Here is a 57038-nt window from a genome sequence, read left to right as displayed (position 1 = left end):
GGCGGCCCGCACGAGTACGGTCCCGATCCCGGCCAGGCCCCGGCACCAGGAACCGTAGCGGCGGGTCGCCCCCGGCCCGGTGGCCGCCGCGATGACGTCCGGCGTCACGGCGGCCAGACGCGCGGCGGCCTTCTCGGCACGGCTGAGCGCGTCCGGGTCCCCGGTCGCGCCGCCGTACGCGAGCAGGAAGCAGACGACGCCCGCGTCACCGTGCGCGATGCCCTCCCGGAGCGCCGCGTCGCCGGACCTCTCCGTACCGGTCGGGGTCAGCCGGGCGGTGTCCGACGCCAGCAGCCGCTCGCAGTCGGCGGCGACGGCGAGGTGCCGGTCCGCGGCGAGCCGGTGACCGGACCGGAGGGCGTGCCGGGCGAGCAGCAGCCTGCCCAGGCCGATTCCGGCGGCGCCCGCGATCAGGTCGGCCTCCGGAGGCCCGCCGTCCGGGGCGCGGTCCGGCAGCACGGGGTGCCCGGACCGCGCGCCCGCCTCCAGGTCCACGGCCGTCGTCGTGCCCGCGCCCGCCGCCGTACCCGCCTCCGTGAGGAAGAGTTCGACGCCGGTGCGCCCCGTGTAGAAGGCGGGCGGCAGGTTCCTGGACTGCCGCGCCGTCCACCGGGCCAACGAGCTGACGGCCGACCGCACCTGCGGCCGGTGCGCGTGGTGGAGCAGTTCGAGGCCGAGCCCCGAACTGCCCCCGTAGACGTCGATCGAGGTGGGCACGTTCAGCCGCGCGGCCCGTTCCGGGTCCACGATCGCCCGCGCCTCGGCGACGCAGTACGCGGTGGTGTGCTCGATGATCCCGTCCAGCAGGTCGCCGTCGACCCTGGGACGCGCGGGCCGCCGCACCGGTCCTGCCGTGCCGCTGCGGAGCCGGTCGGCGGCGGCGGTCCGTACGGCCGGGTCGAAGCTCAGCAGACCGGTGATCGACGACCGGCTCTCCCGGTGGGCGCGGCCGGGCAGTGCCCACGCCAGACAGGCCAGGGTCCGGTCCCGGTTGACCCGGTGGTCGGTGTCGACGATCACCGGATCCATGCCGGTGGCGGCGAAGAAGAGGGTCGCGCCGAGGGCGTAGTGGTCGTCGGCGGGGGCGGCCGGTCCGGTCGCGGGCAGAACCGGTTCGCCGTATCCGGGGGTCGCCCCTCCCGGCCCCGTGCCGTTCCACTCGCTGATCCCGAAGTCGATCACATGGCAGCGGGCGGGGCCGGAGCCGTCGAGCACGACGTTGTCGGGCTTGAGGTCGCGGACGACCACGTTCCGGCGGTGGACCGCGTCCAGGACGCGCAGGAGCCGGGAGGCGAGGGCGGACAGGGAGCGCGCCGGGGCGCCGGTGTCGTTCCGGTAGGGGCCGTTCCGCAGGACGTCCTTGCGCAGGTCCCGGTCGCCGCAGGCGCTCATCACCAGGTACTCGTCCGACCGGTGGGCGAAGTAGTCCAGCGCGCGGGGCACGCCCGTGACGCCGTCGAGCGCGGTGAGGACCGTGCGCTCGTTGCGCAGCCGGTGGCGGGCGTCCGTACCGGACTCGTCCTCGCCCACGTAGGCCCTCGCCTGTTTGACGACCACCGGCTGCCCGAGCGTGCGGTCCAGCGCGCGGTAGACGTTGCCCCGGGCGGCGCGCGCGATGCCCGCGGTGACCCGGTAGCGTCCGCCGCCGAAGCCCGGCGCCGACGGCTCGTCACCGTGTGCCGAGCCGTCGGCGAAGGGGTCGTCGGCCCAGGGCGGGCAGCGGTAGCGGCCGACGGCCAGACCGTCGAAGACCAGACCGTCCGGCCCGGTCATGACGGATTCGAGCCGACCGCTCCGGCCGGTGCGGTAGTCCCCGGTGAAGGGGCCGTAGCGGTAGTAGACCGGGGCCCCCGGGTCGGCCCGCCGGTCGCTGACGACCTGCGGACCCTCCCGGTCGCGCAGCACGGCGGCGAGTTCCCGGGCGACCGCGACCACGGTCCCGGCCAGGGGATAGACGGTGATGGCCTTGCCGACGGCCCCGGCGCTCACCACCCCGGAGTTGAGGCGGCGCAGGGTCTCAGGGTCACGGGCGAACTTCGCGTGGCAGACGTGCCGGGACAGCACCGGCAGGACGAGCCGGGTCACGGCGTCGAGGTCCCCGGGGCGGGTCGAGACGTGCAGTTTCCAGCCGTGTTCCATCGCCGGCATCCGCGGATCGTTCAGGTACGACCAGGTGTCGTCGGACCAACCGCTGCGACCGGCGATGGAGACGGCCACCGCTACGAGTTCAGGTCACAGGCGAAGCGGGTGGTGGCGGTCACCCAGGGGTCGGCGAGACACGCGGTGTGCTCGCGGTCGGCACGGTCGTCGTCCTCGAACACGATCGCCTCGTCGTCGATCTCCAGCGGACCCGCGTCGCGGAATCCTTCGGCTTCCAGAAGATCCGGCACGGCTACGGGCATGTGACGCCTCCATGGTCGGTCGTGCGCTGAGGAGCAGGAAAAGGGCCGACACGGGCCGGTGGACCCGCTGGGCCGTGACTCGCTGCACCAAGGTAGGGAGGAGCGAACTCGCTGACAAGAGGTCTGATAGCACTGCTCTCGGAGACCTCGCCGGGGGCCGGTCCGTCCCCGCCCGGACGCCGCCCCTCCGGCGGGACGCGCGTCGGCACGGGGCGACGGGTCCGCGGCCGGGTTACGGCCGGGGGTACGACGGTGGGCCCGCCCGCCGGGGCAGGCGTGGCGGGCGGGTCGAGGGAGGGGCCGGTGACGCGTGATGAGCCGTTCCTGAACCGGTGCCCGTCCCGCGTACGACAAGGCGGGCGGGACGTCAGCCCGTCGCCGTGGGCGGATGGGCGGGTGGGTGAGTGGCACGGTCACCGGGGCCGTCGGCGCTTCAGACCGTGCCGGACGCCCGCGGAGGACGACGGCGGCCCGGCCCTCGTACGCTCGCCGTCCCTTGCCGTCCCTTGCCGTCCCTTGCCGTCCCTCGCCGTCGTGCAGATCGTGCGGGTCGCCGGGCCCCGGCGGCGACCGGTCGCCGCCGGAAGCCTCGGTCGGCAGGCTGTCATCGCCCGGGGGAGAGGGCGGCCTCCAGCGCGCGGGGAAGCGGGTAGGTCCGTTCCGGGGGAAGCAGTCGCTGGGCTCTGGCCGCGTGTCCGGTCTGCAGGAGCGACGCGGCCTTGCGGACCTGAGGAGTGAGGTCGGTGAGGCTGACGATCCACTCGTCGGTGAAGGCGCGGATCAGATGGCGGCCGATGCCGACCTGGACGCTGTAGTGGTTCAGCGCCGCCCCGCGCGGCGAGCGCTCGGGGTCCCACTGCACGTGCACGGCCGCCTGGGCCACGGCCGCCGGGTCGGCGGTCGTCAGCACGGCCTGGGACAGGGCCTCCTCCCAGCCCTCCCGGGTGATCCGCACCGCGAGAACGCGTTCCTGGCCGGACTTGCGGCCCCAGTTGCTGCGGTGCATCAGCCAGGCGAACGACGGCTTGATCCATGTCATCCGCTGGAAGGAGAAGGGTGCGACGAAGCGGCCCGCCGACAGTGCCGGATCGGCGATGGCGGGTGCGTACGCCTGATAGACCACGATCGTGCGGGCGTCGTAGTCTGCACGAATCTGATGTTGGGGTGCCATGTGCCGCACCCTGTCATCTGGTTCGCGGACGCGGCGACCCCATTTTCTCCGGGTGCCGGAGGCGGTCGAGCGGGAATCCCCCGTGGCCGGGCGCGAGGAAAGCGGATCCGCACCGGCACGGGAATCGCCGGTGTGCGGCTTCTGGGACCGCGGCTCCTCGCCGGTCGTGCCTCGGACACCGGGCCGCCGCCCTTCGGCCCGGGGAGCGGGCCCCTCTGGTCCGCCAGGCGGCGCCTGACGCGCCGCCGTCTTCGCCTCGGCGGCGTACTCCGTCATGCGTGCCGCAGCCGCGCCCCGGGAGGATGGCGGACCCCGTCTCGTCACGCAGCGTGTCCGTGCCGGTCGCGTACGCGGCGGGCGGCCGGGAGTATGGAACGAGCCACGAGACAGGAGGGCCCCATGCTGCTGCCCGACACGAAGACGGTCGACCGGCTGCTCCGGCACTACCGCGCCCAGGAGCGGACCGTCCTGGCCAGGCCCCTCGACCTGTCGGCCCGCAGCCGCTTCGAGGACACGGCCTACACCCTGTGCGTCCTCATGGGAGAGCGGACCGCCCCCGCGGCCGTCCGCGCCGCCGAACGACACCTGGCCGGAAAACGCCCCACGCCCCGGCAGCCCCTCGAAGGCCTCCCCGGAGCCTGAGCCGACGCCCCGGGCCGTACGGGGAAGGACGCCGGGCCTCACGAGTACCGGCCCTCGGGCGCACGGGACGGACATCCCGGGCCGTACGAGCACGGGCCCCGGCAGTGGCGGAAGGCCAGCCGTACGAGAACGACGCTCCGGGCTTTCCGGCGGCGGGCGTCCGGCTTCGGTCGGCTTCGGTCAGGATTTGAGAAGCGTCACGGTCCGGCCGCGACTAGCGTGGCAGTCATGGACCTCGCGACACGTCCGCCGTCGGACACGGCAGGACGCGCCGGTCCGTGTCCCGGACCCGTGCGACAGCTGGAGAGACGATGAGCAAGGCCCCGAGGGCGGACAAGACGCCGCACCCGGCCGACCGGCACGACCTGATCCGCGTGCACGGAGCACGCGAGAACAACCTCAAGGACGTCAGCATCGAGATCCCGAAGCGCCGGCTCACGGTCTTCACCGGGGTCTCCGGTTCGGGCAAGAGCTCCCTCGTCTTCGACACGATCGCCGCCGAGTCGCAGCGGCTCATCAACGAGACGTACAGCTCCTTCGTCCAGGGATTCATGCCCACCCTGGCCCGCCCCGAGGTGGACGTCCTCGACGGGCTCACCACCGCGATCATCGTCGACCAGCAGCGGATGGGCGCCGACCCGCGCTCCACGGTCGGCACCGCCACCGACGTCAACGCGATGCTCCGCATCCTCTTCAGCCGCCTCGGCGCGCCGCACATCGGCCCGCCCAGCGCGTACGCGTTCAACGTTCCCTCGGTGAAGGCCAGCGGCGCGATCACCGTCGAGCGCGGCGACAAGAAGGCCGTCAGGACCACCTTCCGGCGCACCGGCGGCATGTGTCCCCGCTGCGAGGGCCGCGGCACGGTCTCCGACATCGACCTCACACAGCTCTACGACGACTCCAAGTCGCTCAACGAGGGCGCGCTCACCATCCCCGGCTTCACCCCCGGCGGCTGGAACTACCGCCTCTACGCCGAGTCCGGTCTCGTCGACGCCGACAAGCCGATCCGCCGCTACACCAAGAAGGAACTCCAGGACTTCCTCCACCACGAGCCCGCCCGCATGAAGATCGCGGGCATCAACATGACGTACGAGGGACTCGTCCCCCGCATCCAGAAGTCCTTCCTGGCCAAGGACAAGGAGGGGATGCAGCCGCACATCCGGGCCTTCGTGGAGCGGGCCGTCACCTTCACCACCTGCCCCGAGTGCGACGGCACCCGCCTCTCCGAGGGAGCCAGGTCCTCGAAGATCCGGAAGATCAGCATCGCCGACGCCTGCGCCATGCAGATCAGCGACCTCGCCGCCTGGGTCCGGGGCCTCTCCGAACCGTCCGTCGCGCCCCTGCTCACCGCGCTCCAGCTGACCCTGGACTCCTTCGTCGAGATCGGCCTCGGCTACCTCTCCCTCGACCGGCCCGCGGGCACCCTGTCCGGCGGCGAGGCGCAGCGCGTCAAGATGATCCGGCACCTCGGCTCCTCGCTCACCGACGTCACGTACGTCTTCGACGAGCCCACCGTCGGCCTGCACCCGCACGACATCCAGCGGATGAACGGCCTCCTGCTCCAGTTGCGCGACAAGGGCAACACGGTCCTCGTCGTGGAGCACAAGCCGGAGACCATCGCCATCGCCGACCACGTCGTCGACCTGGGCCCCGGCGCCGGTACGGAGGGCGGCACGGTCTGCTTCGAGGGCACGGTCGACGGGCTGCGCGGCGCGGACACCGTCACCGGGCGGCACCTCGACGACCGGGCGTCCGTCAAGAGCGAGGTCCGGCGGCCGAGCGGGGTCCTGGAGATCCGGGGCGCCCGCTCCCACAACCTGCGGGACGTGGACGTCGACATCCCGCTCGGGGTCCTCGCCGTCGTCACGGGTGTCGCGGGCTCCGGCAAGAGCTCCCTCGTCCACGGCTCGATCCCGGCGGGCGAGGACGTCGTCTCGATCGACCAGAGCCCGATCCGGGGCTCGCGCCGCAGCAACCCGGCGACGTACACGGGTCTCCTCGACCCGATCCGCAAGGCGTTCGCCAAGGCCAACGGCGTGAAGCCCGCGCTGTTCAGCGCCAACTCCGAGGGCGCCTGCCCCACCTGCAACGGCGCGGGCGTCATCTACATGGACCTCGGCATGATGGCCGGGGTCTCCTCCACCTGCGAGGACTGCGAGGGCAAGCGGTTCCAGCCCGCGGTCCTCGAATACCTGCTCGGCGGCCGGGACATCAGCGAGGTCCTCGCGATGTCCGTGACCGACGCCGAGGAGTTCTTCGGCTCCGGCGAGGCGAAGACCCCGGCGGCGCAGCGCGTCCTGGCCCGGCTCGCCGACGTCGGCCTGGGATACGTCAGCCTCGGCCAGCCGCTCACCACGCTCTCCGGGGGCGAGCGCCAGCGCCTGAAGCTGGCCACGCACATGGGCGAGAAGAGCGGCGTCTACGTCCTGGACGAGCCGACCACCGGACTTCACCTCGCGGACGTCGAGCAGCTCCTCGGGCTGCTGGACCGGCTCGTGGACTCCGGGAAGTCGGTCATCGTGGTCGAGCACCACCAGGCGGTCATGGCCCACGCGGACTGGATCGTGGACCTCGGCCCCGGCGCGGGACACGACGGCGGCACGATCGTCTTCGAGGGCACCCCCGCGGAACTGGTGGCGGCCCGCTCGACCCTGACCGGCGAGCACCTGGCGGCCTACGTGGGGGCGTGACGCCCCTGTCGGCTCCCACCTGAGGCATCCGGCGGAGGGGCGGACCGGGGGTTCCCCGCGCGCGGGGAACCCCCGGTCGTACGGACCCGGACCGGCGGGCGGACGATCGCCCGGGAGTCCACGCGCGCGGGGAACCCGAGCCCCGGGCCCCCGCCGATCCGGGTCCCACGCGCGCGTGGGACCCCGGTACCGGCTCCATCGGGGTGCGCGGGCCGTCCCCTGGCTCCCCGGGCGGGCGGGTGGGGAGCCGATCGGGACGCGGTGGTCGCTCTTCCCACGAGGGCTCCCCGCGCGCGGGGGCGCCCCGACCACGTCCACCACGGCGCCCGGCACCCTGCGCCCGAAGGGCCGACGCCCGGTCAGTCCGTGCGGCGCGCGGCCCTCCGGCGGCGGCCCCACAGCGCCAGGGCCGCCGCGCAGGCCGAACCCACGAGGGCCAGCGGCAGACCCGCCGAGAGGCCCGAGGGGGCCGCGCCGTGGCCCGTCTCCCTGCCCGGCACCGCCCCGGCGCGTGCCTCGGCGTCGTCCGTGCCGACCGCGTTGCCGCCGTGGGCCACCGACAGCGCGTGCGTCCCGCCGGTCTCCGGCGCCTTGGTCCTCTCCGGCAGCAGCGATCCCACCGGCAGGACCCGGCCCGCCGCCCTGAAGCCCCAGTCGAGCAGCTCGCGGGCCTCCTCGTACACCGCGAAGCCGCCCCCGGACTGCGGGTTCATCACCGAGACGACCAGGGTCCGGTCGCCCCGCCGGGCGGCGGAGACCAGCGTGTTGCCCGCGCCGCTCGTGTAACCGTTCTTGATCCCGATGAGCCCCGGATAGTGGGCGACTCCGTCCGCGCCGGTCAGCAGCCGGTTGGTGTTCGCGATGCCGAACGACCAGCCGCCCGCAGGGAAGTCCGCGTACCGGGTCGAGCAGTACCGGGTGAACTCCGGGTCCTGCAGTCCTGCCCTGCCGAACAGCGCCAGGTCGTACGCGGACGAGACCTGCCCCGGCGCGTCGTACCCGTCGGGGGACACCACGTGCGTGTCCCGGGCGCCCAGGGACCTGGCCTTCTCCTGCATCTGCCGGGTCATCGAGTCCCAGCCGCCGTTCATCGCGGCCAGCACGTGCACGGCGTCGTTCCCCGAGCTGAGGAAGACACCGTTCCACAGGTCGGAGACCTTGTACGTGTACCCCTCCCTCACCCCGACCAGGCTGCTGCCGTCCCCGATCCCGGTCAGCTCGGAATCGGCCACGGTGTGCTGCTCGGACGGCTCGTGGCGGGGGAGCGCGGTGAGCGCGAACAGCGTCTTCAGGGTGCTGGCGGGCGGAAGCTTCCGGTGCGCGTTCCGGGCGGCGAGCACCTCGCCCGTGGAGGCGTCCGCCACCACCCACGACAGTGCGGAGACCGACGGAGCGGCGGGCACCCCCGGCAGGACCTGCACCTGGGTGCCCGTCCGGTCGAGCAGCGCCGGGTCGACGTACTGTCGCGCGGGCGGCGTCGGTTCCGCGAGGGCGGTGCCCACCCCGAGCGCCGGGGCGGAGGTGACGGAGGAGGCCGAGGCCGCCGGGACGGGCAGCACCAGCAGCAGCGCCGCGGTACCGGCGGCAGCGTGACGGACAGCTGACGTGACGATCATTCAGCCACCCTAGGAACCGGGCGCCGCCCGCGCAGATCGGAGTGCGCCGACCGGCGTAGCGTACGTGCCGTACGGGTGTGGCACACCGCCCGGCCGCCCCGCGACACCGTCCGCCACGGCCTCCGGACCCGCCCCGGACCCGTCCTGAACCCGCGCGGACCTGCCCCGGACCTGCCCCGGACCCGCCCCGCACTCGCCCCGATCTGCCTCCGGAGCCATGACCGGACCCGCCCCCGGCCTCGCCGCCGACCCGTCCGCGCGGGCTCCGTACCCGCCGACTCCGGGCGGGCCTCCGTCCGGCCCGTACGAACATTCCGAGCGAGCCGTCCCGCTGGGAGGACCACTTCGGGGCGGGCTCCGTACGCGCTCCTCCCGAGCCGCCCGTACGAGCCCTCCCCACCCCCTCCTCCCCACCCTGCGGGGACGGCCGCTCCCGCCCCTCCGGACCGCTGTCGGTGCCGCAGGGCATCCTGGTGACGTGCCCTCATACCCGAACCAGAGCAACACCGTTCCGGCCGGGAGCGTCCCGGTGCCGGCCGCCGCCCCGGCCCACCGGACGGTCCCCGGACCCGCCCGGACCCCCGGTCTCCCCGGCGGGCCCTTCGGCGCGCCCGCGCTCCGGCCCGAGCGGCAGCCCCGTACCGACCCCGACGGGCACATGATCGTCTGCGGCGACGACGCCCTCGCCCACCGACTGGCGGGCGAGCTGCACGAGGTGTACGGGGAGCGGGTCACCCTCCTCGTCCCCGCCGGGGCCGACGCGCCCCGCACGCCCACAGCCCGGTCGGGCCGCGCCCTGGCCCTCTTCGGACGGGTCACCGCCGCCGTCACCCGCACCACGGCCCCCGCCACCGTCCCGGACCCCGCCACCGACGACGACGGCGGGACCACCGGCGCCCTACGGATCGTGGCGGCGGCCGAGGCCGACGACCGGGCCCTCACCGAAGCCGGTGTCGAGCGGGCCGCCGCACTCGCCCTCGTCCACGAGGACGACGAGACCAACATCCGGGCCGCGCTCGCCGCCCGCCGCCTCAACCCCCGGCTGCGCCTGGTCATCCGGCTCTACAACCGCAAGCTCGGACAGCACTTCGAGACCCTGCTCGACCAGGCCGCCGCCGTCGCCGAACCGGGCCTCGACCCGGAGAAGCTCGACGCCGCGACCACCGTCCTCTCCGACGCGGACACCGCAGCGCCCGGCCTCGCCGCCGCCGCGGTCGCGGGCACCAGCAAGGTCGTACAGGCGGGCGGACTGCTGCTGCACGCCGTCGAACGGCTGCCCGCCGCCGGACAGGCCCCCGACCCGGGCCGCTGCACCCTCGCGCTGCTCTCCGCGACGGCAGGGGACCCCGCGGGCTGCGAGGGCTCCGAGCGCAGCGGCGAGGACGGCCCGCGCCTGCTCCCCGACGACCGTACGGTCGCCGCCGCCACCGGCCGCGCCGCCGTCACCCTCGAAGCGGTCACCGCGGCGGGTCCCGCCGCGCCCGCCGCCCGGCTCGCCGCGTCCGCGCTGCCCGTCGCCTCCCTCTTCTCCCGCAGACTGCGCTGGTCCCTGGCCGGAGCGGCCGCCGCCGTCCTCGCGCTGGCCCTGGCCTCCACCTTCACCACCGGCGACCACCCGCTGCACGCGGCCTATCTGACGCTCCTCGACATCTTCGCCATCGGCGATCCGGCGGTCGGCGAGGCGACCAGCCGCCAGGTCCTGCAGATCCTCGCCGGGTTCGTCGGGCTGCTCCTGCTGCCGGTGATCGTTGCCGCCCTGCTCGAAGGACTCGGCACCTTCCGCTCCGCCACCACCCTGCGGCGCCCGCCCCGGGGGCTCTCCGGCCACGTCGTCCTCCTCGGCCTGGGCAAGGTCGGCACCCGGGTCCTCGCCCGGCTGCGGGGGCTCGGCATCCCCGTGGTGTGCGTCGAGTCCGACCCCGAGGCCCGGGGCATCGCGGTCGCCCGCAGGCTCCGTGTCCCCACCGTCGTCGGAGACGTCACGGAGGAAGGAGTCCTGGAGGCCGCCCGCATCCACCGGGCGCACGCCCTCCTCGCCCTCACCAGCGTCGACATCACCAATCTTGAGGCGGCGCTCTCCGCCCGCGCCGTCACGCCGGACCTCCGGGTCGTCCTGCGCCTGTTCGACGACGACTTCGCGACCGCCGTCTTCCGCACCCTGCGGACCGCGCACCCCGCCGCCCTGACGCGGAGCCGCAGCGTCTCCCACCTCTCCGCGCCCGCCTTCGCGGCGGCCATGCAGGGACGGGAGGTGCTCGGCGCCGTCCCCGTGGAACGCCGGGTGCTCCTCTTCGCCGCCGTGGACGTCGCGGACCATCCGCTGCTCGACGGCCTGACCGTGGCGGAGGCCTTCCGGCCGGGGGCCTGGCGGGTCCTCGCCCTCGACGGGAGCCGCGTCGGCCCGGCGGACCGGCGCCGGGACGGGAACCGGACGTGGCGCCTGGAACCCGACCGGCTCCTCCGGCCGGGGGACCGGGTCGTGGTCGCGGCCACCCGCCGGGGCCTGGCGGAACTCCTGGGCCGGGGCGGACCCGGCGGGCGTACGGAGGGAAGAGCGACGGGGGACGAACCGGTACGCGCGGAGGGGAGCCGACCGTAGGATCGGACCGCCCGGAACCACCACGCCGTTCCACCGCGCCCGTCCCTCTACGCGTACTCCACCGTCCGCGCTCGACCGCGCCCGCTCCACAGCGCCTGTCTCACCGGGCCCGCTCCACCCGGCCCACCCGCCGACGACCCGCCCCGCGAGGCCCCCGCCCCGCGAGGCTCCGTCCCACAAGGCCCCGCCCCACAGGCCCCCGTGAGGCTGCCGCCCCGCACGACCGTTCCGCCGTACCGGACCGCTCCCCGTAGTCAGGAGTTCTCTCCATGGACACGACACCGCACCGCTCCGCATCCGGCCGTACCCCGCACCGTCTGGACCCGGCGGGCGGCTGTCCGCACGCCGACAACGCCCGGCTGCTCGCCGGAGGGGCCGTCGTCCCGGTCGTCCTGCCCGGCGGGATCGAGGGCATGGCGGTCCTCGGCCACGACGCCCTCCGCGAGTTCCTCGCCCACCCCGACGTCGCCAAGGGCCCGCAGCACTTCGCCGCCCTCGCCGAGGGGCGCGTACCCGAAGGGTGGCCGCTGCGGACCTTCGCGACCGTCCCCGGGATGACGACCGCCGACGGCGCCGACCACCGCCGGTTACGGACCCTGGTCAGCAGCGCCTTCACCGCCCGCCGCATCGAGGAACTGCGCCCCCGTGTCGAGGCGGTCACCGCCGAACTCCTCGACGGACTCGCCGAGGCCGCCCGGACCGGCGGCGGTGTCGCGGACCTGCGCCGGAACTACGCGCTGCCGCTGCCGCTCGGTGTCATCTGCGAACTGTTCGGCGTGGACCCGGCCCATCAGGAGCGGTTGCACGACCTCTCCGATCTGGTCGTCGCCACCGACACCGAGCCCGCGCGGGCCGTCGCCGCGAACCGGGAACTCGCCGGAATCCTCGCCACCGTCGCCGCCGAGAAGACCGCCGCACCCGGCGACGACCTCACCAGTGCCCTGATCGCCGCCCGCGACGAGGGCGGCGACCGCCTCGGGCAGGCCGAACTGATCGGCACCCTGCTGCTGATGATCATCGCGGGACACGAGACGACCCTGAACCTGGTGACCAACGCGGTCCGGGCGCTCTGCGCCCACCGGGACCAGCTGACCCTGGTCCTGGAGGGCCGTGCCACCTGGGCGGACGTGGTGGAGGAGACCCTGCGCTGGGACAGCCCGGTCAGCTACTTCCCGTTCCGCTACCCCGTCCGGGACCTGACGCTCGACGGCACCCCGATCCCCCGGGGCACCCCCGTGCTGGCCGGATACTCGGCGGCAGGCCGGGACCCGAAGACCCACGGCCCGGACGCCGACCGCTTCGACATCACCCGTACGCCGACGGTGAAGCACCTGTCGCTCGGGCACGGCCCCCACTACTGCCTGGGCGCGCCGCTGGCCCGGCTGGAGGCGACCGTGGCCCTGCGGGCGCTCTTCACCCGTTTCCCGGAACTCGACCTCGCCGCCCCCGAGTCCGCGCTGCGCCGCCACGCGGGCTTCGTCGGCAACAGTGTCAGCGAGCTGCCGGTCCGGCCGCTTCCCTGAGGGTCCGTCACCCCTGTGGCGGTGGCGGGTCGTCGTGCTCCCCCGGGGCCGGTGGGAAGCTCCGCAAGGACGACACCAGACGCAGCAGCCGGTCCTCGTTCCCCTCCAGGCCCGCCGCGCGGAGAGCCTCGTCCACCTCGGCCATCGGCCGGGTGAGCATCTCTCCCGCGCGCGGGGCGAGGCGGGGATCGGTCAGCACGGCCCGGGTGGACTGGAGCAGCCGCAGATACGCCTGGGCGGCCGCGCGCTCCGGGGCGGTGATCGTGGTCATGTCGGGCTCCCTCTCGACAGTTCGGCAACCCCAACTCTCGCCCACAGGTCTGACAACGATGTGCCGGGGTGGGCTCCGATCGCTGTGGCCCGTGGCCCGTGGTCGGGAGTCCGTGGTCGGGAGTCCGGGCTCGGGAGTCCGGGCTCGGGAGTCCGGGGCTGGGGTCGGGGGTCGGGCGTCGGGCCTCAGGCCCTCCGTGTCCCGGGGAACGTCTTCCCGGGCCGTCCGGAGACGAGTTCGCCCAGGTGCCGCCGGGGCAACTCGTCGCCGTCCTCCACGGCTCAGGCCGGGCGGACCGCTACCGGAGCCCGCCGGGGCGGGACCCGACCGGTGCCCCGGCCCGGCCCTCCACGGGACCCGGCCCGCTTCCCCTCCCGGCACAGAACACGTCGTCCCCGCCGTGCTCAGGCCCGTCCTTCGAGCCGCGCCGAGAGGCGTTCCAGGAACACCCGCTGGCCCTCGACGAGGAGCGGGACGGCCCTGTCCGGCGGGTACCAGGCCACCCGGTCGATCTCGGGGAACTCCGCGCGGACCCCGGACCGGGGCGGCCACTCCATGGTGAACGTGCCCGGTACGACCGCCGCCGGGTCGAGGGTGCCCTCGACGGCCCAGACCGTGACGACCTTGCCGCCGCGCTGCCGGGACTCGCCCAGATCGAGCCACGGGCCCTCCGGGGCCGGAAGGCCCAGTTCCTCCTGGAACTCGCGGCGAGCCGCCGCCTCCGGCGGTTCGTCCGGCCCGTACTCGCCCTTGGGGATCGACCAGGCCGCCTGTTCCCGGGAGGCCCACAGGGGCCCGCCCATATGGCCGATGAGGACTTCGACGCCCCCGTCCGTCGTACGGCGGAAGACGAGGAGACCCGCGCTGCGTTTGTCCGGCATGTCGCCAGTGTGACCGAAGGCCCCGGCCCTCGCGGCGCCGCCGCCCCGGAGGCTCACTCCTCCGCGCCGAGCACCACCGGGCCGCCCGCCGGGTCCACGCCGTCGGTCCACCGGGGTGCCAGCCGCAGCGGACGCCCGGGGTCGAGCGTCCCCCGCAACCGCTCCCGCCGCAGCGGGGAACCGTCCTGGCTGACGGTCAGGAGCGGCCGTACGAGCCGCCGCTCGGGCCGTACGAGGAGGGTCACCGGTTCCGTACCGAGGAGCCCCGGCGTCACCCGGCGCAGCGGCCCCGCCGTCGTGACCGGCACTCCGCCGCCGGGCCAGGGCCGTCCGGCGAGCCGGTCGAGCACGGCCGCCGCCACCGCCCGGCCCTCGGCGGCGGCCGTCTGCGCCGGTTCCCCGCCGTGCAGCAGGTTCCCGACGGCGAAGACACCCGGCTCGGCGGTGTGGAAGGCGCTGTCCGTCACCGGCCCCCGGATGCCCGGGGCGAGCGGCAGCCCACCGGCGCGGGCCAGTTCGTGGTCGGGGATCCAGTCGCCGGTGAAGACCACCGTGTCGCAGCGCAGGACGTGGGCGCGCCCGTCGCCGCCCCGGACGACGACCCCGGTGAGCCGGCCGCGCCCGCGCAGTTCCGTCACGACCGTGTCGGTGAGCACCGGCACCGGTCCGAAGGCGCGCGGGCGCGCCGGGTGTGCACCGACGACCGCCACGACCTGGACCCCGGCCGCGCGCAGGGTCCGCACCGCACCACGTGCCACGGCTTCGCCGCCGACGACCACGGCCCGGTGGCCGACCGGCTCCTGCCAGGTCCGGCCGGACAGGACCAGTCGCTGGAGCTCTCCGGTGGTGAACACCCCGGCGGGCCGTGAGCCCGGGACGAGCCGTGCGCCGCGGGGCCGTTCGCGGGCGCCGGTGGCGAGGACCACGGCGCGGGCCCGGATCTGTTCGAGGCCGGTGGGGGCGGTGACGTCGAGGGTCAGGGGACCGGCCCAGCCGGTGGCCGACACGCCGGTGCGGACGGTCGCCCCGGCGCGGAGCGCGGCGCGCACTGCGCGCCGCGCGTATCCGGGGCCGTCCAGGGGGCGGCCCCGGGCGTCCGCGCCGAAGCCGGGGCGCGCGCAGTGCCGGGGGACACCGCCCGCGGCCCGTTCCCGTTCCAGGACCTCGACGCGGCCCGCACCGGCCGCCGCGAGCCGGGCGGCGGCGGCGAGCCCGGCGGGGCCCGCGCCCACGACCAGGACGTCGACCGTACGGTTCACCGGGTCCCTCCCCGTACGGCCGTCACGGTCCGCGCGCCGAGGGTCCGGCGTACCGGAGCCGCTCCTCGTACGGGTGCCTGCGCACGCGCGCGTGCGGCGGGAGCGCCGTTCACCGTCGTTCCTCCCCGCCCCGCCGAGGGCGTCCGTGTTCCTCGAAGAGCGCGCGCACCTCCGCGCCGCAGTAGTGGCCCTGGCAGCGGCCGCCCCGCGCGCGGGTCCTGCGGCGCAGACCGTCGAGGCCGCCCGGGGGGATCGTCGAGGTGAGGGCGGCGCGGATCTCGCCCCGGGTGACCCGCTCGCAGTGGCAGACGATCGAGCCGAACTCGGGGTCGCGGGCGATGAGCCGGGCGTCCCGGTAGGGGCGGGGGAAGGCTTCGCCGAGGTTCGGCATCGTGATCGCGGCGAGCGGCCGTTCGGGGCCCGGGTCGAGGCCGCAGTCGGCGAGCAGCCCCCGGACGTGTTCGGCGACGGCCAGGGAGGCGGTGAGGCCGGTGGAGCGGATCCCGCCCACCGTCACGTACCGCAGCTCCGGATGCGCGGCGATCCGGTAGTCCTCCTGGCCGGTGGCGGCGCGCAGTCCGGCGTAGACGGCGGTGACCTCCTCGTCGAGCAGGGCGGGCAGGACGCGGCCGCCCCGCTCGCGGAGTCCGGCGAGCCCGTCCGCCGTGGTGCCGGTGGCGGTCTTGTCGGTCAGGTCCTCGGCGGTGGGGCCGAGCAGGACGTTGCCGTACACCGTGGGGGTGATCAGGACCCCCTTGCCGAGCGGGCCGGGGACGGGCAGCAGGATGTGCCGTACGAGGCCGCGGGCGAACTTGTCGAAGACGAGGAGCTGGCCCCGGCGCGGGGTGACGGTGAAGTCCTCGCGGCCGACCAGCGCGTCGAACGCGTCGGCGTGGAGTCCGCAGGCGTTGACGAGGTAGCGGGCGCGCAGGACACCGCGCCGGGTGCCGAGCCGGTGGTACGGCTCGCCCGGCCGGACCTCCTCCACCCGGCAGCCGAGGTGCAGGTCCACCCCGGAGCGGACGGCCTGGGTGGCGTACGCGAGGGTCGTCGTCCACGGGCAGATCACGGACTCGCCCGGTACGTCGAGCGCCCCCAGGGCGCCGGGTCCCAGGTGCGGTTCACGGGACCGGAGCGCTTCGGCGGAGAGGGGCCGGGTGGTGCGGTGGCCGTTGCGCACGGCCTTCCCTGCGAGGCGGGGGAGGGCGGCGAGCTGCTGCTCGTCCCAGGCCACGAGCAGGGCGCCGAGGGGTTCCACGGGGATGCCGGTCTCCCGGGCGTACGCGGAGAGCAGCCCGTGGCCCTCATGGACGAGGCGGGCCTCCAGGGTCCCGGGGACGGCGTCGAAACCGGTGTGCAGGATGGCCGTGTTGGCCTTCGACGTGCCGTCGCCGACGTCGTCCGAGGCGTCCACGAGCGCGATCCGCAGCGGATGGCGGGCCAGCGCGCGGGCCACGGCGGAACCGACGACACCCGCGCCGACGACCACGACGTCGTACACGTCGTCGCGCCCACCGGGCAGCGCCCCCTTCCGGGTGACGCTCACCGGACCCCACCGGGAACGGCTCCACCGGGTGGGACCCTTCCGGGTACGACCCCTCCGGATACGGCCCCGTCAGGGACGGTCCCGCCGGAGCCCGCCCCGCCGGTACCCGTTCTTTCGGCCAGTGACGTGACCTCGGTGCGGAAGCGGGCCAGACGGGTTTCGGCCTCGTCGCGGGAGATCCGGGGTTCGTACACCGCAGAGGGCCTCCACCGCGGCACGGCCCGGTCGAGGGTGAGGTGCGGGTCGTGGCCGAGGCGGGCCACCGCGCCGACGCCGACGGCCGTCGCGTCGGGGGACGCGGCGACCTCGACGGGCAGTTGGAGCAGATCGGCCTGGGTCTGCATGAGCAGCGCGGACCGGGTCAGCCCGCCGTCGGCGCGCAGCGCGGTCGGCGGCGCGCCCCGCTCCGCGGTGACGGCCGCGGTGAGGTCCACGACCTGTGCGGCGATCCCCTCGCAGAGGGCGCGGACCAGATGGCCCCGGGTGGTGTCCAGGCCGAGGCCGGAGAGGGAGCCGCGCACGTCCCCGCGCCACCAGGGCGCGGCGAGTCCGGCGAGCGCCGGGACGAAGGTGACCCCACCGGTGTCGGCCACGGTGCCGCCGACGGTGTCGATCTCCCCGGCGCCGGTGAGGACTCCGAGGTCGGTGAGCCAGCGGACGGCGGAGGCGACCGTGTAGACCTGTCCGTCCAGGCAGTGGGTGACCCGGCCGCGGAGCCGCCAGGCGACGCAGCCGACGAGGCCCGAGGTGGTGCGGTGGGGCGCGGGCCCGGTCCTGGCGAGGAGGAAGGCGCCGGTGCCGTACGTGCACTTGGCGGCGGCCGCGTCGTCGGCGCTCTGGGCGAGGAGCGCGGCCTGCTGGTCCACCAGGAGGCCGGTGAGGGGGAGCGGCGGGCCGAAGGCGCGGGTGGTGCCCACGGGGGTGTCGCAGTCCACGATCCGGGGGAGGCGTTCGCCGCCGAGGCCGTAGTGGTCGAGGGCGGTCCCGGACCAGGCGAGGGTGTCCAGGTCGAGGAGTCCGGTGCGGCCCGCGGTCGCCGTGTCGGTGACGAAGGCGCCCGTGAGCCGGTGGACCAGCCAGGCGTCGCTGGTGGTGACCACCCCGGCGCCGGTGGCGTGGCGGCGGATCCAGGCCATCTTGGGCGCGGCGAAGTAGGGGTCCACCGGAAGCCCGGTGATGTGTCTCAACTCGACTTCGTGGAGGGCTAGTTCGTCGCAGAGCGCGGCGGCTCTGCGGTCCTGCCAGACGAGTGCGTCGGTGAGGGGTTCGCCCGTCCCGGGGTCCCAGGCGAGGACGGTCTCGCCCTGGTTGGCGAGGCCCACGGCGGCGACCCCGGTGCCCGCCTCGGCGAGTGCCGCGCGTCCGGCGGCGACCACGGAGTCGTACAGCTCACGCGGGTCGGTCTCGACCAGACCGCCGGGCAGGTGGCGGGGCCGCACGGGCGCCGTGCCGCTGCCGATGACTCCGCGCTCGGGGCAGAGGACGAGGGCCTTGGTGCCCGAGGTGCCCTGGTCGACGGCGAGTACGGGGCCGCCCGTCATCGTGCCGCTCCTGTCCTGGTGACCGCACGGTGATCACCCGATCACCGAAAAGGGTCAGAGTGCCGTCCCGGCGGGGCTGCGTCAAGCCCCGGGCCGGGAGCCCGTCACCTCCACCGGGCTACCTGACAGTAAGTCAAATTCAGTCGCTGGCTGAATAGTTACCGTCACGGAAGAAAGTGGACCGGTCACGTCCAGAGACCTCTATAGTGATCGCCGATCAACGGCCGGGACGCCGCCGGGGGACTGACCACCCCCACCAGCCACCGAGGACCCATGTCACCGACACCACCCCCCACCCCCTGATGGCCGCCCAGGGCTTCCGCCCCGTCTACCACCCGGCGGGCCACGACCACGCCCTGCGCCACGCCCTCCAGGACTTACGCACCGGGCGCTGGGTGGCGATGGCCCGGCTCCTCGACGAGACGGCCGACTGGGACGGCTGGACCCGGCGGACCCAGGTCCTCGCCGCCGTCGCCGCGGGCACCGACGTCGTCCACGCCTGGCGCGCCGAACAGCCCGACAGCCTGGCCGCCACCGTCATGCACAGCCGGGTCGCCGTCGAACGGGCCGTACGCGCGCACCGCGGCGCCCATCCCCGCACCAGGGAGCTGTGGCAGGAGGCGTGGACCGCCTGCCGGGACGCCGCCGACCGCGCCCCCGAGGACCCCGTGCCCTGGATCGGGCTGATCGCCCTCGCCGCCCTCGACGGACGCCAGCGGATGGCCGAGCACCGCGCCACCCCGCCCGCCCCCATGCTGCCACCGGGGCCCTGGGGGCTGCTCGCCGAGGCGGAGAAGCGCGACCCGCACAACCGCGAGGCGCACCACCGGATGCTCCAGTTCGTCTACGCCCGGCGCCCCGGACCGCTCTCCGAGGCCGTCAACTACTCGCACTGGGCGGCCTCCTCGGCCCCCGTCGGCTCCGCGCTGCACGCCCTCCCGCTCTATGTGCGCGTCGAGCGCTACCGGCGCGAACGCGGCCACGAACGCGCCCTCGACCTGCACTGGGTCGGCGAGGACGCCGTGCGCGACGCCCAGCGCGCCCTCGACACCTGGTTCTTCTTCTGCGCGACCGACGACGCCTCGCTGCTCGACCTGAACCATCTCGCGCACGCGCTCTACGGCGCCCTGCACTTCGTCGACGCGGCCCGGGTCTTCGAGGCCCTCGGCCCCTTCTACACCACCCTGCCCTGGGCGTACCGGACCCCCCATCCGGACGATCGCGCCCTGGCCGAAGAGGTCTTCCTGCGCGCCCGCGCCCGCTGTCTCAGCGGCTGAGCCCGCCACGGCCGAGAGCCGCGCGCCCGACCCCTTCCGCCCCACCGCTCACCCCCGTCCCCGGAGGAACCGATGCCCCGCACCGCAGCGCCCGACGCGATACGCACACCCCCACCCGTCCATGACGAGGAGGCGCGGCTCAGGGAGCTCGGCTACCAGCCCGTCCTGGCCCGCCGCATGGGTGGTTTCGGCAACTTCGCCATCAGCTTCTCGGTCATCTCCGTCCTCTCCGGCTGCATGACCCTGTACGGCTTCGGCCTGGGCACCGGCGGACCCGCCGTGATGCTCTGGGGCTGGGCGGGCGTCGGTCTCTTCGTCCTGTGCGTCGGCCTCGCCCTCGCCGAGGTCACCAGCGCCTATCCGACCTCGGGCGCGCTCTACTACATGGCCGACCGGCTCGGCGGGCGCCGCTGGGGCTGGTACACGGGCTGGCTGAATCTGCTCGGTCTGCTCGGTGCCATCGCGGGCATCGACTACGGCGCCGCGCTCTTCACGGGAGCGTTCCTCAACCTCCAGTGGGGCTTCGTGCCCACCCCGGAGTCCACCTTCCTCATCTTCCTGGCGATCCTGCTGCTCCACGCCACCCTGAACCTCTTCGGGGTGCGTCTGGTCAGCGTCCTGAACTCGATCAGCGTCTGGTGGCACCTCGCGGGTGTCGCCGTCATCGTCGGCGCCCTCGCGTTCATCCCCGACCACCACCAGTCCGTCGACTTCGTGTTCACCGAGTTCGTCAACGACACCGGCTGGGCGAACCCCTTCTACGTCGCCGCCATCGGCCTGCTGCTCGCCCAGTACACCTTCTCCGGCTACGACGCCTCGGCCCACCTCTCCGAGGAGACCTCCAACGCCTCCGTCACCGCCGCCAAGGGCATCGTGCGGGCCATCTGGGTCTCCTGGATCGCCGGATTCGCCCTGCTCGCCGGGCTGACCTTCGCCATCCAGGACTACACCGCCACGCAGAACAGCGCCACCGGCGTCCCGCCCGCCCAGATCTTCCTGGACGCGCTCGGCACCGGCGGCGCCACCGCGCTGCTCCTCGTGGTCATCGTCGCCCAGCTCTTCTGCGGCAACGCCGAGGTCGCCGCCGCCAGTCGCATGGTCTTCGCCTTCAGCCGCGACAACGCCCTGCCCGGTTCGGCGATCTGGCGGAAGATCAGCAACCGCACCCAGACCCCGGTCCCCGCCGTCTGGCTCTCGGTGGCCGTGGCCGCGCTGCTCGCCGTCCCCTCGCTGTACTCGGCCACCGCCTACGGCGCCGTGACCGCGATCAACGTCATCGGCATCACCCCCGCCTACGCCATCCCGATCTATCTGCGGCTGCGCGCCGGAGACCGGTTCACGCCCGGCCCGTGGAGTCTGGGCCGCTGGAGCAAGCCGATCGGCTGGACCGCCGTGGTCTGGGTGGCGCTGGTGACCGTGCTGTTCTGCCTGCCGCAGAAGTCCCCCGTGACGGTCGACAGCATGAACTACGCCGTGATCGCGCTGGCCGTGGTCCTCGTCCTGGCCAGCGTCTGGTGGTACGTCGCCCGCCGCTCGTACGGCACTCCGACGGCCTACGGCACGGCCCGCGAGGAGGCCGAGATCGCCGAGGGCATCGTCTGACACCGGGCCCATGTCCCGTCCGCGTTCCCCCTGCGGACGGGAGCGGGAACACCGTCAGGCGCTGAACTCGTACGTCCAGGAGGCCGAACGGGACGAGCAGCAGTCGATGTCCGTGATCTCCAGCGCGTGCCCGTGCTGGTCCGACACCACCCGGTGGACGACCAGCCGGGCCGCGCCGCCGGCCGTCGTCGTCATGGGGCCGGGCGGAACGCCGACCGACTCCCGGTGGGTGATCCGCAGCCCCGCCTGGTGCATCCAGTGGTACAGCAGCCGCAGGTCCGGCTGCTGGCGGTAGTCCCGTCCGCGCCGGTAGCGGGACAGCTGCGGGATCTCGGTGAGGGCGGCCCGGGAGAACCAGGACACCGCCCGCTGGAGCGCGTTGCCCTGAGGCCCGAGCACCACGTGCCGGTGCACGAGGGTCGGCTCACCCGGGGTGAGCAGCAGCCTCGGTGCCAGCGGCGCGGGCGGTGTCTCCCAGGTCAGCGAGGCCCGGACCAGGGCCTCCGCCGCGCGGGGGCCGCCCGGGAAGGTCGGCCGACGGGCCGTCAGGGACGGGCCGGTGTCCTGGCTGTCCGTCCCGCCCGCGGCGAACGTACCTCGTCGGTCCGTGACCACCAGCCTTTCCTCCCGCAGGAGTTGCAGCGCGCTGCGTACGGTCTGTCGGTTGACGTGGTACCGCTGGGACAGGCAGCGCTCCGAAGGGAGCCTGCTGCCGGGGGCGATGCGCCGGTCGGCGAGGTCCTCGCGCAGCGAGGCGGCAACCCGGAGGTAGAGCGGCGGGACCGCCGCCTCGAAATCGGGCTCGGCCATGATCAAACCTTTCTTCGCTCTGTGTGACCGCGTGGGTCGATTGTGTGAGCAATTCCTATCATTGGTCTAAACCATTTAGCTAGGCCGGTCCGGCAGAGTGGCCGAAAGGAGCGTCGCACCGTGTAATGAGGTAGCAGGTGGCGGGCCAAGGGACCGCGCCGAGGCGAAGGCGGGTGAGGCCGGATGACGACGCCGTCGGAACGCGCCGCACGGGGCAAGGAAGCCCGTCGACGAGCCCCCCGATCCTCCCACGGCCGTTGGATACCCAGCTCCCAGCGCCCCGACCCCCTCGACGTCCTCGCACGGCAGTGCACCGACCGGCTGCCCGACCTCGTCCCCCTCCGGTACGCCCGGATGGCCGCCTCCCCCTTCGCCTTCCTGCGCGGCGCCGCCGCCGTCATGGCCGCCGACCTCGCCGCGCCCCGCCACACCGGACTCACCGTCCAGCTCTGCGGCGACGCCCACCTCCTCAACTTCGGGGTCTACGCCTCACCCGAACGGCTGCTCCTCTTCGACGTGAACGACTTCGACGAGACGCTCCCCGGACCCTTCGAATGGGACGTGAAACGGCTCGCCGCCAGCGTCGCCGTCGCCGCCCTCCAGAACGGCAGCGCCAAGGCGGGGGCCCACCGTGCCGCCCTCCTCGCCACCGAGTCCTACCGGACCCACATGCGCCGCCTCTCCGGACTCGGCGAACTCGCCGTCTGGTACGAACGGATCGACGCCGACGACCTCGTCCACCTGGTCCGCCGCCAGGAACGCGCCCGTGTCGCCGGCCGTCTCGCCCGTGCCCGGCGCCGCACCAGCCTCCACGCGCTCGCCAAGCTGACCGCCCCCGACGCGGACGGCACCCGCCACTTCGTCGAGGACCCGCCGCTCCTCGAACGCACCACGGACCTCGACCGGGTCACCCTCGGCAAGATCTTCAGCGACTACCGCAGCTCCCTCTCCGAGGAGCGCCGCGTCCTCCTCGACCGCTACCGCTTCCTCGACGCCGCCCGCAAGGTCGTCGGCGTCGGCAGCGTCGGCACCCGCTGCTCCGTCCTCCTCCTCGAAGGACGCGACCCGGGCGACCCGCTCGTCCTCCAGATCAAGGAAGCCGTGCCGTCCGTCCTGGAGCCCTACCTCGTCCCGACCGCCTACCCCCATCAGGGACGGCGGGTCGTCCACGGCCAGCGCCTCACCCAGGCGGCCAGCGACATCTTCCTCGGCTGGATGACCGGGCCCGAACGACGGCACTTCTACTGGCGCCAACTGCGCGACATGAAGGGCTCGGCGGAGGTCGAGACCATGTCGCCCACCATGCTGCGGGACTACGCGCGGCTCTGCGGGCGCGCCCTGGCCCGCGCCCACGCCCGTTCCGGCGACCGCATCGCCGTCGCCGCCTACCTGGGCGGCTCCGACGTCTTCGACCGCGCCGTGGCCGACTTCGCCCTCGCCTACGCGGGCCAGAACGCCGACGACTACGCGGCCCTCGGCGCGGCGATAGCGGCGGGCGTGGTCACGGCCGCACCCGCGGGCTGACGGGCCGGTTCGGGCCAGGCCCCCGGTCGGGATGGCCGGGATGGCGGCGCGCGGGCGCCCGCCCGACCTTGAGGGGCCAGCCGTCGCTCGCCGGTCCCACCGTCCCTCACGGGTGTGCCGCCCCTTACGGGCCCCGTGAACCCTTACGGGTCATGCCGTCCCGTAAGGGTCCGGCGATCCCGTAAGGGTCCGGCGATCCCGTAAGGGTCCGGCGATCCCTTACGGGTCCGGCGATCCCTTACGGGTCCGGCGATCCCTTACGGGTCCGGGTACGGGCCCCGGCCGGGGAGCGCGCCTGCCGCTCGCGGGCACCCCCGCGGGCCCGCTCCCTCAGGTCTCCCGGCGCAGAGGTGGTTCCGTCGGGGTCGGGGACACCGGGCCGAACAGCACCGCGCGGGCCACCGAGGGGGCGAAGAGCCCCGTCAGGGGTCCGGTCAGGGTCAGCGCCTCCCGGAACGGCTTCCCGACCACCGGATCGCCCGCCGCCCGTTCCTGGACCCGGGTCAGATACCAGCCGACGGCCTTGTCGAGCGTCCCCGAACGGGCCGCGTCCCCCGTCGCGCCGGGCATCTTCTTGTCCGCGCCTGCCGAGATGTCCCACGCCTGCCGGGAGGCGGCGAGCAGCGCGCGCTGCACCCGCCGGGTGGTCGGGACGCGCCTCCGGTCCGCGAGCGCCCGGCGCAGCGCGACCGCCGTGATCGCGGCGACGGCCATCCCCTGCCCGTAGACCGGGTTGAAGGCGCAGAGCGCGTCCCCGGTGGCGAGGAACCCGGCCGGGCGCCGCCCCGGACGGTCGTACCGGCGCCGGATGTTGGCGGTCCTGCGGAAGCCGTACACCGGGGACTCCGGTTCGGCCCGAGCCAGCCAGTCGCTGATCAACGGATGGGGGAGCCGCTTCGCGTACTCCTCGAACGCCCCCTCCTCGGTGGGAGGTTCGTCGCCCCGCAGCCCCGAGAGGGTGACGAGGTGCCGTCCGTCGCCGAGCGGCAGCACGACACCGCCGTACACCTGGGAGGGGTTGGGCACGATGTTGTAGCCGACGGTGTCGGTGCCGGGGTCCCCGGCGGGCACGCGGTACACGCGCGTGCCGTACGCGAGGCCGGTGTCGAGGGTTTCCTCGTGCGGCGCCTCGGCGCCGATGCCCGCCAGCCAGTCGGCCGCCCTGGTGGACCGCCCGGACGCGTCCACCACCAGATCTGCGGCGAGCGTACGGGTCTCCTTGTCGCCGCCCGCGCCACGCGTCCGCAGTCGTACGCCCCGGACCCGGGCGGAGTCGCCGACCAGGCCCACGGTCTCGGTGCCGTCGAGCAGTTCGACCCGAGGATCGGCCGAGACCCGCTGCCGCACCAGCCATTCCAGCTGCGGGCGCGGGCCGCTGTAGAAGTACGAGCTCGCGGACGAGCGGCGGAACCACCGGCCGCCCTGCCACTGGATCATGTCCTGCGGGATGCCCACCTCCGGGGCACCGAGTTCGCGCAGTTCGTCGGTGAACCCCGGCAGCAGTTCGTCGAGCGCCCGCTGCCCGCCGTGGATCAGCACATGAAGATGCCGCCCCTGCGGGACCCCGGGCCGTGAATCCGGCCCCTCCGGGAAGCGGTCGCGCTCGACGACGGTCACCTTCTCCGCGTGTTCGGCGAGGACGCGGGCGGCCAGCAGCCCGGCGAGACTTCCCCCGATGACCACCGCGTGGCGTGTCGCGCGATGCCCCAAGTCGTCGGCCATACCCGCCCTTTCGTGTCGTGGACCCCCGGCCGTCCAGTATCACACTGCGGTACGTGCCGCGTCGTGTTCCGTCACCGCTGCGGTGGACACGACCGTACGGTTTCGGCCGCCCCGTCCCGTCCCGCCCCGGCCCCTCCCCGGAGCGGACGCGGGCCCGGGGCCCGTCCCCCGCGGGGGCGGGCCCCGGGGGGACCTCAGGCTCAGACTCCGGCGATCGACCGGATCCAGGAGCGGTAGGCCGTCACGTTGGTGTACGCGGTGGTCGTCTGGCGGTCGCTCGTCGACGCCACCCCGACCTGGATGCCGGAGGCCGTCATCGGACCGCCCGAGTCGCCGCCCGCGGTGATGCCGTCGCCGCGCCGGGCGCAGATCGCCGAACCGCCGTAGGCGTCGGTGCAGCCGCCGGTCACCGTCACGTTGGCGACCTTCAGGTACCGGGACTGGCAGTTGATCTCTGAGCCGCACTGGGACGTGGCGCCCCAGCCGTACACCTGGACGCCCTGCCCGACGCTCACCGAGCCGGGCTGGCCGAGCTGGGAGTAGGTCGTCGACACGGACCGGTCGAGGCGCACGAGCGCCAGGTCCGAGCTGTGCGTGTAGGTCTGGGTGCCGTTGGCGACGGTTCCGCCGCTGAACTGGTCCAGGCTGCCGATGCGGAAGGAGAGCCCGCCGCCGCTGACGCAGTGCTTGGCGGTCAGGATCCAGGTGGGGGCGATGATCGTCGCCGAACAGGTCTCTCTGCCCTGGGAGTACAGACGGGCGGCCCACGGGCCGCTGGAGGCGTAGCCGCCGCCGATGATGGGCCGGACGCTCTGGCCCGTGGCACCGGCCGGTCCGTTGTCGGGCGCGGCGGTCGCGGTGGGGGCCAGCAGGGCGAGCACGGAGAGGGCTCCGGCCGCGGCGGACGCCCAGATGCGGTGAATGCGCAAGGTTCCTCGTCTCCGACGGCGCGCGGGAGCGCCGCCCGTGGGGGTGGGGACAGTGGAACCAGACTCTTCTCGCGGGAGGCCGCCGGGTAATCCCGTCCGGGCATAACACCGTGCTATCGGTCGGCCTCCCCGGGCTCGTTCCGCCCCGGACCACCCCCGGGCGCCCGTCAGCCGCTCCACCCGGAAGCGCCCCGTCCCGATCCCGCCCCGCGGTACGAGGCGGCGCAGCCGGTCGGGTCCGTCCGTCGGCGCTCCGACTGGCCCTGATCCGGCGTGAGACGGCGGGAGGGTCCGGCCCGGAGCCCGGTCGCGCCGACCACGGCCGCCGCCCGCGTCCGCCGCAGCGGGGCGGCCCGCGTCGGCCGGGGCCGGACGGTCCCGGCCGGACCGAGGCGCCCGGCGCGCACGAGCACGGGGCCTCCCGTGCCCCGGAACGGGCGGTCCGTACGGCTCAGAGGGTGGCCGCGAGCCGGGTGCCCTGGTCGATGGCCCGCTTGGCGTCCAGTTCGGCGGCGACGTCCGCGCCGCCGATCAGATGCGCCGTACGGCCCGCCGCCACCAGCTCCTCGTACAGGTCGCGGCGCGGTTCCTGGCCCGCGCAGAGCACCACCGTGTCGACCGGGAGGAGCCGGGCCTCCCCGCCGACGGTGAGGTGCAGCCCCTCGTCGTCGATCCGGTCGTAGGTGACGCCCGCGACCATCGTCACGCCCCGGTGCTTGAGTTCGGTGCGGTGGATCCAGCCGGTGGTCTTGCCGAGACCCGCGCCGACCTTGGACTCCTTGCGCTGGAGGAGGTGCACCTGGCGCGGCGCCGCACCGCGCTCGGGGGTGCGCAGACCGCCCCGGTTCTCGTACGAGGTGTCCACGCCCCACTGCCGGAAGTACGTCTCGGGGTCCTGGCTCGCGCCCTGGCCGTCGTCGGTGAGGAACTCGGCGACGTCGAAGCCGATGCCGCCCGCGCCGATGACCGCGACCCGCTCGCCGACGGGCGCGCCGTCCCTCAGCACGTCCAGGTAGCTGAGCACGCTGGGGTGGTCGACGCCCGGGATGGCGGGGGTGCGGGGCGCGACGCCGGTGGCGACGACCACCTCGTCGTAGTCGTCCAGGTCGGCGGCGGTGACGGGGGCGTCGAGGCGCACCTCGACACCGTGCTCGGCGAGCTGGACGCGGAAGTAGCGCAGCGTCTCGTCGAACTCCTCCTTGCCGGGCACCCGTCTGGCGACGTTCAGCTGTCCGCCGATGTCGGAGGCGGCGTCGAAGAGGGTGACGGAGTGGCCGCGTCCGGCCGCCGACACGGCGCAGGAGAGTCCGGCCGGGCCCGCGCCGACGACGGCGATCCGCTTGGTGCGGCGGGTGGGCGAGAGGACCAGTTCGGTCTCGTGGCAGGCACGCGGGTTGACCAGGCAGGAGGTGATCTTCAGATTGAAGGTGTGGTCCAGGCAGGCCTGGTTGCAGCCGATGCAGGTGTTGATGGTGTCGGCCCGGTCGGCCGCAGCCTTCGCGACGAAGTCGGGGTCGGCGAGGAAGGGGCGGGCCAGCGAGACCAGATCGGCGCGGCCGTCGGCGAGGATCTCCTCGGCGACCTCGGGGGTGTTGATGCGGTTGCTGGTGACGAGCGGTACGGAGACCGCGCCCATCAGCTTCTTCGTCACCCAGGTGTAGGCGCCGCGCGGCACGGAGGTGGCGATGGTGGGGATGCGGGCCTCGTGCCAGCCGATGCCGGTGTTGATGAGGGTGGCCCCGGCGGCCTCGATCTCCTGGGCGAGCCGGACGACCTCCTCCAGGGTGGAGCCGCCGGGCACGAGGTCGAGCATGGAGAGGCGGTAGACGAGGATGAAGTCCGGGCCGACCCGCTCGCGGACCCGGCGGACGATCTCCAGGGGGAAGCGGACGCGGTTCTCGTAGGAGCCGCCCCAGCGGTCGGTCCGGTGGTTGGTGGCGGCGGCGATGAACTCGTTGATCAGATAACCCTCGGAGCCCATCACCTCGACGCCGTCGTACCCGGCCTCCCGGGCCAGCACGGCGCAGCGGACGTAGTCCTCGACGGTCCGCTCGACCTCGGCGTCGGTCAGCTCGTTCGGTACGAAGGGGCTGATGGGGGCCTTGAGGGCGCTGGGGGCGACGAGCCCGGGGTGGTACGCGTACCGGCCGAAGTGCAGGATCTGCATGGCGATCCGGCCACCGGCCTCGTGGACGGCGTCGGTGACGGTCCGGTGCTCGGCGACCTCTTCGGCGGTGGTGAGCTTGGCGCCGCCGTCCCAGGGCCGTCCGGCCTCGTTGGGCGCGATGCCGCCGGTCACGATGAGGCCCGCGCCGCCCCGGGCACGCTCGGCGTAGAAGGCGGCCATGCGCGCGAAGCCGTCCTCGGTCTCTTCGAGGCCGACGTGCATCGACCCCATGATCACCCGGTTGGGCAGGGTGGTGAACCCGAGGTCGAGCGGGCTGAGCAGGTGCGGGTACGGGGTCATGGGGCGCCTCCTCGCGCGGGATCGTCGCCCTCAGTTCTAGGGGACCCCCTCTCCTTATGCAACTAGTTGCAGAGCTTTCCGGGAGTGACATCTACTACTCGGTAGCCTCGGGGCCGTCGCCGCCGGGCCCGTAGGAGTCCGGCGGCGACGGCCCCTCCCGCATCGCGGGAGGGGGTTCGTGGGGGCGCTGGGGTCCCCTACGGCTCCTCGGGGTTTCCTACGGTCCCGAAGGTCCCCTACGGGTCCCGGGCCCCTTGCGGTGCTGAGGTCCCTACGGGTCCCGGGTTCCCCCTACGGGTCCCGGGCTCCTCCCTACGGGTTCCGGGTTCCCCTACGGGGTCCTCGGGCGCCGACCCCGTAGGCCCCCGGACCGACGACTTCGCTGGTTGTCCGGGCCCCGACCCGGTGGGCCCCGACACCTGGCTCCCGCGCGGTCGGCCGCTGCCCGGCCCGCCGTCGGCCGACGAGACGCGCGCCCCAAGGGGGCGCGCCCGACCCCTCTGCCTCACCGGCGCCGCCCCCACCCCCGGGGTGGCCCCTCACTCCTTGCGGTAGGCGTACGCCTCCGACGCCGCCGCCGTCACCGCGTCGAGGTCGCCGCCGACGCTCGCCGTCACCACGGCCGCGACCGCGCCCTCGACGAACGGCGCGTCCACCAGACGGGTCCCTCCGGGCAGTTCGTCACCCTCGGCGAGCAACGCCTTGACCGTGAGCACCGCGCTCCCCAGATCGACCAGGACCGCGACCCCGGCCCCCCGGTCCACGGACTCCGCCGCCTTCCGGATCAGCTCCGCGCTGGTTCCCAGACCGCCGTCCGGGTTTCCGCCCGCCGGGGCCACCGGAGCGAGGTCCCCGCCCCCGGCGAGGCCCCGCGCCAGTTCGGCCACCGCCGCCGCGACGGCGGCACTGTGCGAGACGAGCACGATGCCGACGAGCCCCGCGCCGCTTCCCGCGCTCATGACGCCACCCCGGCGCGCGGGGTCCGCGCGGTCTCGTCCAGGGCCGCGAACAGCAGCGCCGAGGACGTCGCCCCCGGGTCCTGGTGTCCCTCCGACCGCTCGCCCAGATAGCTCGCCCTGCCCTTGCGGGCCCGCAGCGGCACGGTCGCGAGGGCGCCCGCCAAGGCGGCGGCGCGGGCCGCCGCGAACGACTCCCGCAGCCCGTCCACGGCCGGTACCAGCGCGTCCAGCATCGTCTTGTCGCCGACCTGCGCGCCCCCCAGCTGGGACACCGCCGCCACTCCGGAACCGAAGGCCTCCGCCAGTTCCTCCCGGGTGACCCGCGTCGCCTCGCCCAGCGTCTTGCCCGTACGGCGCAGCAAGGTGCCGTACAGCGGCCCCGCGGCGCCGCCGACCGTCGAGATCAGCTCCCGCCCGGCGGTGGTGAGCACCGCGCCCGGTGTCCGGGGCGGCTCCTTCGCCAGGGTCGCCGTCACGGCGGCGAACCCGCGCCTGAGGTTGGCCCCGTGGTCGGCGTCGCCGATGGCCGAGTCCAGCTCCGTGAGCCGGTCCGCCTCGCGGTCCACGACCCCGGCGGCGGCGGTGAGCCAGCGCACCAGGAAGTCCGCGCCGAAGGTCTCCGTCATGTCGTCCATCCGACCCATCCCCCGTCTCACCGGCCCCAGCGCAGCGCGGGCGTCCGCACGGGCGCGTCCCACAGCCGGAGCAGTTCCTCGTCCACCTCGCACAGGGTCACCGAGCAGCCCGCCATGTCGAGCGAGGTCACGTAGTTCCCGACCAGCGTCCGGGCGACCGGCACCCGCCGCTCGCCGAGCACCCGCTGGACCTCGGCGTTGAACCCGTACAGCTCCAGGAGCGGGGTCGCGCCCATCCCGTTCACCAGGGCGATCACCGGATTGGCGGGGCGGAGGTCGTCGAGGACGGCGTCCACGGTGAAGTCCGCGATCTCCCGGGAGGTCATCATCGGCCGCCGCTCCCGTCCGGGTTCGCCGTGGATGCCGACCCCGAGTTCGAGTTCGCCCGCCGGAAGGTCGAAGGTGGGGCTGCCCTTGGCGGGCGTCGTGCAGGCGCTCAGGGCCACGCCGAAGGAACGGGAACGCCCGTTGACCCGGCGGGCGATCGACTCGACCCGCTCCAGCGGCGCGCCCTCCTCGGCAGCCGCGCCCGCGATCTTCTCCACGAACAGGGTGGCGCCGGTGCCGCGCCGCCCCGCCGTGTAGAGGCTGTCGGTCACGGCGACGTCGTCGTCGACGAGGACCTTGGCGACCTGGATGCCCTCGTCCTCCGCGAGTTCCGCCGCCATCTCGAAGTTCAGCACGTCACCGGTGTAGTTCTTGACGACGAACAGCACCCCGGCGCCGCTGTCGACCGCCGCCGCGGCCCGTACGATCTGGTCCGGGACGGGGGACGTGAAGACCTCGCCGGGACAGGCGGCCGTGAGCATCCCGGGTCCCACGAACCCGCCGTGCAGGGGCTCGTGGCCGGACCCTCCGCCGGACACCAGCGCGACCTGACCGGCCACGGGCGCGTCCCGCCGCACCACGATCCGCCGCTCCACGTCCACGTTCAGCTCGGGATGCGCGGCGGCCATTCCCCGCAGGGCGTCGGCGACGACGGTCTCGGGAACGTTGATGAGCATCCTCAACGATATCTCCTCGGCAGATGGGAAGACGGCTGTATGGGTGATGTCCTTGCAGGTCACGGCGGGTAGGGCCAGGTGTCGGTCCTGATGCCCGGCGGTAGTTCCGAGGCGGTTCCCGGCGGACTCCCGCTGATGCGACGCTCACTTCACCGACGTGATGTCGGACCGTTCTGACGGGGCCCGGAACCCCCTGCGCGAACACCCGAACCAGTATCAGGCGAAAGTGTCTTCCCGTGGGGGCCGGCGCCGAGATCCGTGGGCTGTTCGCCGCGCCTGTCCCCGGCCGATGCTCAGGCGGTCGGGCGCGGTGGTGGCCGTCTCGCGGAGGGCGCGAGGACGCGACACGGACCTGTCGTCTCGGCGCGGGCGCCCCCACCCGGGGCGGTGGCGCGGTCGTTGGCGCCGGGTTTCGACGGCCAGGGGCCCTCCACGGCCGTCGTGAGGGCCGTGGAGGGCGTCTCGTCCCGGAGCGGCGCACGGCCCGGGGGCCGGGTCACGGCCGATGCCGCTCGCCGTTCAGGGGATGTTGGGGAAGTTGTTGAGCTGCCGGAGGTTCCAGCTCTGGTTCCCCCTGTTCCACTCGTTGTCGACGGAGATGCAGTCCCACTGCTGCAGGAGGGCCTGCTGGGCGGGTGTGCCGGACGGGGCCGCCGCGTCGAGGCACCTGCCGGTCGCCCTGTTCTTGAGGAGCATGGTCGTGGGGAAGCACTGTCCCGAACAACTCGTCCGTGCCCAGGCGATGGACCATTCGGCCGGTGCGTAACCGGCGGCGCAGTGCGGGTACTGGATGACAGGGGTGCCGTTCTCGTAGTACCCCGAACGCCAGTCGAGCATGAGGCACTGGCCGGAGTGCCGGGCCTTGATCCGGAAGTACCCGCTTCCGCTGTCGAGCAGCTCGTACTCCTGGGAGGCGCTGGTGTTGTCCGGCCACAGGAACACACCGGTGTACGCGTCGGCCGACGCCCACATGACGTCGGCGCGCAGCCCGGTGCGGGTGTTCACGAGCTCGTAGCGGGTGGGTTCCGCGGCCTGGGCGGGTGTCGGGGCGAGCGCCGAGAAGACGGCGAACACCAGGGCCGCCGCCAGGGCCGCCGGAGTGAGGCGGGAGCGTCTGAGCCCGGTCCGCACCGGCGGAGCGGCCGATGCCGTGGCTCTGCCGGGGCGGTCGGGCCGTAGGGCGAGGGGTATCCGCATGGTGATCTCCTTCGTGAGGGTCGGGTGCCGGTGTTCGCCGTCGCCGGTTCGACGGAGCGGAGCGTGAGCGACTTCCTGCGGCGTCGCCGTGGCCTCCCTCCCGGCGGACGCCGTTCGGGACCCCGCCGGACCGGCGGCGGAGCGCCTCCTCGGCCGCGTGGACGGCGTCGGTGGGCCCCGGCCGTCCCCACCCTGGCGTCGCCGCCTGTGCGCCGACCTTGCGGCCACCTTGCGGGCCAGCCAGCATGGGAAGCGGGGACGTCGACATGCGCGGTCGGTCATACAGGGGGACGCGTGGACTTCCGGCTGCTGGGCGAGATCGAGGTGCGGTCGGCGGGGCGGTCGCTCGACGTGGGGACACCGCGGCAGCAGGTGGTACTGGCCGCCCTGCTCGTCGACGCCCGCAGACCGATCGCCCTGGAGACACTCGTCGACCGGGTCTGGGGCCACGATCCGCCCGCCAACGCCCGGCCCGTGCTGTACGCCCATCTGAGCAGGATCCGGGGGCTGTTGAGACAGACGGCGGCCCCCGGCGGAGGCGCGGCGGCACGGATGGAGCGTCGGCACGCCGGGTACGTGCTGGACATCGACCCCGAACTGGTGGATCTCCACCGGTTCCGTCGGCTGGTCGAGCGGAGCGCGGACCGGCGGTATGACGACGAGGCCCGGGTAGCGGTGCTCGCGGAGGCTCTGGGCCTGTGGCGGGGAGAGCCGCTGGCCGGTCTCTCGGGCGCGTGGGCCGAGCGGGTCCGGGAGAGCTGCCATCGTCGGCGGCTGGACGCGGCGGTGTGGTGGGCGCAGGCCGAGTTCCGGCTCGGCCGTCCCGCCGCGGTGATCTCCCTGGTGCCCGATCTCGCCGCCGAGTACCCCCTGGCCGAGCCCCTGGAGTGTGTGCTGATCCAGGCGCTGCACGCGGCCGGGCGGGGGGCGGAGGCGCTGGACCGCTACGGCGTCGTCAGGCGGCGGCTGGCCGAGGAACTGGGCACCGACCCCGGTGCGGAGCTCAGGACCGTGTACCAGACCGTCCTGAGGAAGGGGCCGCAGCGGTCGGCGGGGGCCGGCGCGGCACCGCGTACCGTCGGGCCGGGCCCTCTCCGGCCGTGGGCCGGAGCCTCGCCCTCCGTGGTGGCCCGGCACCGGCCCGATCCGCTTCCGGCGGGCGACGCCGAGTCCGTCGGCGCGCCGTCCGGTACGGGCACCCGCGCACCGGCCCGTACCGCCGCGCCCCGTCCCGGTTCCACGGGCACGCCGTCGCCGCCCGAGGCGCCGCCCGGGCACCCCGACGGGGCCGCGACCGACCCGCCGTCGGGCCGGTCGCGGGTGAGGACGACCCGCCGACGCGTTCTGCTGGCCGTCCTCGTGACGGTGGTGCTGCCCGCGGCGACGGGGACGGCACACGTCCTGCGGCGGGAGGCCAAAGAGCGGGACGAGAGCGACGGCCCCCAGGTGTCGGTCGAACGCGCACGGGAACTCTTCGCCGCCGCCGAGGCATTCGACGAGGCGGGGAGGGAACGGGACGCGCGGGCGGCCGTCATGGACGCGGTGCGGCTGTGGGACGAGCTCATCGGGCTGGACCCGGACCGCGACGCACCGGCTCTCGCTCCCGCTGTCCTGCGGGCGCTGGGCAGGGCCGGTGTGGACTTCAGTGTCCCGCGGCCCGCGCTCCTCGGCTGGCTCGGCAATCCGGTCCACACGCCCTACCCGGCGATCTCCCAGGCGATCCTGTCGCGGGGATGGCGGTTCACCGCACCGGTCCTCCTCGACGCCGTCGTCTGGAACTACGAGCACACGCCCGGGGTCACCTCCCCCCGTGACGTCGCCGACGTGCGCACCGATGTCCTGAAGGCGGCTGTCCTGGAGAACACGAGAACGCGCCACGGCACCCGGGTGACGGAGTTCGACCGACTCCTCAGGCCCTGAGCGCGCGGGCACCGGTGCCCGAAACCCTCTCGGCCCCCGACTCCTGTCGGCAGGCGCGGCCGGGCCGGGACCAGCGAGCGCCGGGGCGGACAGACCGACGGCCGACCGGCCCGGCAGGCCGTCGGCGACCGGCGCGCGAAGGGCGAGGGCGGAGAGGGAACCGGACGGAGGACGGGAAGGGCCGGGGAGACCTCCCCGTCACGGATACGGGTCGCCGGACCGGTCTAGGCCTGCTGCCAATGAGCCCGGGGGCCCTCCGTCCCGACCTCCAGCCGCAGGCGCGCGTACAGTCCGGACAGGGGGAGAGCGGCGTAGGCGTCGGGCACCTCGATCTGGGTGAACTCCAGGCCTTCCCGGGCGAGGGGCCGCACCTCTACGCCGCCTTCGCTGTCGACGTCCGCGAGGGCGATGACCTTCCCGTCCCGCTCGTAGACCACATGAACCCGCATCAGACTCTCCCTTGCTCTCCTACTGATCCACACTGACGGCGCTCAGGATGAAGTCCGCGTCCCCGTTCTGGGCCCTGAGCAGGAGGTTCCAGCCGACATGGGGCTGTGCGTCGATGTCCCAGGCCACCAGTTCCTCCAGAATCTCGATGTACGTGAAGGAGCCGCCGAACCCGGTGTGGCCCGCGGCCCAGCGGTTCCAGCTGCGCGGCTGGGGATCGCCACTGGTGTAGAAGAAACCGAGCCAGGTCTGCTGTCCGGCCGCGAGAAAGATCCGGCCCGTGTAGCGGTGCTCCACGCTTGCCATGAACATCACCCTTCGTCCGAGTCGCCCCCTTCCCTTCCCCTGTCCTCCCCCTCCTGCCGGACGGCACATGCGGGCGGAGGGCGCTTTCACGCGGATGACGGAGCGCACTCCGGCGTCCACCCGGGACGGTGTCCCCGCACCGGGTGGACGCGGCCGGGTGAGCCGACCGATCCGCCGTCCACCCGGTGCTCGGGCCCGAGGACGCGGACACCGGAGCGCGTACGCCGGGTGACGGCGACCCGGGCCCCTGAGGGGCCGGGGCCGGGTGTCAGGGGTCCGTATGCGTCCGGGGCTTCCGCGTCAGGGGCGTGTCAGGGCCGACCGGGGAGGGGGGAACGCCGGGGATAGCGTCGGGGAGAACCCGGCGCGACGGTGCCGGAACCACCCCCCGAACCCGGAGGAAACCATGACGGACGCCCCCTACGGAGACGACCCCGAGCCTGCGGAACCCTTCCCGGCCGGACGGCTCTGCGTCCCCGTCCGGCCGGGCACCCACGGCCGGGTGACCGCCCGCCTGTTCCGCACGCCGGTCGGCGACCGGACCGCCGTCGCCTTCACCGACCCGGCCCGGCTGACCGCGCTCCTGGGGGCAGGTCAGCCCTGGATCCGACTGGCGGAACCGGCCCTGCGGACCCTGGTCGAACCCCTGGGTGTGGGCGTCCTGACGATCGATCCGACGTTCACGGCCCCGGCGTCGGCCTCCGCCCGCGCCGCCGTCCCCGGCCCGCTGCCGGCGGTCGGGGCGCGGCAGCCGCTCCCGCGTTCCCTCACCGCCCTCGCGAGCTGAAGGAAGCCCCGAGATGACCACCCTTCCCCTGACGGACGCCCCCGCCTCTCCGGTCCAGCCCGCCGCGCCCGAGGCCGCTTCCGCCCTTGCGGCCCGCGTTCTCGACCCCGTGCCCGCTTCCACCTCTCCGGTCCAGACCTCCGGCCCCGAGGGCGCCGCCGCGCTCTCCGTCTGGCCCCGTACCACCGTCGAGCGGCCCCACGGCGCCCTCCTCGTCGGCGGTGTGCCGCTCAGCGAGATCGCCGAGGGCCACGGCACCCCCGTCTACGTCCTGGACGAGACCGAGGTGCGCGAGCGCTGCCGCGGCTACCGGGCGGCCTTCCCCGACGCCGAGATCCACTACGCGGCCAAGGCCTTCCTGTGCCGTGCCGTCTCCCGCTGGGTCGCCGAGGAGGGCCTCGGGCTCGACGTCTGCTCGGCGGGCGAACTGGAACTCGCCGTGACCGCCGGATTCCCCGCCGAGCGCGTCCTGCTCCACGGGAACGCCAAGTCCCCGCAGGACCTGGAGACCGCCCTGCGCCTCGGCGTGGGCCGTATCGTCATCGACGCGCCCTCCGAGATCGCCCGCATCGCCGCCGCCGTCGGCACCGGTGGACACCAGAAGGTCATGATCCGGGTGACACCGGGGATCGGAGCGGGCGGCCACCGGAAGATCCGGACCGGCACCGACGACCAGAAGTTCGGCCTCTCCCTGCGGGACGGGCACGCCCAGCACGCCGTCGCGCGCGTACTCGACCAGCCCCAGCTCGAACTGACCGGCCTCCACTGCCACCTGGGCTCCCAGATCACCGACGTCAAGCCGTATCTCGTCGCCGTGCGGCGGCTCGTCGGCCTGATGGCCAGGATCCGTGACACCCACGGCGTCACCCTGCCCGAACTCGACCTCGGCGGCGGCCACGGCATCGCGCACCGCCCCGGCGAACCCGCGCTCGACCTCACCGCGCTCGCCCGGAAGGTCCGCGCCGAACTGGCGGGGAGCTGCGCGGCGGCCGGGCTGCCCGTCCCGCGCCTGCTCATCGAACCGGGCCGCGCCGTCACCGGACCCGCGGGCGTGGCGCTCTACCGGGTGCTCTCGGTGAAGCGGACCCCCGGGACGACCTTCGTGGCGGTCGACGGCGGAATGAGCGACAACCCCCGGCCCGCCCTCTACGGGGTGCGTTACGTGCCCCGCCTCGTCGGCCGCCACTCCACGGCGGACCCCGAGCGCGTGACGGTCGTCGGCCGCCACTGCGAGGCCGGGGACATCGTGGCCGAGGACGTTCCGCTGCCCGCCGACATCCACCCCGGTGACCTGCTCGCGGTCCCGGTGGCGGGCGCGTACCACCTGTCCATGGCCTCCTCGTACAACCTCGTGGGCCGCCCCCCGGTCGTCGCCGTCCACGACGGCCGGGCCCGCCTCCTGGTCCGCCGGGAGACCCTGGCGGACCTCAGGGTCCGGGACGTGGGTCTCTAGAGGCCCCGGCGACGGGCCCGCGTCGACGTCGACACCGCCACGACCCGCGCGGGTGACGGGAACGTTCCCGGCCGGTGGGGCCGAGGATCCTTCGGCCGGTGGCCCCGAAGACCCTCGTCACGACCTGCGCGGTACGGGTTGCTCGTAGGTACGGACCCGGCCGGGCGCGCCCGGGGCGCGGACGTCCGGCACGGTGCCGGAGGCGGCACCGGACGGGCCGGGGACCGCGTCCTCTGCCAGGGGGACGAGGTGGCCCCGGGAACGGTGGCCGCGTCTCCGCGCGCGCCCGCACCGCTCCCAGAGGATCCTGGAGGTGGTAGGGGCCGCGCCCCGCTTCCGCGCGGCCCGCTGTACGAGGAGGCGGACCCCATGACCCGTACCCAGGAGTGGACGGTCGGCGTCGAGCTGGTCGAGGACGGCGGCCGGACCAGGGCCGAGGCCCGGCTGCGCACCGGCAGCTCGACCCTCACGGGCCACGGCACGGCCCGGTGCGACCCGGGGGACGTGGACGTGCCCGCGATCGGCGACGAGATCGCCGCGAGCCGGGCCATGAAGGACCTGGCGGGCAAGCTGATGAGGGAGGCCGACCGGGAACTGGAGGCGGCGGGCGCCGCCACCCTGCCCCGGCGCACCGGCCCCGGTTACGGCTGGCCGGAGGCGGTCACCTGACGGGACCGCCGCCCCCGGCGGACCCCGTCCCGGGCTCGGACCCGTCCGCCCAGGCCTCTTCCCCGTACGCCAGCCGGTCGGTGACCTCCACGACCCCGTCGACCGACTCGCAGAGGCGGAGGATCACCGGGGCCAGCCCCGGGCGGTCCACGGTGCCGCTCAGCGTCACCCGGCCGTCGTCGACCTCGATGTGCACGGCGGAGGGCGAGAGGCCCAGGATGCGGACGACCACGTCCTCCCGGATCTCCTCCTGGATCGAGCGGTCCCTGCGCAGGAACAGCTGGAGCAGGTCACTGCGGCTGAGCACGCCGATCAGCAGCCCGTCCGCGTCGACCACCGGGAGCCGCTTCACCCGGTGCCGTTCCATGAGCCGGGCGGCCTCGACCGCCGTCCAGGAGGGCCGGGCCGTCACCGCCGGGCTCGACATCATGGCCTCGGCCGTGCTGGGCCCGCTCTTCGTCGTGTGCCGTCGCAGCAGATCCGCCTCGGAGACGACGCCCACCGGCCGGTTCTCGTCGTCGACCACCGGGACGGCGGTGATGCCGTACTCGTCGAGGAGCCGTGCGATCTCCTTGAACGAGGTCCCCGCGCGCACCGTCACGGCGGCCGGAGTCATCAGGTCGGCGACACTGCGGTGCCTCATCGTCCGTTCCCTCCCTTCCACGTTCCGGCTCCCATGATCCCTCACCGGCGGACGAAGCGGAACGAGGAGCCGGGAGGGCCCTCCCGGGAGCAGGACCAGCCCCCGGAGCGGGACCGGCCGCTCGCGGGAACAGGACCGGCCGGACCTCTGAGGGGTCCGGCCGGTCGTACGCGCGCGTGGGTTCAGGCCCGGTGCACCGACATCTCATGGAGCGAGTAGCCCCACTGGGTCGCCCGCCGCTCGCCGTGCACCCGTACGTGACGAGCCGACGTCGACGGGAACTCGGCCGTGTCGTAACCGCCGTCCCCGGTGCTCGTGGACCACACGGTCCGCCAGTCCGTGCCGTTCTCCGACACCTCGATCCGGTACTGGCGCGCGTACGCCCGCTCCCAGTCGAGGGTCACCCGGCTGATCCGGCGCACGGCCCCGAGGTCCACGCCCAGCCATTGGTCGTCCGACCAGTCACTGGCCCAGCGGGTGCCGACGTCGCCGTCCACGGCCCGGCCCGGGGCGTAGCTCGTGAACGGGTTCCACTCCGAGGAACTGGCCGAGGCGGGCGCGCCCGCCGCCAGGTCCACACCCATCTCGTGGTCCTCGGTCGCCTTCAAGGTCGTCAGGTACGACTCCGCGCCCCGCGCCAACTCGCTCACCACGCCCTGCCCGCCGCCGGTGAGCCGGATCTGCTCGATCCAGTCCGGCACCATGCCGTTGTGCGCGGCGCCGTCGGTGTTGAGGTCCCAGGTGCGCTGTCCGGTCACCTGCCGGTCGAGGACCGATCCGCCGTCGAAGCTGCGGAAGGGGTACTTCACCGCGTTCGGCGCGTCGGCGCCCACCGGACCCGGCCAGCCGCCGACCCCGTTCATGTCGGTGCCGTAGCCGAGCCCGACCCCGTACTTCGCCCGCAGCGCCGCCTTCCGGCCCGCCTCACCGACGAAGCCCTCCGCGCCGTGCATGTACTGGGCGACGAAACCCCCGAGCCGGTAGAGCCGCTCGGTCCAGTCCAGGTCCATCCAGCTGTGGCTGGAGATCACACCGGGGTACTCCTGGGACTCCAGGATGTCGAGGGCCCGCCCGGCGGCCTTCACGCTCATGTGGTCGAGCTCCAGCATCATGCCCCGGTCCATCATGCCCCGCAGCGCGTACTCGCCGAGCCGGGTGAGCCCACGGGTGTTGCACTTCGCGTCGGAGGCGTACGAGGGGACGCTCACGCCCACCGGGAGCTTCGTCGCCATCACCGGCGCCGCCACGAGCCCGATCGGATTGTCGTGCTGCGCACCCGCGCACTTCTCCGTGGCCCAGAAGGTGCCCGTGGAGAGGAACTGACCGATGTTGACCGCCGTACCGATCGCCCCCTCGTCGAAGCGGACACCGCACAGGGCGTTGTCGAACTTGTGGCACAGGAACATGCTGCGCACCCCGAGCCCGTACAGCTCGTCGAGGCCGCGGTCGATGTCCTCCTTGCCGCACTGGGCGACGTCGAGGATCTGCTTGCAGCCGAACGGCTCCGAGGTCTCCACGCCCAGGACGACCGCGAGCTTGCCCTGCTCGATCACCGAACGCGCCTGCGCGGCACTGGTGACGACGCGGAACCAGCCCTTGCCCGGACCGCCGTACTGCCGGTCGACGTAGTCCTGGAGTTCGTAGGTCTTACGGGCCTGGAGGCGGATCGAGGTCATCTCGTCGCAGCTCCGGTCACGGGGCAGGATCGAGCAGATCAGGCCGTTCGTCACCAGGTCGTTGACGAGGACCCGCTGGCCGCCGCGCCAGGCACGCTCCACCCACGCGTAGTAGTTCTGCTGGTGCGTCAGGGAGTTGTTGGCGGGCCAGTCCTTGAACGTCGGCCAGCCGACCGGGTCGTGATGGCCGTCCGCGCCGCCCGTGATGTTCTCGAACAGCGCGCCCGAGCCGTCGGGGTAGTGCTCGGGACAGTCCTTGAGCGCCTCCGGGGCGCCGCCCTCGGCGAAGGTCTGGCCGCAGATGAGCCGGCCGCCGAAGCCCTCGTTGGACATGAGGTGGTTGTGCGCGTCGACGAAGCCGCGCACCTTCCCCTGCGCGTCCGTCCCGGTGAACGGCGTCCCCGTGACGTTGATCTGCGAATCGGCGGCGGGCCGGGAGGAGGGCTCCGACCAGCCGCCGCCCGCCGCCGCGGCGGGGACGGGACCGGAGCCGAAGAGCACGGCGGCCAGGGCCAGGAACAGCGCCAGGAGGACGGATCGGCCACCCGTCCGGCGCGTGAAGGGTCGGGTCATCTCTGGGAAGCCTCCGGACGGTGGGGGAGTACCGGGCGCCCCGAGGATCGCGGTGATGACGGAGTGAGTCAAGAGTCCGGGACGGATGACCTGTTGGAGTCCGTACGAGTCCCGGCGGCCCCGTCGCTCTCTCCGGGGAAACGACCCCTCCGGGCTCAACCCTCTATCAGGCGTACGAGTTGATCCGCCGTCAGGTCCAGCTGTTCGGCCGCCGCCCGCTCGTCACCGAGGACCAGGAACTGGAGCGTGAGACCGTCGATCGCCGCCGCCAGACACCGTGCGAGCGACTCCACCGGCACCCGGGGCGCCAGCCCCCGTGCCTCACGGACCTGCTCGATCAGCGAGCCCGCCGCCACCACGTACTGCTCGTACTGCGCACGGGCCAGATGCTCGAACCCGGGCTCCCGCAGGGCGTACTGGGTGAGGTCGTACGTGAGCATGTGCTCGCCCGGACGGGCCGTGACATGGTCCCAGTACGTCTGGAGCGCGCCCCTCACGGTCTCCCGCAGGGTGGCGCCCCGCTCGACCGCAGGCATCACCCGCGCGAGGTTGTTGCCGGTGATCGTCCCGATCGCGGCCTCCAGGAGCGCCTGCTTCGACTCGAAGCAGTAGTGGAAGACGCTCAGCGAGACCCCCGCCTCGGCGCAGATCGAGCGGGTGGTGGTCCTGGCGACGCCGTCCCTGGTCATCGCCCTGATCGCGGCCTCGACCAACTGCCTGCGCCGTACGGCCGACGGCATCCGCCCCATGGTTCCTCCTCGGGTCCGGCGCCAGGGTAGCCGCAGCCACCCGCGCCCCTGCCCGGCGGTCCCGGGCCGCCCGCCGGGCCCGTACGCCGTCGCGGGAGCGTCCGGCAGGCGGCCGGGAACTCCGGCCCGCCGTCCACCTCCGCCTGCGTGAGCCCCGTCAGGGCGGTGCGCAACGCGCTGACCCGCGACCGGGACGGCCGGACCAGCACCCGGTGGAGCCTTCCTCGAAGGGCCCCCGACCTGCGATGGGGATGCGGGCTCAGAACGCTTGTGGCGGCGCCGGGATCGGCTGGTGTTCCGGAGGCGTGGTCACCGTCGGCCCCTGCGGGGCGAGGACCGTCGAGTGGCTGGTGTCCCGGCGCGGCACAGCTCCTCGCTCCGGCGGTGGACGGCCAAAACCTCCTCGGCCCGCCCCGTGGAGCGCGGGTGTGAGCCCCACGCGCTGAGAGCCGTCGTGAAGTAGGGCGAGGGTCCCGCGTGGAGCGGAGCCGGTGCCGTGTGGTGATCTTGTTCGCGGGCGGGGGCGGGTCTTCCGTGCCGGGACAGGGTGAGGGACGGGGCGAGGTACGCGTATGAGAACCGAGCCGGTGGCCGGGGCGGGGCAGAGGGCGGTCTCAGGGCCAGGGGCAGGGTCGGGAGGACGGGCCGGGCGGCGGGTGGTGGTGATCGGGGGCGGGCCGGCGGGGCTGACCTCGGCGATGGAGCTGGCCGAGCGCGGCTTCGAGGTGACGGTGGTCGAGGCCCGTGCTCTGGGCGGCAAAGCGCGCAGCATCCCGGTTCCCGGCACCGGCCGCGACGGACGCCGTGATCTGCCCGGGGAGCACGGCTTCCGGTTCTTTCCCGGCTTCTACCGGAACGTCACCGAGACGATGGCCCGCATCCCGGTCCCCGGTGGCTGCGTCGCCGACCGCCTGGTGCCGACCACGCAGATGCTCTACGCACGGGACGAAGGGCGCGACGGAGTGGTCGTGGACATATCCGGCGGCCCCGGGCAACGGAACCTGGAGGCCACCCTGCGGGCCATGGGCCACCTCATGGCGCGCACCCCCGGACTCTCGTCCGAGGAGAGCGCCCACTTCGCGAACCGGCTGCTCGTCTGCGCCACGAGCGGACCGGCCCGCCGCGACGGCGAGTTCGAGAACACGTCGTGGTGGGACTTCGCGGCCGGAGCGGGCGCCTCCGAGGAGTACCGGCGGCTCTGCGTGATCGGCCCGACCCGCACCCTGGTGGCGGCGAAGGCCGAGGTGGCGAGCGTGGCGTCGATCGGCCGTACCCAGGTGGAGTTCTGGGCCGGGCTGCTCGGCGGGACCCGCCACGCCGAAGCGGACCGGGTGCTGGACGCGCCGACCACGGAGGCGTGGATCGGCCCGTGGGCGGCCCGTCTGGTCGCGCTCGGCGTCCGGTTCCTCGTGGGGCACCGCGTCACCCGCCTGCGGACCGCGCACGGCGCGGTGCGCGCCGCCGCGGTGCGCACCCCGTCGGGCGCGGTCCGCGAGATCGAAGCGGACTGGTTCGTCTGCGCGGTCCCTGCCGAGGCCGCGGTGCGCACCCTCGGCCCCGAGGTGTGCGAACTGGACGAGGACCTGACCGGCATCGACCGTCTGGAGACGGACTGGATGACGGGTGTGCAGTTCTTCCTGCGCGAACGCATCCCGCTCGTGCACGGACACGTCATCCACGTCGACTCGCCGTGGGCGCTGACCTCGATCGCGCAGGCGCAGTTCTGGTCGGGCATCGACATGCGGGCACGGTACGGCGACGGCACGGTCCGCGACTGCCTGTCGGTGGACGTGTCGGCGTGGGACGTGCCCGGACCGCTCACCGGGAAGACGGCCCGCGCGTGTACCCGCGAGGAGGTGGTCCGCGAGGTGTGGCACCAGTTGGAGGACTCGCTGCGGCGCGACGGGCGGGGCCTGTTGTCGCGGGAGCTGGTGCATTCGTGCTTCACGGATCCGGCGATCCGCTGGCCCGCGGAGCCCGGCGGCCTCGCGCACAACACCGAGCCGCTGCTGATCAGTACGCCGGGCTCGCGGCGCTGGCGCCCCAAGCCCGCGGGCAAGGTGCCGAACCTCTTCCAGGCGGGCGACCACGTCGACGTGGACCTCAACCTGGCCACGATGGAGGCCGCCGACCAGAGCGCCAAGGCCGCCGTCAACGCCCTCCTCGCGACAGCCGGTTCGGCCGCGGCGCCCTGCGTCGTACGCGGCTGGGAGCAGCCGGTGGAGCTGGCCCGCCTGCAGCGCCTGGACGACGAGCTGTACGCGGCGGGCCTCCCCAACGCCTTCGACCGGCCGGCCCCGTGGCAGCGGTCCGGCCGGGAGCGATCGGGAGGGATCAGTACGGGCGGCCTGTGACGAAGGAGGCCAGGGCCCTGAGGTCTTCCCCCGCCTCCTCGTGCGGCGGGCAGACGCGGGCCAGCGCGGTGAGCGCGGCCCGCGCGTGACCGCGGGCCGCCGCCTGCGAGACGGAGCGGGCACCGCTCCGGTCGAGCAGCCGCCCGGCCTCCGCCCTCTCCGAAGCCGTCCACGGCCGTGGGAGCGCGTACAACCCGTGCAACTGCCGGGGGATGTCCTCGTCGGCCCGGTCCGGGTCCGGGGTGAGGGCCACGGCGACCGGGTGGGACTTCTTGCGGGCCGACAGATCCGCGCCGGCCGGTTTGCCGGTGACGGCGGGGTCGCCCCAGACGCCGAGGACGTCGTCGGTGATCTGGAAGGCGATGCCGAGGTGTTCGCCGAAGGCGGTGAGGTCCGAGGCGGCGGCCGGTGCCGCGCCCAGCGCGCAGGCGCAGGCGAACAGCGAGCCGGTCTTGTCGGCGTGCACGCGCAGGGTGGCGGCGACACCCGGGCTCGGTTCGCGTTCCAGGGCGAGGTCGAGGGCCTGGCCCTGGGCGAGACGTACGAGCGCGTCGCCGAGCACGGCGGTGGCACGCGCGGGCGCCCTCAGCGTCTCGGGGTCCCGAGGGGGCGGGCTCCCCGGAAGGCCGGTGGCGGTGGTGGTGGCGGCGGGTTCGGGGAGGGTGTCGAAGAGCAGGCCGACGGCGTGCGGAGTCAGCGCGCGGACGGCGTCCTCGACGGCATCGGACCCGAACACACGCCAGGCCGCCGGTCGGCCCCGGCGCAGTTCGTCGCCGTCCATCACGTCGTCATGGAGCAGGGAGAGCGTGTGCAGCATCTCGACGGCGGCCGCCCCGGCAGGGACCAGGGGATCGGTATCGGGGCGGCCGGTGGCGCGGGCACAGGCGAACACGAGCGCCGCCCGCACCGCCTTGCCCCCACCCGTACGGCTGCCCTGGACGGGCTGCCCCTGGGCGCCCCACACCCCCCACTGGTAGGCCAGCACCCTGGCGGGGGCCGGGCCCACCCGCTCCAGGAGGGGGACGATCACCGCGTCCGTACGGCGCCGCGCCGCGGCGAGCAGCCGCAGGACGTGCGCGGACGGGGCGGAAGGCGGGGTGTTCACGGGTCCTCCGGGGCGCTCGGCCGGTGCGCGCGGGGCCCGGCGGCCCCGAGGGGGACGTGCGCGCGCTCGGCCCGAACCCCCGTCGAACGCAGACTACTGAGCCGTCACGGCCCCCGCGCGACCGCCCCTGAAGCACCCCGATTCGGGGGCGGCACCGCCCTGGGGCAGCACCGCCCCGGGAGCCGTACCGGCCGGGGTCCGGACCGCTCGTCGTCACCCCGAGCCGCGCTCTGGCGGGCCAGGCGCAGCACGAAGCCCGCCACTGACGGCGGTGTCCCTAGTGGTTGCCCGCCCATCGCGGGCCGCCTCCCGGGTCGGCACGGTCGCGCGAACCCGTCTGCCGCCATAGGTGGCGTTCACCCATGAATGGTCACCATGCACACGGAAAGGGTCGCTGCCCGAGGTCGATTACCTCAGCGCGGGACACGCGAAAATCTGTACTTGCCGTAGTAGACATTGAAGAGCAGTGGGGCTATGTTTTCTCTCGTAGCCACGAAGGACAGCAGGGCCTGGCAGAGACGAACTGCCGGCAAGCGGTACACGCAGGTGCAGGGCGGTGCGGTGGTGGAGTTCCGAAGCCAGGGTTGTTGCAGGACGGCGACGGGACTGACGGCCGGACCGGGTGGCCCGCAGTGATCAGGGGCCGCCGCGACCGGGACCGCGGTCATGGCAGAAGAAGCGGTACCCGTAAGTGAAGTGCGCATTACCCAGCAGCGAAGTAGGTGAGCAGTGCCCCTGGTGAAGGCGTCGGCTGCGGACGCGCGCACCGGGAAGTCCGGCAGTGGGGTTCCAAGCCAGAGCAGACGCAGGACGGGCAACGGGGCTGGCTGCCGGAGAGTGGGGCTGACACAGGCCACGGAGCAGTTCGCAACACCAGTGGTACGCAGCACCCAAGCGGTAAGAAGCAGTTGATCACCGAGGGAAGGAACGGAGGAGCGAAGCGCCATCAGGATCGCCCGGACACACGTACCGAGTCCGGGTACCGCAGGACATCGTCAGTGAGGTGGTCTCCGGTCAAGCAACCGCGATCCCCGCATCCCCGACAGCAGCCAGGTCGGGTCTGCGGACACAGAAGGCCGGCGTGGTATCAGAGCCGGCAGGTGGTGTAGTAGTTCTCTCGGGGCCCTGGTGCCGTACGGCACCAGGGCCCCCCTACGTCTTTCAGAGAGAGGTGCAGATGACAGCAGATAACACGGGCGGGCGTCTTGAGGACGACGACTATCCCGCCTACACCATGGGCCGGGCCGCCGAGATGCTCGGCACCACCCCCGCCTTCCTGCGCGCCCTGGGCGAACACCGCCTGATCACCCCGCTGCGCTCCGAGGGCGGCCACCGCCGCTACTCCCGCTACCAGCTGCGCATCGCGGCCCGCGCCCGTGAGCTCGTCGACCAGGGCACCGCCGTCGAGGCCGCCTGCCGCATCATCGTCCTTGAGGACCAGCTCGAAGAAGCCCAGCGCATCAACGCCGAATACCGCCGCGCCGCCGAAGCGACGGGGCCGCCGACCGCGGCCTGAGACAGCACCGCGCCTGTCGGCGGCGCCGTGCTGTTCGGCCCGGTGCGGGCGGCCGCGTAGGCGACGGCCGGGGCGACCGGCTCCCGGACGGGCCGGAGACGTAGGCCCGGCGGCGTCGGTGAGCCAGCCGGGTTCGAGGCGGAAGCCCCGGGCGTGGGTGAGGCACTGGCGCGGGCAGCCGACGAGGACGAGCAGATCGCGCTCCGGCCCGGCCGTCCACGGCTCGCCGTCCACTGCTCGCCGAGCGCGGCGAGCGCCCGGACGGCGGCCGCTTCCCCGTCGACGGGAGTCCAGCGGTCGTCCGTCTGGTCGTCGGCGCCGCGGACGGTGGAGCGGATGAGGCCGTGGAGGCAGTACGGCCACGGACCGAAGAGCGTCTCGCTGACGAAGGGCCGTTCGACCAGGCGGCGGCCTGATGGGTGAGACCGGCGCGTTGCGCGGCGTTCCTCCGCGATGGCTGCGGCCGTGCGCGAGGATGTGTGCCCATGGCGGACACTGTTGATGCTCCGGATGCCTCCGCGTCGGACCCTTCCGAACTGGTCGCCCTTCTCGGCCTGCAACCACACGTCGAGGGCGGCTGGTTCCGCGAGACCTGGAAGACCTCGGGCGGGACGGTCCCCGACGGATACGACGGACCGCGGGCCTACGCGACCGGGATCTACTTCCTGCTTCACCCCGGCGAGCTCTCCCGCTGGCACCGCGTCCGCTCGGACGAACTCTGGCTCTGGCACCGGGGCGGCCCGCTGCGGATGCGGCTGAGCGGGCACGGTGACGCCCCGGACGAAGCCGGAGCGGTCGAGGTGATGGTGGGAAGCGGGATCGAACACGGGGAGAAGCCGCAGTTCCTCGTCCCGGGCGGCGTCTGGCAGAGCGCCCACCCCGCGGGTGACGAGCCGGTCCTGGTGACCTGCGTCGTCGCCCCGGGTTTCGACTTCCAGGACTTCGAGATGCCGTAGCGCCTCAGAAGCAGGTCTGCCGCGAGCTCGCCGCCCGCGCGCTCCCCGTTGGCATGGCGTGGTGCACGCCGTCTGAGGCGGCAGTCGCGGAGGATCTTCCAGGTCTTCATGCGGGCGAAGGCGTGCTCGACACGGGCGCGGACCTGCTCGTGGGACTTGTGGTGTTCCTCTTTCCGGACGGGGATTCGGTACTGGCCGCGCTCACGGGTGAGGGATCACGAGTCCGGTGCCCGGACAGCCGCCGTCGGCGATCGTAGGGTTTTGCCGACGGCGGCCTTGGCGCCGGACTCCTCCCACGCCTTGCGGTCGTTTCCGCGCGGCCGGTCACCGCCGCTCCCCGCCCAGGACCGAGCGCAGGGCGGCCACCGTGTGGGCGCGGTGCTCGTCCAGCCAGTGCACGACGGCGTCCTCGTCGCCCTGCCGGAGCGCCGAGATGACGGCCCGGTGCTCCCGCACCGCCCGCGTCCGGTGCGGGGCCTGCGTGTAGTAGAGCGCGCGGTACGCGTCGGTGGAGTCCCACAGGGTCGTGATGAGCCGGACCAGGCGCGGCATCCCCGACGCCTCGATCAGGGTGAAGTGGAACAGCCGGTTCTCCGCGCCCATCGTGCTCACGTCGCCCTTCTCGGCCGCCCGCTCCACCCGGCCCTGGACACCCTCCAGGGCGGCCACGATGCCGTCCGGGAGCCGCCGTACGGCCCTGCGCACGGCCTCGGTCTCCAGGAGCTCCCTGATCCGGTAGATCTCCTCCAGGTCCCCTAGCGACAGCTCCGCCACGAAGTAGCCCCGGTGGACGTGGTGCACGACCAGCCCCTCCGCCTCCAGGGCCTTCAGGGCCTCGCGCAGCGGGACCCGGCTCACCTCGAACCGGGCCGCCAGCGCGTCCTGCCGGATCTGCCCGCCGGGGCTCAGCTCACCACTGGTGATGGCGCGCCGCAGTTCCTCCAGGACGAACTGCTGGGCGGTCTGCGGCCGCCTCCTCTGCACCGCGCTGCTCATCGCCTGTGACCTTCCGTTCCCTCGCCTCGCCACCGGCGGATCCCTCCACCGGTCCGGACCATCTTCCTACGGGACGCGCCCCAGGGATTCCTGCCGGACGTCCCCTACGGAGCCCCGGCGGTGGCCTGCCCCGTCCCCCGCTCCGGGCCGAGGACGTCCCCGGTGTGCTCGCCCAGACGCGGGGGAGCGGCCCGGTACGTGGCCGGGGTCGCACCCAGCCGGACCGGATGGGCCACCTGCCCGGGGCCCGCCACCGCCTCCGGGACCCTCGGGGCGAGACCCAGCCGTTCGGCCAGCCCGAAGGCGGCGGCCAGATCGTTGATCGGTCCGCACGGCACGCCCACGGCGGTGAGCTCCTCGAACCACTCGTCGGCGGTACGGCCCGCCAGCACGGGGCCCAGGGCCGAGACCAGCTCCTCCCGGTGGGCGACCCGGGCCGTGTTGACGGCGAACCGGGGGTCGTCGGCGAGCCCGGGAAGCCCGAGCCGCCCGCACAGCGCCCGGAACTGCCGGTCGTTGCCCACGGCGAGCGCCAGCGGCCGGTCCCGGGCCTCGAACACCTCGTACGGGGCGATGCTCGGGTGCCGGTTGCCCATCGCGCGCGGTACGACCCCGGCCCCGAGATGGGCCGCCGCCTGGTTGGTGAGCGCCGAGAGCAGCGAGGAGAGCAGGGAGACCTCCACGAGCTGACCCTCGCCGGTCAGCTCCCGGTGGCGGAGGGCGGCCAGGACACCGAGGCCCGCGTGCAGTCCGGTGACGACGTCGACCAGGGCCACCCCGGTCTTCGTGCCCGGCCCGTCCGGTTCCCCGGTCACGCTCATCAGACCGCCCACGGCCTGGACGAGCAGGTCGTAGCCGGGCAGCCGGGCGCCCTCCCCGGTGCCGAAGCCGGTGACGGAGCAGTAGACGAGCCCGGGGTTCGTCGCCCGCACCCGCTCGTGCCCCAGACCGAGCCGGTCCATCGTGCCGGGCCGGAAGTTCTCCACCAGCACGTCCGCCCGGTCCACGATCGAGCGGGCCGACGCGAGGTCCGCCGGGTCGGAGAGGTCGAGCGCGACGGAACGCTTGTTCCGGTTCACCCCGAGGAAGTAGGTGGCCTCGCCGCCCGCGAACGGCGGCCCCCACGCGCGCGTGTCGTCCCCCGCGCCCGGCCGCTCGATCTTGATCACGTCCGCGCCCAGATCGGCGAGGAGCATCGTCATGTACGGACCGGCGAGCACCCGGCTGAAATCGGCGACGACGATTCCGGCGAGCGCGCCGGACCCGGAGGGGGCGCCGGACCCGGGGAGGGCGCCGGAATCGGCGAGCGCGCCACCGGGCCCGGACGCTTCCGACCGCGCCGAGGGTGCCGGAGCACCGTCCGTCGTGCCGTCGGGGGTGTCCTCCGGAATGCCGTCAGGAGGGCCCTCCGGACGCGGCTCGGGCGTGCGCATTTCCGTTCTCCCTCGCTGGCGATCGGATCTCGTCGGACCGTATGGCGGAGATACTGGATTTTCAATACTGGATCCAATATCCGGGAGGCCGCTACGCTTCGGCTCGCCGAGTCGCCACAGTCGCCAGGAGGCCGTCCGTGAAGTCGCAGTCGTCGCAGTCCAGCTCCGCTCCCGTCCACCCCTTCGACCTGTTCGCCGTCGACGGACTCCTGACCGACGAGGAACGCGAGATCCGCCGCACCGTCCGCGCCGTCGCCGACCGCGAACTGCGGCCGCACGTCGCGGGCTGGTTCGAGAAGGGCGAGATCCCGGCGCGCGAACTCGCCCGCACCCTCGGTGGCGTCGGCGTCCTCGGGATGCACCTGGAGGGCTACGGCTGCGCGGGCGTCGGCGCCGTCGCGTACGGCCTGGCCTGTCTGGAACTGGAGGCCGTCGACTCCGGGCTGCGCTCCCTCGTCTCCGTCCAGGGTTCCCTGGCGATGTACGCGATCCGGCAGTACGGCTCCGAGGAGCAGAAGCAGCGGTGGCTGCCGAAGATGGCGGCGGGCGAGTACATCGGCTGCTTCGGACTCACCGAGCCCGACGCGGGCTCGGACCCGGGCGCCATGCGCACCCGCGCCGAGCGCGACGGTACCGATTGGGTGCTCAACGGCACCAAGATGTGGATCACCAACGGGTCCGTGGCCGACGTCGCCGTCGTCTGGGCGCGTGCCGAGGACGGTGTGCGGGGCTTCCTCGTACCGGCGGGCACGCCCGGGTTCAGCGCCCCGGAGATCAGGATGAAGCTGTCGCTGCGGGCGAGCGTCACCAGCGAACTGGTCCTGGAGGACGTGCGGCTCCCCGCCGACGCGATGCTGCCGGAGGCCCGGGGTCTCTCGGGTCCGCTCGGCTGTCTCGACGAGGCCAGGTTCGGCATCGTCTTCGGCGCGCTCGGCGCCGCCCGCGACTGCCTGGAGACGGCGATCTCGTACGCCCGTGACCGGGTCGTCTTCGCCCGGTCCCTCGCCTCGTACCAGCTGACCCAGCAGAAGCTCGCCGACATGTCCGTCGAACTCGGCAAGGGGATGCTGCTCGCCCTCCACCTCGGCAGGCTCAAGGACGCCGGGGCGATCACCGCCGAGCAGATCAGCGTCGGCAAGCTCAACAACGTCCGCGAGGCCATCGCCATCGCCCGCGAGTGCCGCACGATCCTCGGAGCCAACGGCATCACCCTGGAGTACCCGGTGCTGCGCCACGCCAACAACCTGGAGTCGGTGCTCACCTACGAGGGGACGAGCGAGGTCCACTCCCTGGTCATCGGCAAGGCGCTCACCGGCGAGCAGGCCTTCCGCTGAGCCCCGGACCCGTCGGGCGCGGGGGGCCTGACGGACCTGCCGGACCCGCCCGGCCCGGCGTTCCGCTCAGCCCGCGGTGATCCGGCCGAGGAAGGCGTCCAGGTTGCCCGTGAGGCGGGCGACCTGCTCGTCGAGGGTCAGCGACTCCTCATGGCGTCGGCCGCGCAGCTTCGGCTGCCGCTTGCCCCGGACGTAGAGGGAGCAGGCGAGGTCGGCGCAGAGGTAGAGGCCGACCGTGTTCCCCTCGCGGCCCCGGGGTCCGGCCAGCGGTGCCACGAGGAGCGTGACGCCCGAGGAGGCGTGCCCGGTCAGGCAGACCTGGCACATGCTCGACTTCATGGCGCTGGTCCGGCCGGAGGCCGGGACCCGCAGGCTCACCCCGACCGGCCCTTCGGGCCGGGCCACGACCAGATGCGCGCGGAGCGGCGCACCCGGGTCCACCCAGCCGAGGAAGTCCAGGTCCTCCCAGGGGAGTTCGGCGAAGTCGAGCGGCAGCTTGAGGCGCCCCGCCTCGCCCTTGGTGCAGTTCACGAAGGACGAGCGGATCTGGCGGTCGGTCAATGGTTCCACTTCATGGACCGTACAGGGGCAGATCCGGAGAGGCACCTGATTAAGGACCCCGGCTCGGGCGGTGACCCCGGCTGGGGAGGTGGCCACGACTCGGGCGGTGACCTCGTTTCCGGCCGCGCCCCGGCCCCGTACCTGCCCCTGCCCTGGTCGGGCCCGGCTCCCCGCCCGGTCCCTCCCGGTGTTCAGACCGTGGCACGGGTGTCCGGGCCCGCCGCCGCCCGGAACCAGAGGTCCGAGCCGGGACCGGGTGCCGGGGCGGACGGGAGCGAGGTGCTCGGCGGTGTGCCGACCGGGGCCGAGCGGTCGGTCGCCGTCGCCGCCGTCGCCGAGCCGGTGGTCGCGGACGACGACTCCGGGCCCGAGGAGGCGGCCGACGACGACTCCGACGATGACGACGACTGCGACGACTGCGACGACGAGGACGTCGACTCGCCCGGCGAGGAGGTGTCGCTGGGCGGTGGTGCCGACGAGGTCGGCGGGGTCGTCGTCATCGTGGGGGGAGACGAGGAGGAAGAGGAAGAAGAAGGGGAGGAGGGGCAGGGCGAGGGTGTCACGCCGCCGATCGGAGCCGGGGTCCCGGTACCCGACACGCACGGCACCGGTGACGAGGGCGACGTGGACGAGGAGGGCGGGGCCGTGGGCGGCGGAGGCGGGGGGGTCGACTTGTCGTGCTGCCCCGTGTCGCCGTGCTGCCGGGCGAACCAGCTGTCGTCCTGGGGGTCGTACACCACGAAGACGTTCACGACCGTCACCGAGGGCGCCACCACGACCACCTGGCTGGATCGGTAGCCCTGCCAGGGGGTGCCCGTCGTGCGCGGTGCCTTCTGCGCCACCGGGCCGGTCAGCGGGTTGCCGCAGGCGCAGCGGACCCTGGGCACTCCGTGGCTGTCCACCATGACGGCCGTACCGGCCTGGAGGACGGCCTGGTAGCTGGTGGCGGAGCCGTTCAGGAAGCCGTGGTTGGTGACCCGGGTGTCGGCGCGGAGCTGGAGCGGGGTGAGGGACCGAAGGTATGACGGTACGTCCCCGGCGGGGACGCCGACGACCGAGGCGAAGGCCGCGCTCTTCGCGGGATCGGCCGACAGATAGCGCACCTGCTGCTCCACGTCGCAGCTGGCCACCGACTGCGTCCCGCCGTAGAGGCCGGGAGTGGAGCCCGACACCTCGGGCGTGGCCGAAGAGGTGCGGGGCGGCAGTGAGGCGGGAGGGGCGGAGCCGGTGCCGGCGCGGGCCGTCGACCGGGTGAACGGGTCGGGGCCGGTGGCCGCCGCGTTCTGCAGGAACACCTCGCCCCCGCCGGAGCCGGCCGTGCCGTTCCCGCCGGGGCGGTTGGTGAGGACCACGGCGAGCGCCACGGCCGCCACGAGGACGGCCGCGACCGAGGCGACCTTCGGGACGGAACGCCACCAGGGGCCCTTGCCGGAACCGCCGCCCGAACCTCCGCCGCCCGAACCTCCGCCGCCCGGAGCTGCGCCGCCCGGTCCACCGCCGTCCGCCCCGCCGCCGGAACCACCGCTGCCGCCGGAAGCACCACTGCCGCCGGAACCGCCGCTGCCCGAGGAGCCGCCCCCGCCCCCCGAACCGCCATGGGGCGGACCCGGCGGCGGTGGGGGAGGACCAGCCGTCCCGGGGTGCGTGCTCGGGCCCGACAGCGGACCGGAGGGCGGGCCGGAGGGCGGTACCGACGGGGGGCCGGACGGGGGGCCGGACGGCGGGTGGGAAGTCACGTTTTTCCCTTTCTTCCGTTCCGGGCCCATTGTGTGCGCCGGGCGCCACCCCTCCGCAAGCGGAACGGCCTCCACCCGCGCTCCCGGTTCCGTACCCGCAGCCCTCCCGTCCACCGGTGCGCCCCGCCGTCCGGAAGCGGACGCACGCCACCGGTACTAGCGTGGTCAGCGTGAGCAGTCGGCTCCCCACCCCCGCCCCCACCCCCGCCCCCGCGCCGTCCACCGCGGGCACGGCCGCCCCCCTCGCCCGTATCGGCCTCCAGGCCCTCGGGGCGGTGGTCGCCGGATACCTCGTGATGGGCGTCGTCGCGGGCCTCGGCCTCTGGGCCGCGGGCGCGACCGACCTCCCCGGCGGCTTCACCGCCGTCCTCGCCGCCGTCGTCGTCATGGCCACGGGCGGCGAGGTCGGTCTCTCCGGCAGCGCCGGAGACCTCGCGGGCACCCACGCCGACCTCACCGCGATGCCCCTCAGCGTCACCCTCGTGGGCGCTCTCGTCACCGGATACTGCTTCCTGCGCCCGCTGCGCCACCACGCCGTCACCAGCGCCCGCGAACTCGCGCTCCGCGCCGCGAGCACCGTCGTCCTCTGGCTGGCGGCCCTCGCGGGGCTGTCCGCCGTCGCCCGGCACGACTTCCCGATCACCCTCCCGGGCGGCAGCGACCAGAGCGCCCTCTCGGACCTGTTCGGCGCCCTCCTCGACGTCGTGCACCCCACCGTCGGGTTCCGCACCGACATCGGACCGACGCTGCTCCACGGGCTGCTGTGGATCGTCGGCGTCCTCCTCGCCGCCCTGCTCGTCTCCCGCAGGACCCCGCTGCCGCCCCGGCTCCTGCGCTACCAGGAGCCCGTCAGGCCCGCCGCCCACGCGATGCTCCGACTGCTCCTCGCGTACGTGGTCCTCGGGCTGGTCATCGGTCTGGTCGTCGCCGCGGTGAAGGGACACGCGGCCGAGACCCTCGCCGTCCTCCTGCTGGGCCTGCCCAACATCGCCTGGCTCGCTCTCGGCGTCGGCATCGGCGGCTCCTGGGAGGGCACCGCCCAGGGACCCTTCGGCCTGCCCATGCCCCAAGTGCTGGACGCGGTCCTGCGACAGGGCGGCGGCACCCCGCAGAACCCGGACCTCTCCACCGTCGACCTGAACTCCCTCGCCGCGCAGGACTCCCGGGCCTGGTGGCTGCTCCCGGTCGCCCTCGTGCTGGTCCTCGCCGTGGCCTTCGTCGCGGCGGTACGCTCCCCGGCCCGCTTCCGGCCCCGGCAGCACGCCCTCCACCTGGGGATCGCATTCGCGCTGACCGTGCTGGCCGTCGTCCCGCTCACCCTGGTCGAAGCCCGTTTCGGCCTCTCGGTCCTCGGCATCGGCGACCTGGCCTCGCTCGGCGGGCAGGTCGTGCTGCGTCCGCATCTGTGGGCGACGGCCGGATTCGCGCTTCTCTGGGGCCTCGTCCTCGGCTACCTCGGCGGACTGCTCGCCACCCGGGTCCGCCGAGGCGGCCGGACGGACACCGGCCCCGGCCCCGGCTCCTGACATACCCGACATACCCGTCCCGGCTCCAGACGCGCGGGGACCGGCCTCCGTACCGGCGGGCCGAACTCCCGAACCGTCAGAACAGGCTCCTGACGAAGTCGAAGAACCAGAACATCAGGAAGACCGCGCCGACCGCGATCCCGAGGAGCACGAGGGTCACCCACGAACAGCCGCCCCCGCCCGGCGAGTGGTGCTCGTCCCGTCCGCCCAGCTCCACGTCGAACAGATCCACGTACGTCCCCGCTCCCTGCCCGTCCCGGGCCCCCGGCGCCCCACCACCCGTCCCCGGGGCGCCTCTTGACCCGTAAGGACGTACGAACACCCGACCGGGTTCCGGCCCCCGCGACGGTTCTCGTGACCCTCAGGACCGGGCTTCCCGCCCCCGGCCCTACGGGGCACCTCCGGGCCGGTCCCCCAGCTCCCGGAACACCGGCCGCGCCCACCCCGGCGGTTCGCGCGGCGGACCCGGCGGCTCGGGCCGCCTCGCGGCCACCGAGGCACTCCCGCCCGAGGTCAGCGCCGCCCGCAGCTCCGCGACGAACTCCAGACACGTCCCGTACCGCTCCTCGGGCGTCTTCGCGAGCGCCTTCGCGAACACCGCGTCCGCCGCGTCCGGCAGCCCCGGCCGTACCTCCGCCAGCGGCGGCGGCGGGTCGTACTGCTGCGCCCACAGCACCGCCCAGTCCGTGTCGCGGCGGAACGGCGGCGCCCCCACCAGGGTCTCGAACACCACACACGCCAGGCCGTACACGTCGCAGCGCCCGTCCACCGGCTTCCCGGAGATCTGCTCGGGCGCCACGTAGTCGAGCGTGCCGACGAACTCGCCGACCGTCGTGAAGCCGGTCAGCGACAGCGACTTCTTCGTCAGCCCGAAGTCCGTGAGGTACACGTGCTCGGGATGGTCCCGGTCGGTGCCCTCCGCCACCAGGACGTTGCCCGGCTTCACGTCCCGGTGCACCAGGTCGTGCGCGTGTGCCGCGTCCAGCGCCGACGCCACCTGGAGCGCGATCCGCAGGGCCTTCACCGGAGGCAGCGGCCCCTCCCGGTCCAGGAGCGCCGCCAGATCCTGCCCCGCCACGTACCGCATCGCGATGTAGAGCACGCCCTCCGTCTCGCCCGCGTCGAAGACCGGCACGATGTGGGGGTGGTCGATCGAGGCGGCGACGCGCGACTCGTGCGCGAAGCGCCTGCGGAAGGTGTCGTTGCGGGCCAGTTCGGGCGCGAGCAGCTTCAGCGCCACCGTACGGTCGAGCCGCAGGTCGTGCGCCCGGTACACCACCGCCATTCCGCCGCGTCCGATCTCGCTCTCCACGCGGTAGCCCGCGATCTCCTTGCCCAGGAGCCCCGAGGGCCGCCCCGCGGGCAGGTCGTGGCCGTCGGTCATCCGTCCTCACCGGCCGGTTCGGGCGGCCGTGTCACGACCCGCGTCGGCGGCGGCCCGGCGGGCACCGGGGCGTCGATCCGCGTCACCGTCCGGGTCGGCTCGTGCGCGGGCGGCCCGGCGGCGGACGGACCGGGCCCGCCCTCCTCCTCCGGCGCGGTCCCGTCCTCCTCCGGCGCGGGCCCGGCACCCACGGCGACGGTCTCCGGCGCGGGCCCGGCGTCGGCCTCCTGAGGAGACCCCTGAGCAGACTCCGGGCCGACGACGGCGGTCCCGGGGGCGGCCCCGGCAACGGCCCCATGGACATCGTCCCCTTCCGTACGGGCCCTCTGGGGAACGGCCTCGGGGTCCGCGACGGCCGAGGGCGCGGCGGAGGCGGCGTAGGTGCTCAGGCCCACGCCGTCGCAGTACACCCAGCGCTCGTGCTCCGCGTCGTACAGCCACACCGACTCGCCGTCGACCACCATGCCCACCCGCAGGCCGCGCGTCCGCAGCCGGAACCCCTCGCGGTCCAGCCGGTGCGAGGCCAGTTCCTCGGCGGCCCGCCGGTAGCGCCCGAGCGCGTCCTCGGCGCGGGCGACCAGCGGGCGGGGGTCGGCGGTCCTGGCGAGCGGCCGTCCCGCCGCCGGGGGGTCGTCCGGCACGGAGAC

46 protein-coding genes and 1 pseudogene (2 of these 47 cut by a window edge) are annotated in these 57038 nt (G+C 74.1%); 16 read left to right on the top strand and 31 right to left on the bottom strand.

The window, feature by feature from the left end; genetic code table 11:
- The 3 genes from lanL to ACIO92_RS19235 all read right to left on the bottom strand — a co-directional run.
- Positions 1-2217 carry the 5' portion of a class IV lanthionine synthetase LanL gene (gene lanL, locus ACIO92_RS19245; RefSeq protein ID WP_402281932.1) on the bottom strand. It extends 351 nt beyond the left edge of the window, so only the first 2217 of its 2568 coding nucleotides appear in the window; the start codon lies at positions 2215-2217; the stop codon falls past the left edge of the window.
- Between the two features lie 2 nt (positions 2218-2219).
- Positions 2220-2402: an SflA family class IV lanthipeptide gene (locus tag ACIO92_RS19240; RefSeq protein WP_366444466.1), complete on the bottom strand. Its 183-nt coding sequence runs from the start codon at positions 2400-2402 to the stop codon at positions 2220-2222.
- Between the two features lie 604 nt (positions 2403-3006).
- Complete coding sequence (locus tag ACIO92_RS19235; protein WP_402281934.1) at positions 3007-3573, bottom strand: DUF4291 domain-containing protein; 567 nt, start codon at positions 3571-3573, stop codon at positions 3007-3009.
- 399 nt (positions 3574-3972) lie between these two features.
- Between ACIO92_RS19235 and ACIO92_RS19230 the strand changes: the two genes are divergently transcribed.
- A complete protein-coding gene (locus tag ACIO92_RS19230; protein WP_366444468.1) occupies positions 3973-4215 on the top strand; it encodes a DUF5133 domain-containing protein in 243 nt (80 codons plus the stop codon).
- A gap of 311 nt (positions 4216-4526) precedes the next feature.
- On the top strand, positions 4527-6905 hold the full coding sequence (locus ACIO92_RS19225; protein WP_366444469.1) for an excinuclease ABC subunit UvrA: 2379 nt from the start codon (positions 4527-4529) through the stop codon (positions 6903-6905).
- Positions 6906-7264: 359 nt separating this feature from the next.
- Here the strand turns inward: ACIO92_RS19225 and ACIO92_RS19220 are convergent, their stop codons facing one another.
- Positions 7265-8521 carry a serine hydrolase gene (locus ACIO92_RS19220; protein WP_366444470.1) on the bottom strand — a complete coding sequence of 419 codons (1257 nt, stop codon included), beginning with the start codon at positions 8519-8521 and terminating at the stop codon, positions 7265-7267.
- Between the two features lie 658 nt (positions 8522-9179).
- On the opposite strand from ACIO92_RS19220, the gene ACIO92_RS19215 reads away from it, so the two are divergent.
- Both ACIO92_RS19215 and ACIO92_RS19210 read left to right on the top strand, forming a co-directional pair.
- Complete coding sequence (locus ACIO92_RS19215; RefSeq protein WP_366444549.1) at positions 9180-11120, top strand: NAD-binding protein; 1941 nt, start codon at positions 9180-9182, stop codon at positions 11118-11120.
- 269 nt (positions 11121-11389) lie between these two features.
- Positions 11390-12643: a cytochrome P450 gene (locus ACIO92_RS19210; protein ID WP_402281937.1), complete on the top strand. Its 1254-nt coding sequence runs from the start codon at positions 11390-11392 to the stop codon at positions 12641-12643.
- Between the two features lie 7 nt (positions 12644-12650).
- On the opposite strand, the gene ACIO92_RS19205 is transcribed toward ACIO92_RS19210, so the two are convergent.
- The 5 genes from ACIO92_RS19205 to ACIO92_RS19185 all read right to left on the bottom strand — a co-directional run bounded on the left by ACIO92_RS19205 (position 12651) and on the right by ACIO92_RS19185 (position 18141).
- A complete protein-coding gene (locus tag ACIO92_RS19205) occupies positions 12651-12914 on the bottom strand; it encodes a hypothetical protein (RefSeq protein ID WP_366444473.1) in 264 nt (87 codons plus the stop codon).
- Positions 12915-13318: 404 nt separating this feature from the next.
- Positions 13319-13795 (bottom strand): NUDIX domain-containing protein, encoded by a 477-nt coding sequence (locus ACIO92_RS19200; RefSeq protein ID WP_401237117.1) that lies wholly within the window; start codon positions 13793-13795, stop codon positions 13319-13321.
- 53 nt (positions 13796-13848) lie between these two features.
- Complete coding sequence (locus tag ACIO92_RS19195) at positions 13849-15054, bottom strand: FAD-dependent oxidoreductase (protein ID WP_402281939.1); 1206 nt, start codon at positions 15052-15054, stop codon at positions 13849-13851.
- Positions 15055-15163: 109 nt separating this feature from the next.
- Positions 15164-16600, bottom strand: a complete 1437-nt coding sequence (locus tag ACIO92_RS19190; protein WP_402281941.1) for an FAD-dependent oxidoreductase — start codon at positions 16598-16600, stop codon at positions 15164-15166.
- Positions 16597-18141, bottom strand: coding sequence for an FGGY family carbohydrate kinase (locus ACIO92_RS19185; RefSeq protein WP_402281943.1), 1545 nt, complete (start codon positions 18139-18141; stop codon positions 16597-16599). The genes ACIO92_RS19190 and ACIO92_RS19185 overlap by 4 nt, the downstream gene beginning before the upstream one ends.
- 302 nt (positions 18142-18443) lie before the next feature.
- Here ACIO92_RS19185 and ACIO92_RS19180 point away from each other — a divergent pair, with 302 nt between their 5' ends.
- On the top strand, positions 18444-19418 hold the full coding sequence (locus ACIO92_RS19180) for a hypothetical protein (protein WP_366444550.1): 975 nt from the start codon (positions 18444-18446) through the stop codon (positions 19416-19418).
- Between the two features lie 72 nt (positions 19419-19490).
- Complete coding sequence (locus ACIO92_RS19175; RefSeq protein ID WP_366444482.1) at positions 19491-21020, top strand: amino acid permease; 1530 nt, start codon at positions 19491-19493, stop codon at positions 21018-21020.
- Positions 21021-21074: 54 nt separating this feature from the next.
- Here the strand turns inward: ACIO92_RS19175 and ACIO92_RS19170 are convergent, their stop codons facing one another.
- Positions 21075-21830, bottom strand: a complete 756-nt coding sequence (locus ACIO92_RS19170) for a GntR family transcriptional regulator (RefSeq protein ID WP_366444483.1) — start codon at positions 21828-21830, stop codon at positions 21075-21077.
- Between the two features lie 183 nt (positions 21831-22013).
- On the opposite strand from ACIO92_RS19170, the gene ACIO92_RS19165 reads away from it, so the two are divergent.
- Positions 22014-23354, top strand: coding sequence for a DUF2252 domain-containing protein (locus tag ACIO92_RS19165; protein WP_366444484.1), 1341 nt, complete (start codon positions 22014-22016; stop codon positions 23352-23354).
- A 330-nt stretch (positions 23355-23684) separates the two neighbouring features.
- Here ACIO92_RS19165 and ACIO92_RS19160 read toward each other — a convergent pair whose 3' ends face one another.
- The 7 genes from ACIO92_RS19160 to ACIO92_RS19130 all read right to left on the bottom strand — a co-directional run bounded on the left by ACIO92_RS19160 (position 23685) and on the right by ACIO92_RS19130 (position 32267).
- Complete coding sequence (locus tag ACIO92_RS19160; RefSeq protein ID WP_366444486.1) at positions 23685-25076, bottom strand: FAD-dependent monooxygenase; 1392 nt, start codon at positions 25074-25076, stop codon at positions 23685-23687.
- A 200-nt stretch (positions 25077-25276) separates the two neighbouring features.
- On the bottom strand, positions 25277-26005 hold the full coding sequence (locus ACIO92_RS19155; protein WP_366444488.1) for a trypsin-like serine protease: 729 nt from the start codon (positions 26003-26005) through the stop codon (positions 25277-25279).
- A gap of 451 nt (positions 26006-26456) precedes the next feature.
- A complete protein-coding gene (locus ACIO92_RS19150) occupies positions 26457-28472 on the bottom strand; it encodes an FAD-dependent oxidoreductase (RefSeq protein WP_401237121.1) in 2016 nt (671 codons plus the stop codon).
- A gap of 539 nt (positions 28473-29011) precedes the next feature.
- Entirely contained in the window at positions 29012-29431 is a 420-nt protein-coding gene (locus tag ACIO92_RS19145) for a PTS fructose transporter subunit IIA (RefSeq protein WP_366444490.1), read from the bottom strand.
- Positions 29428-30075 carry a dihydroxyacetone kinase subunit DhaL gene (dhaL, locus tag ACIO92_RS19140; RefSeq protein ID WP_402281948.1) on the bottom strand — a complete coding sequence of 216 codons (648 nt, stop codon included), beginning with the start codon at positions 30073-30075 and terminating at the stop codon, positions 29428-29430. Before dhaL ends, ACIO92_RS19145 begins: the two co-directional genes overlap by 4 nt.
- An 8-nt stretch (positions 30076-30083) precedes the next feature.
- Positions 30084-31076, bottom strand: coding sequence for a dihydroxyacetone kinase subunit DhaK (dhaK, locus tag ACIO92_RS19135; protein WP_366444492.1), 993 nt, complete (start codon positions 31074-31076; stop codon positions 30084-30086).
- A 513-nt stretch (positions 31077-31589) separates the two neighbouring features.
- Positions 31590-32267, bottom strand: a complete 678-nt coding sequence (locus tag ACIO92_RS19130) for an RICIN domain-containing protein (protein ID WP_366444493.1) — start codon at positions 32265-32267, stop codon at positions 31590-31592.
- A gap of 294 nt (positions 32268-32561) precedes the next feature.
- Here ACIO92_RS19130 and ACIO92_RS19125 point away from each other — a divergent pair, with 294 nt between their 5' ends.
- Positions 32562-34187 (top strand): BTAD domain-containing putative transcriptional regulator, encoded by a 1626-nt coding sequence (locus tag ACIO92_RS19125; RefSeq protein WP_402281951.1) that lies wholly within the window; start codon positions 32562-32564, stop codon positions 34185-34187.
- A 224-nt stretch (positions 34188-34411) separates the two neighbouring features.
- Here ACIO92_RS19125 and ACIO92_RS19120 read toward each other — a convergent pair whose 3' ends face one another.
- Together ACIO92_RS19120 and ACIO92_RS19115 are read right to left on the bottom strand one after the other, a co-directional pair.
- Positions 34412-34636, bottom strand: a complete 225-nt coding sequence (locus ACIO92_RS19120) for a hypothetical protein (RefSeq protein ID WP_366444495.1) — start codon at positions 34634-34636, stop codon at positions 34412-34414.
- Positions 34637-34655: 19 nt separating this feature from the next.
- Positions 34656-34940, bottom strand: coding sequence for a hypothetical protein (locus ACIO92_RS19115; protein ID WP_366444496.1), 285 nt, complete (start codon positions 34938-34940; stop codon positions 34656-34658).
- Positions 34941-35346: 406 nt separating this feature from the next.
- Between ACIO92_RS19115 and ACIO92_RS19110 the strand changes: the two genes are divergently transcribed.
- The 3 genes from ACIO92_RS19110 (at position 35347) to ACIO92_RS19100 (ending at position 37849) form a co-directional block, all read left to right on the top strand.
- The gene (locus ACIO92_RS19110; RefSeq protein WP_366444497.1) at positions 35347-35727 is read left to right on the top strand and encodes an SAV_915 family protein; all 381 of its coding nucleotides are present in this window, start codon (positions 35347-35349) and stop codon (positions 35725-35727) included.
- 13 nt (positions 35728-35740) lie between these two features.
- The gene (gene lysA, locus ACIO92_RS19105) at positions 35741-37180 is read left to right on the top strand and encodes a diaminopimelate decarboxylase (RefSeq protein WP_366444498.1); all 1440 of its coding nucleotides are present in this window, start codon (positions 35741-35743) and stop codon (positions 37178-37180) included.
- Between the two features lie 369 nt (positions 37181-37549).
- Positions 37550-37849, top strand: coding sequence for a DUF1876 domain-containing protein (locus ACIO92_RS19100; RefSeq protein ID WP_401237123.1), 300 nt, complete (start codon positions 37550-37552; stop codon positions 37847-37849).
- On the opposite strand, the gene ACIO92_RS19095 is transcribed toward ACIO92_RS19100, so the two are convergent.
- The 3 genes from ACIO92_RS19095 to ACIO92_RS19085 all read right to left on the bottom strand — a co-directional run bounded on the left by ACIO92_RS19095 (position 37842) and on the right by ACIO92_RS19085 (position 41490).
- The gene (locus tag ACIO92_RS19095; protein ID WP_402281954.1) at positions 37842-38492 is read right to left on the bottom strand and encodes a CBS domain-containing protein; all 651 of its coding nucleotides are present in this window, start codon (positions 38490-38492) and stop codon (positions 37842-37844) included. The genes ACIO92_RS19100 and ACIO92_RS19095 overlap by 8 nt on opposite strands.
- A 182-nt stretch (positions 38493-38674) precedes the next feature.
- On the bottom strand, positions 38675-40741 hold the full coding sequence (locus ACIO92_RS19090; protein WP_366444501.1) for a discoidin domain-containing protein: 2067 nt from the start codon (positions 40739-40741) through the stop codon (positions 38675-38677).
- A gap of 155 nt (positions 40742-40896) precedes the next feature.
- Positions 40897-41490: a TetR/AcrR family transcriptional regulator gene (locus ACIO92_RS19085; RefSeq protein WP_366444502.1), complete on the bottom strand. Its 594-nt coding sequence runs from the start codon at positions 41488-41490 to the stop codon at positions 40897-40899.
- Positions 41491-42146: 656 nt separating this feature from the next.
- Between ACIO92_RS19085 and ACIO92_RS19080 the strand changes: the two genes are divergently transcribed.
- Positions 42147-43844 carry an FAD-dependent oxidoreductase gene (locus ACIO92_RS19080; RefSeq protein WP_366444503.1) on the top strand — a complete coding sequence of 566 codons (1698 nt, stop codon included), beginning with the start codon at positions 42147-42149 and terminating at the stop codon, positions 43842-43844.
- Here ACIO92_RS19080 and ACIO92_RS19075 read toward each other — a convergent pair.
- Positions 43825-44949: a polyprenyl synthetase family protein gene (locus tag ACIO92_RS19075; RefSeq protein WP_402281957.1), complete on the bottom strand. Its 1125-nt coding sequence runs from the start codon at positions 44947-44949 to the stop codon at positions 43825-43827. The two genes, ACIO92_RS19080 and ACIO92_RS19075, sit on opposite strands and share 20 nt — an antisense overlap.
- A gap of 1177 nt (positions 44950-46126) precedes the next feature.
- On the opposite strand from ACIO92_RS19075, the gene ACIO92_RS19070 reads away from it, so the two are divergent.
- Together ACIO92_RS19070 and ACIO92_RS19065 are read left to right on the top strand one after the other, a co-directional pair.
- Positions 46127-46465, top strand: coding sequence for a MerR family transcriptional regulator (locus ACIO92_RS19070; RefSeq protein WP_366444505.1), 339 nt, complete (start codon positions 46127-46129; stop codon positions 46463-46465).
- Positions 46466-46950: 485 nt separating this feature from the next.
- A complete protein-coding gene (locus tag ACIO92_RS19065; RefSeq protein WP_401237130.1) occupies positions 46951-47421 on the top strand; it encodes a cupin domain-containing protein in 471 nt (156 codons plus the stop codon).
- A gap of 50 nt (positions 47422-47471) precedes the next feature.
- Here the strand turns inward: ACIO92_RS19065 and ACIO92_RS19060 are convergent.
- The 3 genes and pseudogenes from ACIO92_RS19060 to ACIO92_RS19050 all read right to left on the bottom strand — a co-directional run.
- Positions 47472-47732, bottom strand: a pseudogene (locus ACIO92_RS19060) (transposase family protein); the annotation flags it as partial.
- A gap of 13 nt (positions 47733-47745) precedes the next feature.
- On the bottom strand, positions 47746-48417 hold the full coding sequence (locus tag ACIO92_RS19055) for a GntR family transcriptional regulator (RefSeq protein WP_402281960.1): 672 nt from the start codon (positions 48415-48417) through the stop codon (positions 47746-47748).
- 104 nt (positions 48418-48521) lie between these two features.
- Positions 48522-49850 (bottom strand): CaiB/BaiF CoA transferase family protein, encoded by a 1329-nt coding sequence (locus tag ACIO92_RS19050; protein ID WP_402281962.1) that lies wholly within the window; start codon positions 49848-49850, stop codon positions 48522-48524.
- A 188-nt stretch (positions 49851-50038) separates the two neighbouring features.
- Between ACIO92_RS19050 and ACIO92_RS19045 the strand changes: the two genes are divergently transcribed.
- On the top strand, positions 50039-51184 hold the full coding sequence (locus tag ACIO92_RS19045; protein ID WP_401237240.1) for an acyl-CoA dehydrogenase family protein: 1146 nt from the start codon (positions 50039-50041) through the stop codon (positions 51182-51184).
- Between the two features lie 66 nt (positions 51185-51250).
- Here ACIO92_RS19045 and ACIO92_RS19040 read toward each other — a convergent pair whose 3' ends face one another.
- On the bottom strand, positions 51251-51754 hold the full coding sequence (locus ACIO92_RS19040) for an FBP domain-containing protein (RefSeq protein WP_366444510.1): 504 nt from the start codon (positions 51752-51754) through the stop codon (positions 51251-51253).
- A gap of 182 nt (positions 51755-51936) precedes the next feature.
- Positions 51937-53481 carry a DUF6777 domain-containing protein gene (locus tag ACIO92_RS19035; protein ID WP_402281965.1) on the bottom strand — a complete coding sequence of 515 codons (1545 nt, stop codon included), beginning with the start codon at positions 53479-53481 and terminating at the stop codon, positions 51937-51939.
- 161 nt (positions 53482-53642) lie between these two features.
- Between ACIO92_RS19035 and ACIO92_RS19030 the strand changes: the two genes are divergently transcribed.
- Positions 53643-55007 (top strand): streptophobe family protein, encoded by a 1365-nt coding sequence (locus ACIO92_RS19030; RefSeq protein ID WP_402281967.1) that lies wholly within the window; start codon positions 53643-53645, stop codon positions 55005-55007.
- 76 nt (positions 55008-55083) lie between these two features.
- On the opposite strand, the gene ACIO92_RS19025 is transcribed toward ACIO92_RS19030, so the two are convergent.
- From ACIO92_RS19025 to ACIO92_RS19015, 3 genes are all read right to left on the bottom strand, one after another.
- Positions 55084-55239: a hypothetical protein gene (locus ACIO92_RS19025; RefSeq protein WP_366444513.1), complete on the bottom strand. Its 156-nt coding sequence runs from the start codon at positions 55237-55239 to the stop codon at positions 55084-55086.
- 156 nt (positions 55240-55395) lie between these two features.
- Positions 55396-56391, bottom strand: coding sequence for a serine/threonine-protein kinase (locus tag ACIO92_RS19020; RefSeq protein WP_366444514.1), 996 nt, complete (start codon positions 56389-56391; stop codon positions 55396-55398).
- Positions 56388-57038 carry the 3' portion of a hypothetical protein gene (locus tag ACIO92_RS19015; protein ID WP_402281969.1) on the bottom strand. 213 nt of this gene lie beyond the right edge of the window, so the window shows 651 of its 864 coding nt (coding positions 214-864); its start codon lies off the right edge, out of view; it ends in the stop codon at positions 56388-56390. The genes ACIO92_RS19020 and ACIO92_RS19015 overlap by 4 nt, the downstream gene beginning before the upstream one ends.

Source organism: Streptomyces sp. NPDC087215 (assembly GCF_044744885.1).
Taxonomy (GTDB): Bacteria; Actinomycetota; Actinomycetes; order Streptomycetales; family Streptomycetaceae; genus Streptomyces.
This window is presented reverse-complemented; position numbering and strand designations above follow the sequence as displayed.

Excerpts from the sequence above, each read along its gene's own strand:
- ACIO92_RS19240 (WP_366444466.1), bottom strand. The coding sequence starts at position 2,402 with ATGCCCGTAGCCGTGCCGGATCTTCTGGAAGCCGAAGGATTCCGCGAC.
- ACIO92_RS19235 (WP_402281934.1), bottom strand. The coding sequence starts at position 3,573 with ATGGCACCCCAACATCAGATTCGTGCAGACTACGACGCCCGCACGATC.
- ACIO92_RS19230 (WP_366444468.1), top strand. The coding sequence starts at position 3,973 with ATGCTGCTGCCCGACACGAAGACGGTCGACCGGCTGCTCCGGCACTAC.
- ACIO92_RS19225 (WP_366444469.1), top strand. The coding sequence starts at position 4,527 with ATGAGCAAGGCCCCGAGGGCGGACAAGACGCCGCACCCGGCCGACCGG.
- ACIO92_RS19220 (WP_366444470.1), bottom strand. The coding sequence starts at position 8,521 with ATGATCGTCACGTCAGCTGTCCGTCACGCTGCCGCCGGTACCGCGGCG.
- ACIO92_RS19215 (WP_366444549.1), top strand. The coding sequence starts at position 9,180 with ATGATCGTCTGCGGCGACGACGCCCTCGCCCACCGACTGGCGGGCGAG.
- ACIO92_RS19210 (WP_402281937.1), top strand. The coding sequence starts at position 11,390 with ATGGACACGACACCGCACCGCTCCGCATCCGGCCGTACCCCGCACCGT.
- ACIO92_RS19205 (WP_366444473.1), bottom strand. The coding sequence starts at position 12,914 with ATGACCACGATCACCGCCCCGGAGCGCGCGGCCGCCCAGGCGTATCTG.
- ACIO92_RS19200 (WP_401237117.1), bottom strand. The coding sequence starts at position 13,795 with ATGCCGGACAAACGCAGCGCGGGTCTCCTCGTCTTCCGCCGTACGACG.
- ACIO92_RS19185 (WP_402281943.1), bottom strand. The coding sequence starts at position 18,141 with ATGACGGGCGGCCCCGTACTCGCCGTCGACCAGGGCACCTCGGGCACC.
- ACIO92_RS19180 (WP_366444550.1), top strand. The coding sequence starts at position 18,444 with ATGGCCGCCCAGGGCTTCCGCCCCGTCTACCACCCGGCGGGCCACGAC.
- ACIO92_RS19175 (WP_366444482.1), top strand. The coding sequence starts at position 19,491 with ATGCCCCGCACCGCAGCGCCCGACGCGATACGCACACCCCCACCCGTC.
- ACIO92_RS19170 (WP_366444483.1), bottom strand. The coding sequence starts at position 21,830 with ATGGCCGAGCCCGATTTCGAGGCGGCGGTCCCGCCGCTCTACCTCCGG.
- ACIO92_RS19165 (WP_366444484.1), top strand. The coding sequence starts at position 22,014 with ATGACGACGCCGTCGGAACGCGCCGCACGGGGCAAGGAAGCCCGTCGA.
- ACIO92_RS19160 (WP_366444486.1), bottom strand. The coding sequence starts at position 25,076 with ATGGCCGACGACTTGGGGCATCGCGCGACACGCCACGCGGTGGTCATC.
- ACIO92_RS19150 (WP_401237121.1), bottom strand. The coding sequence starts at position 28,472 with ATGACCCCGTACCCGCACCTGCTCAGCCCGCTCGACCTCGGGTTCACC.
- ACIO92_RS19145 (WP_366444490.1), bottom strand. The coding sequence starts at position 29,431 with ATGAGCGCGGGAAGCGGCGCGGGGCTCGTCGGCATCGTGCTCGTCTCG.
- dhaL (WP_402281948.1), bottom strand. The coding sequence starts at position 30,075 with ATGGGTCGGATGGACGACATGACGGAGACCTTCGGCGCGGACTTCCTG.
- ACIO92_RS19130 (WP_366444493.1), bottom strand. The coding sequence starts at position 32,267 with ATGCGGATACCCCTCGCCCTACGGCCCGACCGCCCCGGCAGAGCCACG.
- ACIO92_RS19120 (WP_366444495.1), bottom strand. The coding sequence starts at position 34,636 with ATGCGGGTTCATGTGGTCTACGAGCGGGACGGGAAGGTCATCGCCCTC.
- ACIO92_RS19115 (WP_366444496.1), bottom strand. The coding sequence starts at position 34,940 with ATGGCAAGCGTGGAGCACCGCTACACGGGCCGGATCTTTCTCGCGGCC.
- ACIO92_RS19110 (WP_366444497.1), top strand. The coding sequence starts at position 35,347 with ATGACGGACGCCCCCTACGGAGACGACCCCGAGCCTGCGGAACCCTTC.
- lysA (WP_366444498.1), top strand. The coding sequence starts at position 35,741 with ATGACCACCCTTCCCCTGACGGACGCCCCCGCCTCTCCGGTCCAGCCC.
- ACIO92_RS19100 (WP_401237123.1), top strand. The coding sequence starts at position 37,550 with ATGACCCGTACCCAGGAGTGGACGGTCGGCGTCGAGCTGGTCGAGGAC.
- ACIO92_RS19095 (WP_402281954.1), bottom strand. The coding sequence starts at position 38,492 with ATGAGGCACCGCAGTGTCGCCGACCTGATGACTCCGGCCGCCGTGACG.
- ACIO92_RS19090 (WP_366444501.1), bottom strand. The coding sequence starts at position 40,741 with ATGACCCGACCCTTCACGCGCCGGACGGGTGGCCGATCCGTCCTCCTG.
- ACIO92_RS19085 (WP_366444502.1), bottom strand. The coding sequence starts at position 41,490 with ATGGGGCGGATGCCGTCGGCCGTACGGCGCAGGCAGTTGGTCGAGGCC.
- ACIO92_RS19070 (WP_366444505.1), top strand. The coding sequence starts at position 46,127 with ATGACAGCAGATAACACGGGCGGGCGTCTTGAGGACGACGACTATCCC.
- ACIO92_RS19065 (WP_401237130.1), top strand. The coding sequence starts at position 46,951 with ATGGCGGACACTGTTGATGCTCCGGATGCCTCCGCGTCGGACCCTTCC.
- ACIO92_RS19055 (WP_402281960.1), bottom strand. The coding sequence starts at position 48,417 with ATGAGCAGCGCGGTGCAGAGGAGGCGGCCGCAGACCGCCCAGCAGTTC.
- ACIO92_RS19050 (WP_402281962.1), bottom strand. The coding sequence starts at position 49,850 with ATGCGCACGCCCGAGCCGCGTCCGGAGGGCCCTCCTGACGGCATTCCG.
- ACIO92_RS19020 (WP_366444514.1), bottom strand. The coding sequence starts at position 56,391 with ATGACCGACGGCCACGACCTGCCCGCGGGGCGGCCCTCGGGGCTCCTG.